Origin of the sequence: Streptococcus parasanguinis (genome assembly GCF_001069785.1) — a bacterium.
GTDB classification, from domain to species: Bacteria; Bacillota; Bacilli; order Lactobacillales; family Streptococcaceae; genus Streptococcus; species Streptococcus parasanguinis_T.
Genome location: NZ_JVSR01000036.1, coordinates 1 through 42,715, shown reverse-complemented (window position 1 = coordinate 42,715; position 42,715 = coordinate 1). Strand labels below are relative to the sequence as shown.

Sequence of the window (42,715 nt, the reverse complement as noted above, 5' to 3'; positions counted from 1 at the left end):
TCGACAATCCAAAAACAATTGAGAGGCTAGGACTTTTGTCCCAGCCTCTTATTTTTTATCTCATTGTCACAAATTCTTCGGATCCGGTTGGGTGAATGGCGACGGTTGCGTCGAAATCGGCTTTTGTCGCTCCCATCTTGATAGCAACTGCAAATCCTTGGATCATTTCATCGACTCCGTAGCCAAGACCATGAAGGCCAACGACCCTTTCTTCGGGACCAGCAGTGATGAGTTTGAATTTTGCTTGCTGGCGGTGTTGGGTAACAGCGGTGTACATGGAAGCAAATTGAGAAGTATAGACTTTGATATTCTCTTTACCATAAGTTTGCTGGGCTTCTTCCTCCGTTAGGCCAACGGTTCCAATAGCAGGGTGAGAAAAGACAACGGTTGGGATGTTTGTATAATCCATTTTGGCATTGACTTTTCCATTGAATAGTCGTTCAGAAAGAGTGCGTCCAGCTTTAATAGCGACAGGGGTTAATTCTTTTTCTCCTGTAACATCCCCAAGAGCATAGATTCCTGGAATAACTGTATTCTGGTATTCATCCACTGCAATGAATCCTTTTTCATTTAAGGTGACGCCTGTAGCTTCTAGATTGAGATCCTGGACGTTTGGTTTTCGCCCTGTTGCCCAGATAACATGATCTGCCACGTGGCTGGTCATATCCTCAAAATAAATCTTCACACGACCGTCTTCTAATTTTTCAAGCTTCATGGGAACCTCATGTTTGTGAAGCGGAAGGTTTTGTTTTTCCATTTCTTCCATTAAGCCATCGACAATGTAGGAATCAAAACTACGTAAAACCCGATCTCTTCGGATGAAGAGGTCTGTTTGGACTCCTAAATGGTGGAGCACACCAGCTAGTTCCACCGCGATGTAGCCAGCCCCGATAATGGCAACAGATGTAGGGAGTTCTTCCCAAGCAAAGACATCATCAGAAGTTTCGCCAAATTCAGCTCCAGGAACAGAAGGGATAAAAGGATGGGCACCGGTCGCAATCACGATATGCTTAGCCTTAATGGTTTCTCCATTTACCTCAACCGTATGAGCATCCACAAAACGGGCACGTCCTTCAATTCGTTCAACTCCATTTCGCTTGAAACTGCCATCATAGGAATTACGGGAACGATCAATATAGGCTTCGCGATTTTTTCTTAAGGTTGCAAAATCAAATCTTGTTTGTTCAGAAGTAAATCCATAGTCTGGTCCATAAGCGCGAATAGCTTCTGCAATTTGTGCACCATACCACATAATCTTTTTAGGCACACATCCTCTGTTGACACAGGTGCCACCCAATTGTTTTTCTTCAATGACAGCAGCGCGCGCTCCGTGCTCCCCAGCCCGGTTCATGGTAGCGATTCCTCCACTACCTCCACCAATTGAAATAATATCAAATTCTTTCATGTTTTCCTCCTAAATGGGATTTCAGTTTGATTGTAATATCAACTGTTACAAAAGTCAAGGGTTTAGCATGTTACCAAGCATTTAAATTTCATTTTGCCGTGTCAATTTTAGATAGAAAAGTAAGGAAATATGGTATACTATGGTATAGAATAAAACGCTTTCTTTGATGGAGAAAAACGATGAAGAAATTGAAAAAATGGCAACTATTTACAGCTGCAGGTGTAGCAATTGTGGTGATTGGAACAGGAAGTGTGATGATGTTTTCGCACCCAAATACACCTGATCAAGCAATCACGAAAGAAACTCCAATGGTGCAAACGGTCAAGGATGGATCGATCGCTTCTTCAGTCTTGTTAACTGGGAAAGTCACTGCCAACCAGGAACAGTATGTCTATTTTGATGGAACAAAAGGGGATTTGCAATCGATTTTGGTCAATGTAGGAGATCAAGTGACGGCCGGTCAGCCAATTGTTCAGTATAGCAGTACAGAGGCCCAAACAGCTTATGATGCAGCCGTTCGTGCTGTCAATAAGGCAGATCGTCAGTTAAATGACTTACTGACAAATGGTGTGACCATTGATACGACAGGTGATGAAGAAGCAGATGCCAAATCAGCTTCTCAGACCCAACGAACAGTTGATTCTCAAGCTAGCGATTTACGAGATGCCAAGTCGGATGCGGTCGATAATATGAACAAGGCTAAGGCTCTTCTGGATGCGACAACAGTTAGGAGTAATACAGATGGTACCGTGGTCGAAGTCAATAAAGATGTTTCAAAATCGACTACAGGGACCAACCAAACTCTGGTTCACATTGTGAGCAACGGGAATTTACAAGTCAAAGGGGAGTTGTCTGAATACAATTTGGCCAATATCTCTGAAGGTCAGGAAGTGGTCCTCACTTCCAAGGTTTATCCGGATAAAACCTGGACAGGCAAGATTTCTTATGTAGCCAACTATCCGACCGACGCGGGTCAAGCAGGTGCCAATGCAGCAGGTGGAACACAAGGAAGCGGTGGAGCCAAGTACCCATTTACAGTGGATATTACCAGTGAGATTGGGGAACTCAAACAAGGCTTTTCTGTCAATATTGAAGTCAAAAGTTCTACTCAACATCCCCTTGTTCCCGTGACAAGTGTCATGGCTGATGGGGATACGAGTTATGTATGGACGGTCGAAAATGGCAAGGCTAAGAAAGTAAAAGTGACGCTTGGTAACGCCGATGCTGAAAACCAGGAAATCTTGTCAGGCTTGAAGAAAGATGCTCAAGTTATTGTGAATCCTAATGAGAAACTGGAAGATGGAAAAGAGATCGGAAAATATGACAAAATTGATTGAACTAAAAGGAATCAATAAAACCTATAAAAATGGGGATCAGGAACTTCGGGTCTTAAAAGACATCGATTTAGAAGTCGAAGAGGGAGAATTTGTGGCCATTATGGGTCCATCGGGCTCAGGGAAATCGACCTTGATGAACGTCATTGGCTTGTTGGACCGACCGACCAGTGGAGAGTATTTCCTAGAAGGTCAGGAAGTTGGAAATCTCAGTGAGAAAAAATTAGCGCGTGTTCGAAATGAACAGATCGGTTTTGTCTTTCAACAATTCTTTCTTCTCTCTAAGCTCAATGCCTTTCAAAATGTAGAACTGCCTCTCATTTATGCAGGAGTTCATCCTGCTAAACGGAAGGAATTAGCTGAGCAGTACCTTGAAAAGGTAGAGCTCCATTCTCGCATGCACCATTTGCCTTCAGAGCTCTCAGGAGGTCAAAAACAGCGGGTTGCGATTGCTCGAGCCCTGGTCAATCAGCCAGCCATCGTCTTAGCAGATGAGCCGACTGGTGCCCTAGATACCAAGACGGGGGAGCAGATAATGGACTTGTTAACCAAGCTAAACCAAGAAGGAAAAACCATTATTATGGTTACGCACGAGCCAGAAATTGCAGCCTTTGCGCATCGTCGCATCGTCATTCGTGATGGAGTGATCTCCTCGGATAGCAAGCTGGAAGGGAGGACCTAATGCAAAATTGGAAATTTGCGATCAGCTCGATTATGAGTCATAAATTACGGTCTTTCTTGACCATGGTGGGGATCATTATTGGGGTTGCTTCTGTGGTTGTCATCATGGCTCTGGGAGATGGTATGAAAGCTGGTGTCACCAAGACATTTACCAAGGACCAAGAGTATGTACAAATCTCTTATTCTCCCAACAAGAGTGGCTATGTGACAGGAATCAATATTGGCCCTTCTGAAGATACGGGAGAAGGAGGAGGCGAAAGTGGCCCTGCAGCTGAAGACCGAGGGATGGCTGCTCCATCAGATATTGATGGGGAAAACGCTGAAGATGTTGATGGTCAAGTCCAAGAAGCCCCTCCAGTTGTGCAAGAATCTTGGGTCAAGGAATTAACCAAAATTCAAGGCATCGATGGTTACTATGTTGGCAATACCTCCAATGCAACCATTGCTTTTCAAAAGAAAAAAGCAGACGGAGTGAACATCCAAGGGGTAAATGAAACCTATTTTTCTGTCAAAAAGGTTGAGCTCTTATCTGGGCGAAAATTAACCCCTTCAGACTATAGTAATTTCTCACGGGTGGTGCTCCTTGATGAAGGATTGGCTCAACAATTATTTGGAACGGAGAATCCACTGAATCAGGTGGTCTCTGTTGGAGACAACAATTATCGCGTCGTTGGTATTTTCAAGGATCCAAATGCAGGGACAGCCCTCTATGGAGCTTCTTCAGGCGGAAGTGCCTTGATGGCCAATACTCAACTCGCCTCTGAATTCGGAACGGATGAAATTCAAAATATTGTCGTCCATGTACCGAATGTGAAAGAAATCAAATCTGTTGGGATCGAAGCTGCTCAAAAGCTAACAGAGCTTTCAGGTGTTCGCCAAGGAGAATTCCAAATCTTTAATTTGGATAGCATCCTAGAGGAAACCAATAAAGTAGTAGGAATTATGACATCAGTCATCGGAGCGATTGCAGGAATCTCCCTTCTCGTTGGTGGGATTGGAGTCATGAATATCATGTTGGTTTCTGTCACTGAGCGGACGAGAGAAATTGGACTTCGCAAAGCATTGGGAGCAACCCGAGGTAAGATTTTGGTTCAATTTTTGATTGAGTCGATGGTCTTGACCATCATTGGTGGGCTGATTGGACTTGGTCTTGCTTATGGTGTGAATAGCTTGATTACTACACTCGCAGCAGCCTCCCTAGAAGGACCGCCGATTATTTCCTTAAATGTCGCTATCGGCAGTATTATTTTCTCTGCTTTTGTAGGCATCATCTTTGGAATTTTACCAGCGAATAAGGCTTCTAAGTTAAACCCTATCGAAGCACTGCGTTATGAATAAAAAATAGGAGCGGGTCAGGATGAATGGTTCAGGATTCACCACGCTCCTTTTTTGTACTTTTGTCGAACCCTTTTTAATCATATTGTCTTATACAGGTCAAGCTATTTAGGTAGTCAACGACTGTCTTCAGATGTTTTTGAGTATTCATTCAAGAAGCTGCATTTTTTCTTCCATCTTATTTTTGTTTAATTGGTAAATATTAGTGAATTTCTGGTCTAAATATGATAGAATAGGGGAGAATAACTTAGGAGGTTCCAAATGACTACTGAACATATGGAAGAATTGAATGACCAGCAGATTGTCCGTCGTGAGAAAATGGCGGCCCTTCGTGAACAAGGAATCGATCCATTTGGGAAACGATTCGAACGTACTGCAAATTCAGGTCAATTAAAAGAAAAATATTCAGAATTAGATAAAGAACAACTCCACGACTTGAACGAAACAGCTATTATTGCCGGTCGTCTTGTAACAAAACGTGGAAAAGGAAAGGTTGGCTTTGCCCATCTTCAAGACCGTGAAGGTCAAATTCAGATCTACGTTCGTAAGGATGCAGTTGGAGAAGAAAACTACGAGATCTTCAAAAAAGCAGACCTTGGTGATTTCCTTGGTGTTGAAGGGGAAATCATGCGCACAGATATGGGTGAACTTTCGATTAAAGCAACTCATATCACTCACTTGTCAAAAGCCCTTCGTCCCTTGCCTGAAAAATTCCACGGACTTTCAGATGTTGAAACCATCTATCGCAAACGTTATTTGGATTTGATTTCAAACCGTGAAAGCTTCGAACGCTTTGTAACCCGTTCAAAAATCATCTCTGAAATCCGTCGTTATTTAGATGGTCAAGGATTCCTTGAAGTGGAAACACCAGTGCTTCACAATGAAGCTGGTGGTGCGGCTGCTAAACCATTTATCACTCACCACAATGCACAAAACATTGATATGGTGCTTCGTATCGCGACTGAGCTCCACTTGAAACGTTTGATTGTTGGTGGGATGGAACGCGTTTATGAAATCGGACGGATCTTCCGTAACGAAGGAATGGATGCTACTCACAACCCTGAATTCACTTCTATCGAAGTCTACCAAGCTTACGCTGACTTCCACGATATCATGGACTTAACAGAAGGCATTATCCAACATGCTGCGAAAGCAGTCCATGGTGATGGTCCAATCGACTACCAAGGAACAGAAATTAAAATCAATGAACCATTCAAACGGGTTCACATGGTGGATGCGATCAAAGAAATCACAGGTGTTGACTTCTGGCAAGACATGACCTTTGAAGAAGCTGTAGCACTTGCAAACGAAAAACATGTACCGGTTGAAAAACACTACACAGAAGTGGGACAAATTATCAATGCCTTCTTCGAAGAATTCGTTGAAGAAACCTTGACACAACCAACTTTTGTTTACGGTCACCCAGTAGCAGTGTCACCTTTGGCTAAGAAAAATCCAGAAGATCCACGCTTCACTGACCGTTTCGAACTCTTCATCATGACCAAAGAGTATGCCAATGCCTTCACGGAATTGAATGATCCGATCGATCAATTACAACGGTTTGAAGCGCAAGCGCGTGCGAAAGAATTGGGAGATGACGAAGCTACAGGCATCGACTATGACTATGTTGAAGCCCTTGAATATGGTATGCCACCAACAGGTGGACTTGGAATTGGTATTGACCGTCTCGTTATGTTGTTGACCAATGTAACAACAATTCGCGACGTCCTTCTCTTCCCAACTATGAAATAAGCTAAAAGAAAACACTGATCGCAAGATCAGTGTTTTTTAGTCTTCCATATAAGAGGTGTCGTTCCAAGTATCTAAGTGATAATGCTCAAAATCATCTGTTGTCAGAATCGTCACGCTGGCATTATCTAGTCCGCCATTTTTGCGGAGTTCTCCTGTTTCATAACCGAGCAAGGTTCGAATAGAAGCTGTCAAATTAGCCCCATGTCCAACGATGAGAACAGTATCGAGCTCTTTTCCTTTCAGGCTTTTTACAAAATCACAGGTACGTTTGGTCGTTTCATAGACAGATTCTGCATCAAAGATTTCATTTTGAAAGCGGGCTAGGTTATGGCGAAAGGCATCCATTTGTTGGGGATAGATAGCGGAAATGGTAGAAATTTTAGCACCTTCCAATTTTCCCAAATTCCACTCACGAAGAGCAGGCGTTGCTTGCAATTCTATAGGTGTCTCCAATTGATCGAGGATGATCTGTGCGGTATGGACTGTTCGTGGCAGATCACTTGCAAAGGCTGCATCAAAAGGAACAGTAGCTAGGTGCTTTCCTAATTTTTCAAGCTGATGAATAGAGGCCGGTAACAGCGGAGAATCGCCATTTGATCCCTGAAAACGTCCTTCTTCATTCCATTCTGTCCGTCCGTGTCGAATAAAATATAGTTTCACAATCTTGTCTCCTTCTCTGTCATTATTCTAAAATATCTGCAAAAGTCGCTTGTACGAAGTCTGCTAGAAGTTGTGGTTTGATTTGAATACTATGGCCGATTTCCCCAGCAGATACGATCATGCTCTCTAACTGAAGGGCTGATTCATCGATAAAGATTGGGAAAGGATGCTTTTGACGAATGCCCACCGGATTATTGGCCCCATGAATATAACCTGTTGTCTTTTCAAGATCCTTTTGAGGAATCATAGCCACTTTCTTATTTCCCGATAATTTGGCCAATTTTTTCTCTGAAAGATGTTCCGTAATAGGAATGATCCCAATCACAGGACCCGTTTTATCTCCTTTGAGAGCTAGGGTTTTGAAAATAGTAGAGCGATCAATCCCTTCTGGTAAGATCCCTTCTAAAGCGTTGATTTGTAAGCCTGTGTGCTCGATTTTTGCTTTAGTCAAGATCTGCTCGACCAAGGTTTTTTTCACTTTATTTTTTTTTGCCATGGCTTTCTCCTTTTCTCTTTTTCTCTACAAAATCAGATTTCATTAGACCATTATAACATATAATAGCGACGATATTGTCTTCTCCTTAAAAATAGAAAACAGCAGAAAAAGTGAAGATCACTTGATCTGCTGTTTTAAGGCTATGAGGAAGAGCCATCTTTTTGTACTTTGAAAAGTTTCCGATAAATCGCTTCTTGGTCTTGCGTCGGAGCAATTTGGTTGAGATCCAAGTAGTGTGAGAATCCATTTAATTGCCCTTGAGAGGTATATTGATGCAAGTCGTATTCCGTGTTGGTATCTGGCGCGGCATTATAGTAGCCATCATCAAATCCATAAGTAGGAATCCAAAGAGCCGTAAATTTATCAGTGGAGATACTATGTTCTTCCATGAAGTAAGTTCCGATATAGAGTCCAATATTTTTTGCACCCAAAGCTTGTAGTTTTGCTCGGAAAGCTTCAACGCCTGCATTCATATCCTTCATGGTTTTTTCCTCAACGTCTAACCAATAGTAGGTCGGTTTGTAAGGAGAAGCAGCCTTGTAAAATTCCTCTGCTTCTTTTTCCATTTCTTTTTTATCCTTAGCAGCGACATAAGCATAGACTGCGACAGGGATATTTCGTTTTTGGAATTCTTGGATATGGGTTTTAAAAGATTTATCCAGACCATTTAAGTAGGTTGCTGCATTTTCCTTTTTAGCTTGAGCCCCACTATGGACACGAACGATCACACCTCCCACATTTTGGGAGAGGACATCGTAATCAATTTCACTAGGCAATTGCCAGCCTGAGATATCAATGATCGGGCGGCCAACCAGTTCTGGATTGATGTCTTCTTCTTTTTTAGAAGAAGAGCTTGCAGTAGTTGTTTTTCGAGGTGTATTGGAGTTCGGAATGGTTTTAGTTGTTTCTTGTCGCTCTCTGGCTTGAAGATCGGCAATCGTTCGTGAAAGAACGAGAAAAGAAATGATACCGATAAAAAAGACTAAGAGAACAACGGGTTTTATCCTTTTTCTCATACAGAAACATTTTACCGTAAAAAAAACGAAAAGGCAAAACTTAATGCTTAAAAGATGCTGATTTCAGCCATTATTTTCAAAAAAAAGGAATCTTTTCATCGAAAAAGGATAAAAATATATGAAAATAAGAAGAATGATCAGAATATTTCTTGAAAATAGGGAAGAAGCCGAATCTTTTCTGGCCTTTCCTTGGTTTTGCTTCTTAAAAATGATATAATGAAGGTTGAACATTAGGAATATGGTGAATTATGAAAATTGAAAAAAGACATCTTTTAAATTATTCCATTCTCATTCCCTATTTGATTTTATCCATCATTGGCTTGATTGTTGTCTATTCTACAACAAGTGCCTTGGCAATTCAAAGTGGAGTGAGTTCGATTCGGATGGTCCGGACACAGGGGCTCTTTTTCATCCTAAGTCTCCTAACCATCGCCTTGATTTATAAATTTAGCTTAGATTTCCTTCGAAATAAAAAAGTACTGGCTGTTGTCATTTTTGCTGAAGTGATTTTGTTGATTTTGTCTAGGTTTATCACAGATACCGTCAATGGAGCTCACGGTTGGTTGACGATTCCTGGAGGCTTTAGTATCCAGCCGGCTGAATACCTCAAGGTGATCTTAGTCTGGTATCTAGCCTTGATCTTTTCTAAACGACAAGACGAGATACGCGATTATGATTATCAAGCCTTGACCCACAATGAATGGATTCCAAGGAATTTAAACGATTGGCGTTGGCTGACCTTGATTCTGATTGGAATCGTTGTGATTATGCCGGACTTGGGAAATGCGACGATCTTGGCCTTAACGGTCTTGATCATGATTACGGCTAGTGGAGTGGGCTACCGTTGGTTTACCTCTTTACTTGGTTTAGTTGTTGGAGCATCCACCATTGTCCTTGGTTCAATATGGATCATCGGTGTGGACCGTGTCGCTAAAATTCCTGTCTTTGGTTATGTGGCCAAACGTTTTAGTGCCTTCTTTAATCCCTTTAATGACTTGTCTGGTGCAGGACACCAATTAGCCAATTCCTACTATGCCATGAGTAATGGTGGTTGGTTTGGCTTGGGGCTTGGAAATTCCATTGAAAAACAAGGTTACTTACCAGAAGCGCACACAGATTTTGTGTTTGCGATCGTGATTGAAGAATTAGGTTTTGTTGGAGCTAGCTTGATCCTTGCTCTCCTATTCTTCTTAATTCTTCGGATCATTTTAGTCGGTATTCGAGCAAAGAATCCTTTTAATTCGATGATGGCCATTGGAATCGGTGGGATGATCTTAGTGCAAACCTTCATTAACATCGGAGGAATTTCTGGTTTGATTCCGTCTACAGGAGTGACCTTCCCCTTCTTATCCCAAGGGGGAAATAGCTTATGGGTCTTATCCGTAGCGATTGCTTTCGTTTTGAATATCGACGCTAGTGAAAAACGGGCTAAGATGGAACAAGAAGGCATGGTTTTTGAAGAAAAAGGTAAAATCAAACCTTATTATTAAAAGGGAATTGTTAAATGGCTATTCAAAAAGGAGAAAAAATGGTCTTACAAAAATTAGAGAACTTCACAAATAAAGATATTATCAAAGAAGAAGCCGAAATCTTAACCAATTTATTAGATGATATTACGAAAAATTTGGTTCGTCCGGAAACCTTTGATAAAATTAGGCAGTTGAAGGATCTATCAAAAACACAGAACTATCGTGAGTTGAATCAAATAGTGGAACAATTGACAAATGAAGAAATGACAGTGATTTCACGTTATTTTGCCATTTTACCACTCTTGATTAACATCTCAGAAGATGTCGATTTGGCCTATGAAATCAATCATTTGAATAATGTGGATGGTGAATACCTCGGAAAACTTTCTTCAACCATCAAAGAAGTTGCGAAAAATGAAGATGCACAAGAAATTCTTGAAAATCTCAATATTGTACCTGTTTTAACAGCCCATCCAACTCAAGTGCAACGAAAAACCATGCTGGATTTAACCAATCATATTCACGCTCTTCTTCGTCAGCACCGGGATGTTAAAGCTGGTTTAATGAATGAGAATAAGTGGTATAACAATCTTCGTTGTAATATCGAAATCATGATGCAAACGGATATGATTCGTGACAAAAAATTGAAGGTTACCAATGAGATCACCAATGTCATGGAATATTACAATAGCTCTTTCTTACAAGCTGTTCCAAATCTTATGTTGGAATACAAACGCTTGGCAAAAGAGCATGGATTAGAGCTTGAACAACCACGTCCGATCACAATGGGCATGTGGATTGGGGGAGACCGAGACGGGAATCCGTTTGTAACAGCTGAGACCTTGAAGCGTTCAGCAACTATTCAAAGTGAAGTCATTTTGAACTATTACATCGAAAAGATTTCTAAATTATACCGTCATTTCTCCCTTTCAACGAGTCTTTCTAAAACAAGTGAAGCAGTAGCTGAAATGGCAGCCCTATCCAGTGATACATCCGTCTTTCGTGAAAAAGAACCATACCGTCGTGCTTTCCACTATATCCAGTCAAAATTGATCCAGACTTTGGTCAATTTAAAAGAATGGACGATGGTGGGAGAAACCAGAGAAGATCGTTATGCTGTCGAGAGGTTATTAGGAGCAAATGCTCATCAACAAGGGCCAGTTTCTGATTATATCGGCAATCGTATCTCTGGAGCTTTAAAGAAAATTTCTGAGAAAGAAGCTCCAGCTTATGCATCAGCTCAAGAATTTAAAGAAGACCTTGAAAAGATCAAAGATTCCTTGTTAGAAAACAAATCAGAGTATTTAATTTCTGGTGAGTTTGCAGAACTTCTAGAAGCTATCGATGTTTTTGGATTCTATCTGGCCTCTATTGATATGCGCCAGGATTCGAGTGTACATGAAGCCTGTGTGGCAGAATTGCTGAAATCAGCAGGGATTAATGACCACTATTCTGATTTATCAGAGGATGAAAAGTGTCAAGTTCTCTTGAAAGAACTTTTAGAAGATCCACGTATTTTATCAGCAACTCATGCTGAAAAATCTGAACTGCTTGAAAAAGAATTAGCGATTTTCCAAACGGCCCGTGAATTGAAGGATCGTTTAGGAGAAGAAGTCATTCGTCAAAACATCATTTCTCATGCAACCAGTGTGTCAGATATGTTGGAATTGGCTGTGATGTTGAAAGAAGTGGGCTTAGTCGATACGGAAAAAGCTCGTGTGCAAATCGTGCCTTTGTTTGAAACGATCGAAGACTTGGATCATTCAGAAGAAACCATGAGAAGTTACTTGTCTCTTCCAATCGCTAAACGTTGGATTGCTTCTAAGAACAACTACCAAGAGATTATGTTAGGTTACTCTGATTCCAACAAAGATGGTGGATACTTGTCTTCTTGTTGGACCCTCTTTAAAGCCCAACAACAATTGACTGCTATCGGTGACGAGTTTGGAGTGAAGATTACCTTCTTCCATGGTCGTGGTGGTACTGTTGGTCGTGGTGGAGGTCCTACTTATGAAGCTATCACTTCTCAACCATTGAAATCCATTAATGACCGTATCCGCTTAACCGAGCAAGGGGAAGTGATCGGCAATAAATATGGAAATAAAGATGCTGCCTACTACAACCTTGAGATGCTCGTCTCTGCAACCATTAACCGAATGATTGCCGAACAAAAGAGTCCATTCTCTATGTTTGATCGTTTCGGGGAAGTCATGGATAAAGTCGTGAATCGCAGTTACGATATCTATCGTGATTTGGTCTTTGGAAATGAGTACTTCTATGATTACTTCTTTGAATCAAGTCCGATCAAAGCAATTTCAAGCTTTAATATTGGTTCACGTCCAGCTGCTCGTAAGACCATTACAGAAATTGGTGGTTTGCGTGCGATTCCTTGGGTCTTCTCTTGGTCACAAAGTCGAGTGATGTTCCCTGGTTGGTACGGAGTAGGTTCTAGCTTTAAGGAATTTATCGATGAAGATCCTGAGAATATCGAAACCCTTCGATATATGTATAAAAACTGGCCTTTCTTCCAATCTCTCTTGTCAAATGTGGACATGGTTTTATCCAAAGCCAACATGGACATTGCTTTTGAGTACGCCCAATTGTGTGAAGAAGAAGAAGTGCGCAATATTTATCAAATTATCTTACATGAATGGCAATTGACCAAGGACATCATCTTGATGATTGAGGAACAAGACGAGTTGCTCGCTGAAAATCCTTATTTGAAAGAAAGTTTGGACTATCGGATGCCATACTTTAACGTCTTGAACTATATTCAGTTAGAATTGATTCGACGTCAACGGACCGGCCAATTACCAGCCAATCAAGACAAGCTAATCCATATTACGATCAATGGAGTGGCTACAGGATTACGAAATTCAGGTTAAAAAAATCGGAACGTCTGTTCCGATTTTTTTATTCCCTGTACCCAAAGGAGCAAAAGGTATGTAATGGCTTAAATAGAAGATTTAAAATGAGAATTTTCAAAGCTAGATCAGGATCTTTCAGCAAGAGGATAAATAAAAGAAAAGAAGAGGAATAATTAAGAAAATATAGGTAAAAGGCTTGCAATTTTATCTAAAATTCGATAGAATAGTAAGGAAAGTTAGACTGTATTGCCTACTGTCTATCTATAAAATATATTTTATTGGAGGCTTTTACTCAAATGGCAAAAGAAAAATACGATCGTAGTAAACCGCACGTTAACATCGGTACAATCGGACACGTTGACCACGGTAAAACTACCCTAACTGCAGCAATCACAACTGTTTTGGCACGTCGCTTGCCTTCATCAGTTAACCAACCTAAAGACTATGCGTCTATCGATGCTGCTCCAGAAGAACGCGAACGCGGTATCACCATCAACACTGCACACGTTGAGTACGAAACTGCTAAACGTCACTACGCTCACATCGACGCTCCAGGACACGCGGACTACGTTAAAAACATGATCACTGGTGCCGCTCAAATGGACGGAGCTATCCTTGTAGTAGCTTCAACTGACGGACCAATGCCACAAACACGTGAACACATCCTTCTTTCACGTCAGGTTGGTGTTAAACACTTGATCGTCTTCATGAACAAAGTTGACTTGGTTGACGATGAAGAATTGCTTGAATTGGTTGAAATGGAAATCCGTGACCTTCTTTCAGAATACGATTTCCCAGGTGATGACCTTCCAGTTATCCAAGGTTCAGCTCTTAAAGCTCTTGAAGGTGACTCTAAATATGAAGACATCATCATGGAATTGATGGATACTGTTGATGAGTACATCCCAGAACCAGAACGCGATACTGACAAACCATTGCTTCTTCCAGTCGAAGACGTATTCTCAATCACTGGACGTGGTACAGTTGCTTCAGGACGTATCGACCGTGGTGTTGTTCGTGTCAACGACGAAATCGAAATCGTTGGTATCAAAGACGAAATCCAAAAAGCAGTTGTTACTGGTGTTGAAATGTTCCGTAAACAACTTGACGAAGGTCTTGCAGGGGATAACGTTGGTGTGCTTCTTCGTGGTATCCAACGTGATGAAATCGAACGTGGACAAGTTATCGCTAAACCAGGTTCAATCAACCCACACACTAAATTCAAAGGTGAAGTTTACATCCTTACTAAAGAAGAAGGTGGACGTCATACTCCATTCTTCAACAACTACCGTCCACAGTTCTACTTCCGTACAACTGACGTAACTGGATCTATCGAACTTCCAGCTGGAACTGAAATGGTAATGCCTGGTGATAACGTGACTATCGACGTTGAGTTGATCCACCCAATCGCCGTTGAACAAGGTACTACATTCTCAATCCGTGAAGGTGGACGTACTGTTGGTTCAGGTATGGTTACTGAAATCGAAGCTTAATTCGATCTAGTTCCCAGATTAACAATTATATAGACAGACAGAAAACCCCGTGAAGACGGGGTTTTTATTTTGGTAAAAAGTAAAATGAGCTTGTGCAACCTTTCATTATGACGAAAATTATGGTAAAATAGTAGTATAAAATTAGAAAAAAGAGGTATGTGAAATGTCACGTAAACCATTTATCGCTGGTAACTGGAAAATGAACAAAAATCCAGAAGAAGCAAAAGCATTCGTTGAAACTGTAGCATCAAAACTTCCTTCAGCTGACCTTGTTGAAGCTGGTATCGCAGCTCCTGCAGTTGACTTGACAGCTGTACTTGCTGCTGCTAAAGGTTCAAATCTTAAAGTTGCTGCCCAAAACACTTACTTTGAAAATGCTGGTGCCTTCACTGGTGAAACTAGCCCACAAGTTTTGAAAGAAATCGGTACTGACTACGTTGTTATCGGTCACTCAGAACGTCGTGACTACTTCCATGAAACTGATGAAGATATCAACAAAAAAGCAAAAGCAATCTTTGCGAACGGTATGCTTCCAATCATCTGTTGTGGTGAAAGCCTTGAAACTTACGAAGCTGGTAAAGCAGCAGAATTCGTAGGAGCTCAAGTTTCAGCTGCTCTTGCTGGATTGACTGCAGAACAAGTCGCTTCAACAGTTATCGCATACGAACCAATCTGGGCGATCGGTACTGGTAAATCAGCTTCACAAGATGACGCACAAAAAATGTGTAAAGTTGTTCGTGACGTTGTAGCTGCTGACTTTGGTCAAGAAGTGGCTGATAAAGTACGTGTTCAATACGGTGGTTCAGTGAAACCTGAAAACGTTGCTGAATACATGGCTTGTCCAGACGTTGACGGAGCTCTTGTGGGTGGTGCATCACTTGATCCAGAAAGCTTCTTGGCATTGCTTGACTTCGTTAAATAATAACATCTAAAAGGCGAGAGATTTCTCGTCTTTTTTGTCTTTTTTATAGTAGAAAAGACCAGCTTCAAAGCTGGTCTTTTGAGTTAGGAACGTCCTAATAGTTTCTTAATGAGAGAAATCAGTTTGTATTTCAGAGGATTTGGGTAATAACGGAAGGTCCCCATCTTACGTACGATGTAGCCGTTGAAGTTTTGTTTGAAACGAAGAACACCGTCTGACCCGTCAAAGATTCCTTGAATACCAAGGAAGTTATATCTTGGGATACCACGTTTGATGGTTTCAAGCATCATATATTCTTGGAGAACAGCAGGAGCATAGAACTTATTAAATTCTGTATAAGAGCCACTGAATAAATAGGTGGATTCTTGTGGCATATAGACGAAGAGGCTTCCTGCAAGAATGACGTCTTGATCTCCATATTTTTCTATATATTCTTTCGCTTCCTTCTTTCTCACCTCAAAGGTATCAAACTGGCTAGAGAATTCACGAAGTTGATTTTGTTTTTTCTCTGAATTGGGGTTGACTTCAAGATCTTTCTGTAATTTTTCAATCTTCTGTGCTAGTTTTCCTTGGTCTTTTTCAAGATTCGTGTAGTAATGGTGGAAGTTCAGTGTTGCGATCATGAAATCTGCTTTGTCGCCAAAACTGTCATAGAAAGTTTGGTAATAATCCAAGGTCTTATCCTGATAGTCGCGACGGTCACTGGTAGAGGAAGTAATATCCTTAAAGAGTTGCAGTTCATCTCGGTTTAATCGTTTCAGTTCAATACCGAAAGATTTGGCTTTCTTGACAAGTGGCTTTCCTTTTTTACTGAAGCTCTTGAGAAGATTTTTTTCGGTGATGCCCTCCATATCTTTCACATAATGCCAATCACCTTCTCCACCTGGATAACCTGTTGTTAAACCATCATGCTGATAGCCCAAGTTTTTAAGGGTATCCATAAAATGGGTTTGCTCTTCACTGGTTGGATTTCCGTCACTGTCAAAGGTTTGATAGGTATCATAGGGCTTAATAACGAGTTCAATAGCCCCATTTTCTTTCGCATAGTCTTTTAAGGCTGCATAGAAGGGTTCTAGCATAGCCTCCTCTTGGTAAAGGGGGCCAGAATTGATTTCCATATGGAGACCACCTGTCATAGGAAGACTGTACAAGATCGCTGCCACTTGGAATTGATCTTCTTGTTTCCAAGCGATAAATTGGACCGTGTTTCCTCGCTTTTCAAGCAGATCTGCCATTTCAGCAGACTGGATAAAAGAGCGATGGGAGACAGTATTTGCAAATGAGGTAAATTCTTCTTTTGAAATTGTCGTAAGAGTCATGTAACTTATTTACTCCTTAATTTTTTCCGGATCTTGTAGACTTTGTTTACAAGTGGATAGAGTGGACTGGTTGGGAGGTTGAATTCCCCAACAAATTCTTCAATGACAGGATTAAATTTTGATTTGAAATGATAGAGACCACCATCGAGTGAATTTTCAATGCCCCCCATATTTTGCCAAGAAGCACCACGGTCGAAAGCGTGTTGGGCAGTTTCATACCAGGTGAGGATAGCAGGTTGGTAACGGCGGAATTCTTCATCCATCCCTGCATAAACATTTTCAGACGTCCCACCGAATTCAAGGGTTAAGGTCCCAGATAAAGGAACGACCTGTCTACCTGCTTGGAGATGCTGTTCAAGAAATTGCAGTTCTTCCTCTATACGCTCTTTTTCTTTTTGGTTATTCTCAACCTTGCCAGGCTTTGTTTTTTCTGTGAATTTTTCAGCCTCAGCCTTGTTTTTTTCAAGATTTTTTATAAGGGAGGTTTTCCGTTTCTCGAGATCTAGAGTAGATAAAGTAATGTAGGATTGTCCTTGGTAGGTTGTGAGTAGTTTTTCGTAGTAGTCTTTTCCACGCAAATGAATGCTTTTACGTGCCTCAGTCTTTTTCATGAGAGAAGCAAAGTCCTCTAATAATTCAGTCCCGCCAAATTGGACTTGGATCCCTTTGTTTCGAGCAGTTCGGATGGCTTGTCGAGTAGATTTTGAAAGATCTTGCTCGGTGAAAAACTCTTTGTGGATATTCGCTTGAAAGCGTGGTTGGATATTTTCTGCCATATCACTGGTTCGGCCAGTCCATTCAATCCCTTCTTTTGTTAGGGTATCGATCACTTCTTGCACGGCAGGAGCTTGCGTCTGTTCTTGTCCAATCAATTGTTTACTCAAGAAAAGACTTGGATCAAATTTCACAAACAAGGCCTTGTATTGTTTGGCTATCTTTTTAAGGGACTGGATCACATATGAAACCAGCTCCTTGTTTTGGTAATCCATGATGGGGCCTCGAGGAATGTAGAGCATGGAAAAGCCAAGTGGCAGGGGTTGAATCAAGATGCTTGCAACAGCGACTAATTGGTCTTCTTGATAAAAACCAACCCGTTCATTTCCCCAATTATCTTTGATTTTTGCCCATGAGCTGCTTTGTAAGAGATTGGTTTGGTCACTCTGAATAACAAAGTCATCATGCTCACTAGCAGAAATTCCTAGCTGGTAATGGTACATTTCTTATAATACCCACTTTCTAATGGCGTATGCAACGCCAGATTCATCATTTGATTTGGTAATAGTTGTAGCAATTTTTTTAAGAGCTGGATTGCCATTTTCCATAACGACAGCATGTCCCACGACTTCTAGCATGGAACGGTCATTTTCCTCATCTCCGATAGCCATGGTTTCTTCTTGCTGGATTCCAAGTCGTTCAGCTAGATGAAGAACGGCAGCTCCCTTATTGGTCGTTTTTCCTAGAATTTCTAAATAAAAAGGGGCTGATTTGACCATGGTGAAGCGGTCCTGAAATTCTTTTGGGATTTTTGCAATCGCAGTATCCAGAATATCTGGTTCATCGATATACATGGCCTTGACAAATTCTTTCTCTCGAACTTCTTCAGGCGTCCGGTAATAAAGGGGCATATTGACCAGTTGAGATTCATGAATGGTGTAGCGTCCGATATCGCGATTGCTGGTATAGATGCCGTCTTTAGTAATAGCATGAGAGTGGATTTGGAGTTTGTTAGCAAGAGACTCGATATCGAGATAGTCCTCATAATGTAAAAGGTCTTTGATGAGTTCTTTTCCAGTAGCAGTTTCTTGCACCAGACCGCCATTAAAGGTAATGACATAGTCTCCAGGATCCATCAAATGGAGTTCTTTTAAAAGTTTTGAGACCCCTGCGATAGGACGACCGGTTGTGATCACGATTTTAACGCCTGCGGCTTTAGCATCTTGAATGGCTTCAAATACGGAAGGTGTGATCTCTTTTTTTGAATTGAGGAGTGTACCATCGATATCGATCGCAACTAATTTAATGGACATCCGTCTCTCCTGTAAAATAATCATTGGTAATGTAAGAAGTGAATTCTTCTACTTGCTTACTGAAAAGTCCATTAACCTCCAGCATTTCTTTTGGAAAATAGAAGCGGTTGTCCCCATAGCGAGTTCCTGCTAAAGCAGCGACGAGTGGAGACAACTGAGACAATTCAGCGAGACTCCCATCTTTTCGGATCATCTCGATCTGGGTCCGTGGTTTTTCAAGCTCTGGTCGATAAATATCGTAAGGCAGGTCAAAATTTTGATGAATAGCTGTGTAGTAGGTTGGATTAAAGCCAACCTCTTTAATCAGTTTTTCAAGGATTGCTAAGTCTTTCCGCTTATCTTCTGTAAATAGAATCGACTTAAAGACTTTCCGATTGATATAGCGCTGAGCAAGATCAGACAGGATGGTATCCGGGCTATCCATCCAGACTTGGAAATAGGTATTCATCACACCGTCATCTAGATTTAGGTAGTCTTGAATGGTGACCTCTTCTTCAAAAAATGGAATCAAGCGAGGTGAAGTCAGTTGAAAATACTCTTTCTGATCTGGATAAATGGTTCTAGCGCGTTTGAGTAGATTTTGAAGGAGGACTTCCATGGCACGAGTAGCCGGGTGGAAGTAGACCTGCATATACATTTGGTAACGGCTGACCACGTAATCCTCGACAGCGTGCATGCCATTTTGTTGGAAGGCAATACCATTTTCAATCGGTCGAATGACACGCAAAATACGGGTCAAGTCAAATTTTCCATAGGAAGCACCCGTAAAATAGGCATCCCGCAGTAAATAATCCATCCGGTCCACATCAATTTGACTAGAAATCAATTGCACCACTTGTTTATTGGGATAGGTATGATCAATGACGCTGGCTACACGGTTTGGGAAATCAGGTGCTACCTGTAAGAGGATTTGATTGACCTCCGTCTCTGGACTGGTGATGATCAGCTGGGTCATCTTTTCATGATCGGTTCCAAAGAGTCCTTCGAAGGTATGAGAATAGGCACCATGTCCAATGTCATGAAGAAGAGCGGCTGTCATGGTCAGTAAGTTTTCATCAGAATTCCATTGCTCTGCATACTTTTCCTCAAAAATAGACAGAATCCGTCTTGAAATTTCATAGGCGCCAAGACAGTGAGAAAAACGACTATGCTCCCCACCGTGGAAGGTAAAACCAGATGTCCCCAGTTGTTTGATGCGGCGTAGTCGTTGAAATTCTTTACTATTAATTAATTGATAAATGATGGGATGATCCACATGAACGTAATCATGCACGGGATCGCGAAAGACTTTTTCATTCATGGGTCTATTATAGCAAAAAAAAGCCTATTTTGCGATCTAGAGGCTAATAGGGGCAGTCAAAATGCGTAAAATTTGATAGAATAGTAAGGCAAGAAAAGAAGAGAAGGAGACAAAGATGCAGATTCGCATTCAAAATACCATTCGATTTGGAGAAGAAATGGAAATTGTTGATCAGTACTATCAAGGTGAATGGAAGGAAAAAGCAGGTTTTCAATATCTCTTGTATACCAATGAAGAAGATGAAAAGGTTGCTTTGAAATTTTCCAACGATGAATTGGTCATGACACGATTCTCAAGTCCTAAATCCATCATGCGTTTCTACAAAAATGAAGATGGTGGGGCAATCATCCCAACTCCGATGGGCATTCAGCAGTTTTTGATTACAACAGACCTCTTTCAATTAGAAGCAGGTCATTTGCAAGTCTCTTATCGCTTGTTAACTCTCGATGGAGAACAGGAATTTGCCAATTATCAATTACTAGTGGAATGGGAAGAATAGACCTCATTAAATTATTAGAGATCCCGCTTGCTTTATTCTATAAAAATGGTATAATAAAACCACTCAAGGGAGTAGCTGGCGGTTTTCCGCGATAGTGTCGTCATTACGAATTATTTCCGGCACTATATTAAACAGCGAGACTTGTTTTTTTAAAAAACAGGTCTCTTTTTTTGTAAAAAGAGGCCAAAAAGGAGGAGACTGTTTTGTCAAAAGAACAAAATAAAGATTTGTTTTACACGCAATCTTCTGAGGAAGTCCTAAAGAACTTGGACTCATCTGTCGAAGGTTTGTCAACCGCCCAGGCTCAAGAACGCTTAGCGAATTATGGTCGTAATGAGTTGGAAGAGGGTGAAAAACGTAGCCTACTAGCTAAATTCCTTGATCAATTTAAGGATTTGATGATTATCATCTTGCTTGTGGCAGCGGCACTTTCTGTGATTACAGAAGGAATGGACGGTCTAACGGATGCCATGATCATCTTGGCCGTTGTTGTCTTGAATGCTGCCTTTGGGGTTTACCAAGAAGGGCAAGCAGAAGCAGCCATTGAAGCTCTGAAAAATATGTCTAGCCCCATGGCTCGTGTTCGTCGTGATGGCCATGTTATTGAGATTGACTCAAAAGAATTGGTACCCGGAGATATCGTCTTGCTTGAAGCGGGAGATGTCGTGCCTGCAGATATGCGTTTGTTTGAAGCAGCTTCTCTTAAAATTGAAGAAGCAGCTCTTACAGGGGAGTCTGTGCCAGTTGAAAAAGATGTGACAGGACTTGTTGAAGCAGATGCTGGTATTGGGGACCGCGTTAATATGGGTTACCAAAACTCAAATGTAACTTATGGTCGTGGTATTGGTGTCGTAACAAACACTGGTATGTATACAGAAGTTGGTAAGATTGCAGATATGTTGGCTAATGCCGATGAGACTGAAACACCATTGAAGCAAAGCTTGGAACAATTATCTAAAGCCTTGACTTACTTAATTGTTGTGATTGCGGTCATTACTTTCTTAGTTGGTGTCTTCGTTCGTGGAGAGCATCCATTAGAAGGCTTGATGGTTGCGGTAGCCCTTGCGGTTGCGGCCATTCCAGAAGGACTTCCTGCCATTGTAACTATCGTTCTATCTTTGGGAACTACAACCCTTGCCAAACGCAATTCGATTGTTCGTAAATTACCAGCGGTTGAAACTCTTGGTTCAACAGAAATCATCGCATCTGATAAAACAGGTACTTTGACTATGAACCAAATGACTGTTGAGAAGGTCTACACCAACGGTCAATTGCAAAGCTCTGCAGCTGAAATTGCTGCTAGCAACAATACCCTTCGTATCATGAACTTTGCCAATGATACTAAGGTGGACCCATCTGGCAAGTTGATTGGGGACCCAACAGAGACTGCTTTGGTACAGTTTGGTTTGGATCACAATTTTGATGTTCGCGAAATTTTGAAGGATGAACCACGTGTGGCAGAATTGCCATTTGACTCTGACCGTAAGCTTATGTCAACTATCCATAAGGAATCGGACGGTTCTTACTTTATCGCTGTCAAAGGAGCTCCTGACCAATTGCTCAAACGTGTGACGCGTATTGAAGTTAATGGGGAAGTTCGTCCTATCACGGATGAAGACAAGAAAGCTATCCTTGCTACCAACAAAGACTTGGCCAAACAAGCCCTTCGTGTCTTGATGATGGCTTATAAGACAAGCAACGAAATCCCAACCTTGGAATCTGAAATTGTTGAGTCTGACCTCATTTTCTCTGGTTTGGTCGGCATGATTGACCCTGAGCGTCCAGAAGCAGCAGAAGCTGTCCGTGTCGCTAAGGAAGCGGGTATCCGTCCTATCATGATCACGGGTGACCACCAAGATACAGCAGAAGCCATTGCCAAACGTCTGGGAATCATCGATCCAAATGATACAGAAGACCATGTCTTCACAGGGGCTGAGTTGAATGAACTCTCTGACGAAGAATTCCAAAAAGTCTTCAAGCAATACTCTGTCTATGCGCGTGTATCACCTGAACACAAAGTTCGGATCGTGAAAGCTTGGCAAAATGAAGGCAAAGTTGTTGCTATGACTGGTGACGGGGTCAACGATGCACCATCACTTAAGACAGCTGATATCGGTATCGGTATGGGGATTACAGGTACAGAAGTTTCTAAGGGAGCTTCAGACATGGTCCTTGCAGATGATAACTTTGCAACCATTATCGTAGCGGTAGAAGAAGGACGTAAGGTCTTCTCAAATATCCAAAAATCAATCCAATACCTCTTGTCTGCCAATATGGCTGAAGTCTTCACCATCTTCTTTGCAACCCTCTTTGGTTGGGATGTGTTACAACCAGTACATCTTCTTTGGATCAACTTGGTAACAGATACCCTACCAGCCATCGCCCTTGGTGTGGAACCAGCTGAGCCAGGTGTCATGACCCACAAACCTCGAGGACGTAAATCTAACTTCTTTGACGGTGGGGTCTTCGGAGCTATTCTTTATCAAGGTGTCTTCCAAACCATGCTGGTTCTTGGTGTTTATGGCTGGGCCTTACTCTATCCAGAACATGCGACTCGTGCCGAAATCCATGCAGACGCTTTGACTATGGCCTTTGCAACTCTTGGTTTGATCCAATTGCTCCATGCCTTTAACGTTAAATCGGTTTACCAATCCATCTTTAAAGTGGGACTCTTCAAGAACAAGACCTTTAACTGGTCGATTCCAGTTGCCTTTGTTCTCTTGATGGCGACCATCATTGTCCCTGGATTTAACAAACTCTTCCATGTCTCTCATTTGAGTTTGACACAATGGTTAGCTGTTATGATTGGTTCGCTCTTGATTGTTGTTCTCGTTGAGATTGTAAAAGCCGTTCAACGTGCACTTGGAAAAGATAAAAACGCCATTTAAGGATAAAAAAAGTCATCTTCGGATGGCTTTTTTTGCGGGCAAAATAGACTGGGCATATTTCTTGAGGTACGTGTGGATTTTTGATAAACTAGTCAACAGTTTGAAGAAAGGAAACTTAGTTATGAAAAAGTTTTTTGCTGAAGTAATCGGCACATTTATGCTTGTCTTTATCGGGACTGGCGCAGTTGTTTTTGGAAATGGAACAGAAGGTCTGGGACATTTAGGAATTGCTTTGGCATTCGGTTTATCCATTGTTGCAGCAGCTTACTCAATTGGGACTGTTTCTGGTGCCCACTTGAACCCAGCTGTTTCGATTGCCATGTTTGTGAACAAACGCTTGTCTTCAAAGGACTTGATTAATTATATTGCAGCGCAAGTAGTGGGGGCGGTTCTCGCATCTGCAACAGTACTTTTCCTCTTGTCAAATTCAGGTATGTCAACAGCTAGTCTTGGTGAAAATGCCTTGGCTAAAGGAGTGACTCCATTTGGCGGTTTCTTGTTTGAAGTGATTGCGTCCTTTATCTTTATCTTAGTCATCATGACAGTGACATCAGCTACCAAAGGTAATGGGAAAATCGCTGGTCTTGTGATCGGTTTGAGCTTGACTTTGATTATTCTTGTTGGTTTGAACATTACAGGACTTTCTGTTAACCCAGCTCGTAGCTTGGCACCTGCCCTCTTTGTTGGTGGTGCAGCCCTTCAACAAATTTGGATCTTTATCTTGGCTCCAATTGTCGGTGGTGTTCTGGCTGCAATCGTTGCAAAAAATCTCTTGGATACAGAAGAGTAAAAAAATTGGTTCCGAAGGAACCAATTTTTTTATAGTTCAAGGATCGCCATGGCTTGAGAAAATTCATGAGCGAGCTTTTTTTTCTTGTATGCTTTAAATTCGGGGAGGTCTTTGATTCTGCGATAGCGTTTGTAGGGATCGTATCGTTTTGGAAAATCATATTCAGGAAAAGCTTCGAAAAATTGTTTGCAAAGCTCCCATTCTCGGACATAGCCTAAAGGTCTGGCATGATAGGTGATATTGTCGATTTTCCTATCTGAAATTCTGTGGTGGCTGTGTCCAAATATGACATCTTTGACAGGGAATTGCCGAAAAAGCTCATGAAAGGCTTGGCTCCCTAGAAAAGCATTAAAGCGTTCAAAATAAGGGTGGCGCAGGAGAAACTGACTATGAGGAACAAAGTGCATGGCGATGATCAGGGGTTGGTCTACACGCATGAGCTCTTGTTCCAGCTCTTGCAACAGACGTTGGGTAATGGCTGGATCAGATCCCATTCGTTGGAGGCGTCTGTCAAACCAAAATAGATTTTTGGTTTGGAGATGTTTTTGGGGAGAGATGGCAGGAACAAAACTGTAGTCATACCAGCCCGAAAAGGCAAGAAGCGTATGATTGGAGAAGGGAATCTTTTGAAATTCAAAAGGTCTCATGGCTTCTTCTGATAGGCCCAGCATATCATGATTTCCTAAGCTAAAGGTCACAGGAAGGTGACATTGAAGTTGGTCTAAAAATTCCTGTGAGGTCTTTTCAAAGCCGTTGGCAATATCTCCTGCAATATGTAGATGTTGAATGTTTTGTTGCTGGAAAAGAGTGATCAGGGTCTCTAATTCATCTTTGCCGAAGTTGTTCGAATCAATATGTAAATCGGACATAAAAGCTACTGTTGTCATGCTACCAGTCTAGCATAAGAGGATCTTTTTTTCTAACAATTAGGTTACAAATGAATAGAAAAAATGCTGAAAATCAGCTGGATTGGCAGTGGTCAACCAGCAGATCCAATATTGGAAGGTGGGCAAATAGTGAAGGTTATGATATAATAGACTAGATACATAGAAAGAGGTACTTATGGACATTTCAGAAATTCGTCAAAAAATTGACGCAAATCGTGAAAAATTAGCTTCTTTCAGGGGGTCTCTTTGACTTAGAGGCATTGGAAGAAGAAATTGCCATTTTAGAAAATAAAATGACAGAACCTGATTTTTGGGATGATAACATTGCTGCGCAAAAGACATCTCAAGAATTAAATGAACTCAAGCAGACCTATGAAAATTTCCATCAAATGGTGGATCTCTTTGATGAGTCAGAAATCTTACTGGACTTTTTGGCAGAAGATGATTCGGTCAAAGAAGAATTGATCGAGAAGTTGGAGGAGCTGGATAAACGTATGACCAGCTATGAGATGACCTTGCTATTGTCTGAACCTTATGACAATAATAATGCCATCTTAGAAATCCACCCAGGTTCAGGAGGAACAGAAGCTCAGGACTGGGGCGACATGCTTCTTCGGATGTATACTCGTTTTGGAAATGCTCACGGCTTTAAAGTTGAAGTCTTGGACTATCAGGCTGGAGATGAGGCTGGAATCAAGTCTGTGACCTTATCTTTTGAAGGGCCACATGCATACGGTCTTCTGAAATCTGAAATGGGGGTACACCGTTTGGTTCGGATCTCTCCATTTGACTCTGCTAAACGGCGTCATACGTCTTTTACATCTGTTGAGGTTATGCCCGAATTAGACGATACCATCGAGGTTGAAGTTCGTGATGATGATATCAAGATGGATACCTTCCGCTCTGGTGGAGCTGGTGGACAAAACGTCAACAAGGTCTCTACAGGGGTGCGCTTGACCCACATTCCGACAGGGATTGTAGTGGCATCCACCGTGGATCGAACCCAATACGGGAACCGTGATCGTGCGATGAAGATGTTGCAGGCTAAACTCTACCAATTAGAGCAAGAGAAAAAAGCAGCAGAAGTGGATTCTCTAAAAGGGGATAAAAAAGAAATCACCTGGGGAAGTCAAATCCGCTCCTATGTTTTTACCCCTTACACCATGGTTAAGGATCACCGGACCAACTACGAAGTAGCGCAGGTAGACAAGGTGATGGATGGAGATATCGATGGCTTTATCGATGCCTACCTTAAATGGCGTCTCCAATAACCTCGAGGGAATCAACCAGAAAAGAATGAAAGGAATTTCATTACATGTCAATGATTGAAATGAAAGATGTTGTCAAAAAGTATGACAACGGGACGACGGCCCTTCGCGGGGTCTCTGTCCAAATTGAACCAGGAGAATTTGCCTACATCGTAGGACCTTCTGGTGCAGGGAAGTCGACCTTTATTCGACTTTTATACCGTGAAGTCAAACACGATAAAGGAAGTTTGAAAGTAGCTGATTTTGATTTGGATAAAATCAAAAAACGCGATATTCCTATGTTGCGACGCAATGTGGGAGTGGTCTTCCAAGATTATAAATTGCTTCCAAAGAAAACCGTTTATGAAAATATTGCCTACGCTATGCAAGTTATCGGTGAGCGCCGTCGCAATATTAAAAAGCGTGTGATGGAAGTTTTGGATCTTGTCGGATTGAAACACAAGGTCCGCTCATTCCCGAATGAATTGTCCGGTGGGGAGCAACAACGGATTGCGATTGCTCGTGCGATCGTCAACAATCCGAAAGTCTTGATTGCGGATGAGCCAACGGGGAACTTGGACCCAGATAATTCATGGGAAATCATGAATCTTTTGGAGCGGATTAATCTGCAAGGGACCACAGTATTGATGGCGACCCACAATAGCCAGATTGTAAATACTTTACGTCACCGTGTCATCGCGATTGAAAATGGTCGTGTAGTGCGTGATGAAGCGGAAGGAGAGTACGGATACGATGATTAGAAGATTTTTCCGACACTTAATCGAATCGCTTAAAAGCTTGAAACGAAATGGTTGGATGACGATTGCAGCGGTCAGCTCGGTTATGATTACCCTTAGCTTGGTTGCTATTTTCGCCTCAGTTATTGCCAATACCATCAAGCTTTCAGATGATATTCAAAACAGTGTGCGGGTTGTAGTATACATGCGCAAGGATATTCAAGATCAGAGCGAGCAGATTGAAAAAGACGGTCAAACCGTGACCAATGAAAACTACCATAAGGTCTACGATGCTCTGACAGCCATGAAGCATGTTGATAAGGTTGATTTTTCTAGCAAGGAAGAACAGTATGATAAACTGATCAAAACGGCTGGGAACAACTGGAAGATTTTTGATGGAGATGCCAATCCTCTCTATGATGCTTATTATGTAGAGACAACAGCTCCTAAATATGTAAAGCAAGTATCGGCTGATGCCAAAAAAATTGAAGGGGTCTCTGAAGTTAAAGATGGTGGGGTCGATACCCAACGCTTGTTTGCTCTTGGAACCTTCATCCGAAACTGGGGCTTGATTGGTGTAGCTTTATTGATTTTCATCGCAGTCTTCTTGATTTCAAATACCATTCGGATTACCATCATTTCACGTAGTCGTGAGATTAAGATTATGCGACTGGTAGGAGCAAAAAATGGCTATATTCGTGCACCATTCCTTTTAGAAGGTGCTTGGATCGGTCTCTTGGGAGCCTTGGTTCCTTCAGCTTTGGTCTTCTATGTTTATAATGTTGTCTATACATCTATGAACAATAACTTGGCAGATCAAAACTTGTATCTCTATAGTCCTCATCTCTTGGTACCGATCATGGTCGGTGGCCTCTTTGGATTAGGAATTTTGATTGGAGCGATTGGTTCTTCAATCTCCATGAGACGTTTTCTTAAGATATAATAAAAAAGCAAGTTCGCACTTGCTTTTTTTGTCTACTTTTATGAGGACAGGAAGGATGATAAGGACTCTTTAGGATTGTCTAAAGAAGGGATTGAACATCTTCTCGTGACCAATAGAAGTCTCAGGGCCATGACCGGGATAGACAGTGTAGGAAGATGGAAGGGTAAAGAGTTCTTCTCTGATACTGCTAAGCAACTGTGTCGCGTTCCCTGTTGGAAGATCGGTCCGTCCAATGGTTTCGCGAAAAAGGGCGTCACCGGATAGAACCAGGTGATCCTCAGGAAAGACGATGGAGACCCCTCCTGCAGAGTGGCCTGGTGTCTCCAGAACATAAAAGTGGAAATCGGCTATTTGGTAATCGGAGCGAATGTCATAAAGGAAGTCGGCCTCCTTGCATACCACATCTTCTAAATCCGCATGACGATCCAAACCAGATAAATTATCGACAGGAGAAGACAACCAACTGGCTTCTGCTGAATGGACATAAACAGATGGGAAATGATAGGTCTGACGAACCTTTTCAAGACTCATAATGTGATCGTAATGTGTATGGGTTAAAAGAATCGCTACGATTGGTTTACCGATGCGATCTATTTGTTTTTGAATGGTCGCCCAGTCGCTACCTGGATCGACAAGAATGAGGGAATGGTCATTTTCAAGGTAGTAGGTGTTTTCATAAGCTACAGGATTAACGGTACGATAGATTTTCATAAGGACTCCTTTCTAGAATAGTGTATCAAATTGCGAGGAAAATAACAGGATTGAAGTCAGCATGAAAGGAGAAAAAAATCTGCAGAGCTTGCTCAAACGTGATATAATTTTAAGTATTATGACAAGACAGAAACGGAAATATGCCATTGTGGATCTGGAAGCGACCAGTGCTGGAAGCAATGCTAAGATCATTCAGGTTGGGATTGTCATCATCGAAGATGGGAGGATTACTCAATCCTATGAGACGGATGTGAATCCCCATGAACGATTGGATGAGCATATCAAACAATTGACTGGCCTGACAGATGCTCGCTTGAAAAAAGCACCAGAGTTTGCACAAGTGGCAAAAGAAATTTTTGAATTAATAGAAGATGCCGTCTTTGTGGCCCATAATGTCAAATTTGATGCGAATTTATTGGCAGAAGCCCTTTTTTGGGAAGGATTTGAGCTAACGACTCCTCGGATTGATACGGTTGAATTGTCTCAAATTTTCTATCCGACTTTAGAACGCTACAATTTAGGAGCGCTTGCGGCTGAACTGGAAATTGAGTTGCACCATGCTCACTCCGCTCTAGCGGATGCTATGGCAACAGCCCAGCTGCTGTTGAAATTGAGAGAGAAAATTGCGAGCTTACCAAGAGGATTGATCGAAAAACTTCTTTCGATGGCAGATTGTTTGATTTATGAATCGCGACTCTTAATAGAAGATGCGCTTGAAGACAGTAGCCTTTTTTTACCAGCTCATTTAGTAGAAGTTCATGGTCTCTATCTGCGAAAGCCACAACAGTTTATAGAAAGTCGTCATTTGTCTGAACAGTTTGAACTCAATATGCAGCTGTTGGGAATGGAGGCTTATCCGGAACAAAGAGAATTTGTTGCCTATATCGAGGACAGTTTGCAACAGCCACTTCCGAGTTTTATTGAAGCGCCAACGGGTATTGGGAAGACCTACGCCTATCTATTAACGCTTTTGGCGAAAACTTCCAAGCGCATTCTTGTCAGTGTTCCCACTAAAATTCTTCAGGATCAAATTATGAAGAAGGAAGGAAAGACCATCCAAGATCTTTTCCAAATTCCCTTTCATAGTCTGAAAAGTCCCAAGGATTACATCCAACTCGATAAATTGTATGAGGCCTTACAGAGTGAGTCAGATAATGGGATGATCCGACGCTTTAAAATGCAACTGTTGGTTTGGCTGACCATGACGGAAACGGGAGAGTTCAGTGAAATTGGTCAACTCTATCGTCATCTTCATTTTGTATCTGAAATATGCCACGATGGCCAATTGTCAAAACGTTCACTTTTTTATCAGGAAGATTTTTGGCGTCTCGGCCAGGAAAAAGTGAAAACCAGCCGGGTAATTCTGACCAATCATGCCTATCTGTTAACACGTCTAGAAGATGATAAGAGTCTACTTCAAGAATCTGTTCTGGTAGTGGATGAAGCGCAAAAACTCTTCTTTGCTTTAGAACAGTTTTCACAGAGAGAAGAAACCTTGCAATCTCTTCTTCTAGGCTTGCAACACGCCATCGAAGAGGAAAAAGATCTTCTGCAACGGCGTTTGCTGGAAAGTATTCAATTTGAATTAAATGCCTGCTCTAAGGAAGTTGTACAAGGAAAAACAGCGATCTTATCAGATCAAACAGTGGCAAAAATTCGACAGGATGTATCGGAATTAAAAAACGAATCTCTAGAGAATCTAAGGGAATTGTTTGATGAGCGATACCAGATTTTTTGGATGGACAAGGAAGTGGTCGAAAGCCACCAGATTCTTCGTCTCCATGGAGGAGTTGAGGACTTGCTATCCTTTAAGGAGTTTGTGCCTGAAGAAGTACCCGTGCTCTTTGTATCAGCGACGATCGCGATCAGTAAAAAGGTGCATTTACCTGCTCTTTTAGGATATCAAGAGCAGCAGATCTACCGGGTGCCAATAACAGTCAAACAACACCAGGAATTGTTGGTGCCGATAGATTTTCCAGATGTCGTTTCTTTATCTTCCGTGGAGTATGCAGGAGAGATTTGTCAGCTCATCGATGAACTTTTTCCTCTAAGAAAACCAATTTTTCTCTTGTTTACCTCAAAAGAATTGTTACTGGAGACGTCAAACGCCTTGAAGTTTCCTCATTTGGCCCAGTATCGAAATGGCGATGCAGCTAATATTAAGCGACGATTTGACCGAGGAGAAACCTCTATTTTATTGGGAACAGGAAGCTTTTGGGAGGGAGTCGATTTTTCCCAACAAAAAGAAGTGATTCAAATCATCACGCGCCTTCCTTTTGACAATCCTAAAGATTATATGGTTCAAAAGCTGAATACAAAACTCAGAGAACAGGGGAAAAATCCCTTTTACGACTATAGTCTTCCAGTCGCGATTTTAAGGCTCAAACAGGCTATTGGGAGAACCAGCCGTTTTCAAGATCAGGAATCTCTGGTCCTCTTATTGGATCAGCGGGTGGTAACCAAGCGATATGGAAAACAAATTTTGGACGGGTTGCAACAAGTGTTGCCCCTTCACACGACAGTGAGAGAGCGGCTTGTTGAGCAAGCAGCTGACTTTTTTGAAAGGAATTGAGAAAATGAAAAATAAAGGATTTGGACTTGCAATTGCATTTGTACTGGCACTTTGTGCTATGTTGTTGGGAACTTTCTTTCCCATTATTGGCTCCAGTGTTTTTGCCTTAATTTTAGGAATTGTCCTTAATGAATTTGTGGATTTGCCGGAGAATTCACGACCAGGCTTGAACTGGTCCGGTAAGAAATTGTTACAGTATTCGATTATCTTCATGGGATTTAGCTTGCCCATTGCGACGGTTGCCTCTACAGGTTTGTCTTCTTTAAAGATTAGTCTGCCAACGATAACCGTTGCCTTTCTTGCAGCTATTATTTTTGGGAGAGTCTTCCACCTGAAATCTCATCTACGGACCTTAATTGGGTTTGGTACAGCTATTTGTGGTGGATCTGCTATTGCAGCAGCAGCACCGATCATTGAAGCAGACGAAGAGGAAATAGCCCTATCTATGTCAACTATCTTCTTCTTCAACATTTTGGCTGTCTTTATCTTTCCAGTATTAGGCCATTTATGGCATATGTCTAATTTTCAATTTGGCCTCTGGTCAGGAACAGCCATTAACGATACGTCATCTGTTGTAGCAGCAGCATTTTCTTACAGTAAAGCAGCGGGGCAAATGGCTACAATTGTTAAGTTAACACGCGCCCTGATGATTGTACCAGTTTGTTTGGGCTTGATCGGTTTAAAATGGTATCGGAGTAAACAACAAGGAAGAAACAAAGGAATGTTAAAGAAAATTATTCCTTGGTTTATTATCTGGTTTATTGTGGCTTCCATTCTTTCTTCTATTGGCCTGGTACCTAAAGTGGTCCTACCATACCTAAATGACCTTTCTCACCTCTTTATGGCCATGGCCTTGGTTGGAATCGGAAGCAAGGTTTCTTGGAAACAGTTCCGTGCAGCAGGAGCAGCCCCCCTTCTAGTAGGGTTGATTGCTTGGTTTTGTGTAGCAGGATCTAGCTTGATTCTACAAATGTTGTTCTATTAATTGATTTGATGATTCTCACAGAAAGGAACGTGAATGAAGAAACATCATTTTTGGACGATTCACCTGGATTATTCCATCATTGGGAGTGTCTTCGCCCTTCTCATGATTGGGATTTTATCTGTTTATGTGGCAGTTTCTCATGATTATCCCCAAATGGTGTGGCCTTTTTTGGGGCAGCAATTAGCCTGGATTGGTGTGGGATGTATTATTTGCCTGATTGTGACGATTTTTAGTACGAAATTTCTTTGGAAAATCACTCCCTTTCTTTACCTACTAGGCTTGGCCTTGATGGTTCTTCCTCTTGTTTTTTATAATCCAAACTTGGTGGCTTCAACAGGTGCAAAAAACTGGGTAGCTTATGGAAACATCACCTTATTTCAGCCTTCAGAATTTATGAAGATTCCCTTCATCCTGATGCTGTCACGTTCTATTGTTCGATTTTTACAAAGAAATAAGGGGCGTGAGCGATTGTTACGACAAGATTGGTTTTTAATTCTAGAGTTGACCATCTATACAATTCCGGTCTTTGCCTTATTGGCCCTCCAGCAGGACTTGGGAACGGCCTTAGTATTCTTGGCCATCTTTGCGGGCTTAGTGCTCGTTTCAGGAGTTTCTTGGAAAATAATCTTGCCGGTCATCTTGCTTCTGGCAGGTGGGTTAGCAGGCTTTCTCTTTCTCTTTCTATCAGAAGGGGGTCGGGCTTTTCTGCACCAGCAAGTAGGGATGCCAACCTACCAAATGAACCGTATTTTAGCCTGGTTAAATCCTTTTGACTATGCACAAACAACCACCTACCAGCAGGCGCAAGGACAGCTAGCCATTGCCAGTGGTGGACTCTTTGGTCAAGGATTTAATGTATCTAATTTATTGGTTCCCGTAAGGGAAAGTGATATGATTTTTACGGTCGTAGCAGAGGACTTTGGATTTGTTGGAGCTCTGGTATTGTTGATTTTATATGTGTCCCTGATTTACCGCATTTTAAAAATTACCCTACAGTCCAATAACCAATTTTATACCTATATCTCCATCGGATTTATTATGATGCTGGTCTTTCATATTTTTGAAAATGTTGGAGCAGTAACGGGTCTTCTCCCCTTGACGGGGATTCCCCTCCCCTTTATCTCACAAGGTGGATCGTCTATTATTAGTAATCTGATTGGTGTTGGTCTGGTCCTCTCAATATATAATCATAGTAGCAGAAAGAAAGAGCCAGAAGAAGGGCCTCCAATCCGTAAAAAAGTAGTCCTTAAAAAGGCGCAATAGCGCAATAGATAGAAAGAAGGAATGAAAATGAAAAAAGTAGCAACGGTTTTAGCAAATGGTTTTGAAGAAATTGAAGCCTTGACCATTGTCGATGTTTTGAGACGTGCTGGGATCGACTGTGACCTTATTGGTATGGAAGAAACGGTCACAGGTTCTCACCAGATCACAGTGGAAGTCGACCGCCTCTGGAATGGGGACCTGTCAGATTATGATGGAATCTTCTTACCAGGTGGGATGCCAGGAGCAGCGAATTTGAGGGATAATGCAGAATTGATCACAGCTCTTCAGGAAGAAAGTGGCAAAGGAAAAACCATCTCTGCAATTTGTGCCGCTCCCATTGTTTTGGCGCGTGCCGGCCTCTTAAAAGATAAACACTATACCTGTTACGATGGTTTTGAAGAAGAGATTCAAGATGGGCACTATCAGAAAGAAACAGTGGTGAAAGACGGGAATCTCTTGACCAGTCGTGGTCCTTCAACTGCGCTTGCCTTGGCTTATGCCTTGGTAGAGCAATTTGGAGGAGATGCCCAAAGCCTTCGTCAAGGAATGCTCTATCAAGATGTCTTTGGAGATGCTTAAAAGAGCTCTTTTGGACACCATATTTTCTGGTGAAAGTTTACATTCTATGACGGGAAATGACTTCTCTATGATTTAAAATGAAATGACCGTAAAAAATGGCTAAAATCCCCCCTAAATGAGGGTTTTAGCTTATTTTTTTTGTCCATTTGTGGTATAATATTGACTATGAATTATCATGATTTTATATGGGATCTTGGTGGGACGCTATTGGATAATTACGAAACGTCCACAAATGCCTTTGTAGCGACATTGAAGGACTTTCACATCCAAGCCGATCATGATTCTGTTTATGCAGCATTAAAAATCTCAACACAGGATGCAATTCAAACCTTTGCCCCTCATATTTCCAATTTTCGTACGGAATACAAGAAAAAAGAAGCCTTGGGCTTGCAAGAGCCGGTCTTATTTGAGGGAGCAAAAGAGTTACTAGAAGAGATCCAAGCACATGGAGGACGCCATTTTTTGGTATCTCATCGGGATCGCCAAGTTTTGACCCTTATTGAACAGACAGGCATTGCACCCTACTTTACGGAGATTGTAACGGCAGACGAGGGCTTTCCTCGAAAACCAGACCCAGCCTCTATGCTTTATTTGAAGGAAAAATATGGTATTCAAGACGGTCTGGTCATCGGAGATCGTCCGATCGATATAGAAGCTGGAAAGGCTGCAGGGCTTTCGACCTATTTATTTGATTCTATGCCACACTTACACCAGTTTATATTTGAATAGAAAAGGGAAATTATGACAGAGGATAAACAGCAAGAAAATCAAGCACAAGAATATGATGCCAGTCAGATTCAGGTCTTGGAAGGACTAGAAGCCGTTCGGATGCGTCCGGGAATGTATATTGGATCTACCTCAAAAGAAGGTCTTCATCATCTGGTCTGGGAAATCGTTGATAACTCGATCGACGAAGCCTTAGCTGGTTTTGCTAGCCATATTGAAGTTTTCATTGAAGCAGATAATTCGATCACGGTTGTCGATGATGGTCGTGGGATCCCAGTGGATATCCAAGAAAAGACAGGTCGACCTGCCGTTGAAACTGTCTTTACCGTGCTTCACGCGGGAGGAAAATTTGGCGGAGGCGGCTACAAGGTTTCTGGTGGTCTTCACGGGGTAGGGTCATCCGTCGTGAATGCCCTCTCCACATCCCTCGATGTTCGCGTCTATAAAAATGGCAGTATCTATTACCAAGAGTATCGACGTGGACACGTTGTGGATGATTTGAAAGTCATCGGGGAGACTGATCGGACAGGGACAACCGTCCACTTTATTCCAGACCCAGAAATCTTCACGGAAACCACCGAGTATGATTTTGAAAAATTAAATAAACGAATTCAAGAACTAGCCTTTTTGAATCGTGGCTTGCGTATTTCTTTGACGGATAAGCGAGAAGGCTTAGAGCAAGAAAAGCATTACCACTACGAAGGTGGGATCTCTAGTTACGTCGAATACATCAATGAAAACAAAGATGTCATCTTTGAAAAACCAATCTACACAGATGGTGAAATGGATGATATTACAGTTGAAGTAGCTATGCAATATACCACAGGCTACCATGAGACGGTCATGAGTTTTGCGAATAACATTCATACCCATGAAGGTGGGACTCATGAACAGGGCTTCCGTACAGCTCTCACTCGTGTGATCAATGATTACGCTAAGAAAAATAAACTCTTAAAAGAAAATGAAGACAACTTAACAGGTGAGGATGTTCGGGAAGGTTTAACAGCAGTTATCTCAGTTAAACATCCAAACCCACAGTTTGAAGGACAAACCAAGACAAAGCTTGGAAATTCAGAAGTTGTAAAAATTACCAATCGACTCTTTAGTGATGCCTTTTCTGATTTCCTTTTGGAAAATCCACAAATCGCTAAGAAAATCGTTGAAAAAGGGATTTTAGCAGCTAAAGCTCGGGTAGCAGCTAAGCGGGCACGGGAAGTGACCCGTAAGAAATCGGGACTTGAGATCTCTAACCTGCCTGGTAAATTGGCAGACTGTTCTTCAAACAACCCACAAGAAACAGAACTCTTCATCGTCGAAGGGGATTCGGCTGGAGGATCTGCTAAATCAGGTCGGAACAGGGAGTTCCAGGCGATTCTCCCTATTCGTGGGAAAATCCTCAACGTGGAAAAGGCCAGTATGGACAAGATTCTTGCCAATGAAGAGATCCGTAGTTTATTTACTGCTATGGGAACTGGATTTGGTGCTGAATTTGATGTCACAAAAGCGCGTTATCAAAAATTAGTCATCATGACCGATGCCGATGTCGATGGCGCACATATTCGAACCCTTCTGTTGACCTTGATCTATCGCTATATGAAACCAGTCTTGGAAGCGGGATATGTTTATATTGCGCAACCACCAATCTATGGGGTCAAAGTCGGTAGTGAGATCAAAGAATATATCCAACCTGGTGCCAACCAAGAAGCAGAATTAGCTGCAGCTTTGGAACGCTATTCAGAAGGTCGCTCAAAACCAACCATCCAACGCTACAAAGGTCTTGGGGAAATGGATGATCACCAATTATGGGAAACAACCATGAACCCCGAACACCGCTTGATGGCACGGGTATCAGTAGACGATGCTGCGGAAGCAGATAAGATATTTGATATGTTGATGGGAGACCGCGTGGAACCACGTCGGGAATTTATTGAAGAAAACGCTGAATATAGTACACTCGATGTATAAAATTCAACGAACGCTTCCCATTAATGGATATTTTATGGTATAATTACTAGGATTACGTTCAAGTAATACGATGAAGGAGTTTTTATATGTCTAGTGGACTAATTGTTCTCATCTTTATTGTCGCCCTTATCTTGATTGTAGGATATGTGGTTGCAGTCATTTTGAGAAAACGAAACGAGGCCTTACTGGCAGCACTGGAAGAACGAAAAGAAAAGTTATATAACCTTCCGGTCAACGATGAAGTTGAGGCCGTAAAAAACATGCATTTGATTGGTCAAAGTCAAGTTGCATTTCGTGAATGGAATCAAAAATGGGTAGATTTATCCTTAAATTCATTTGCTGATATTGAAAACAATCTGTTTGAAGCGGAAGGCTACAATAATTCTTTCCGTTTCATGAAGGCTAAACAAGCTATTGACAATATCGAAAGTCAGATCCAGTTGATCGACGAAGATATCAAGGCGATTCGCCAAGCCCTTTCAGATCTTGAAGAGCAAGAACAAAAAAATAGCGGACGCGTGGTTCATGCCTTAGATATGTTTGAAGAACTTCAAAAAGAAGTCACTTCAGATCCAGATCGTTATGGCAGTGCGCTTCCTGAAATTGAAAAGCAAATTGGAAATATTCAATCTGAGTTTTCACAATTTGTCACCTTGAATTCTTCAGGTGACCCTGTTGAAGCAGCTGAAATCCTTGATACCGCTGAGAATCATATTGTGGCCTTAAAACAAATTGTTGAGCGAGTGCCAGAAATTGTCACCGCTCTTCAGTCAAAACTTCCAGACCAATTAGAGGATTTGGAAAGTGGCTACCGAAAGCTTTTGGAATCTGGCTACCACTTCACTGAAACAGATATTGAATCTCGTTTCCAACAGTTGCATGCTTCCTTGAAGAACAATATGGCAAATGTATCCGCGCTTGAATTGGACAATGCTATTTACGAGAATGAGCAAATTCAAGAGGAAATCGATGCATTGTATCACATCTTTACTCGTGAAATCGAATCACAAAAAGTCGTGAAGAAGTTAGTGAAACAACTGCCTGGCTATTTGAAACACGCAAAAGATAACAATAGCAACCTTGCAGCAGAAGTGGAACGCCTTGGTAAAACATTCGTCTTGAATGAAAGCTTTAGCCAACAGTTAAAAGAGTTGGAAGCTGAGCTATCTTCACAAGAAAATGTGGTAGAAGATGCCTTGAAAGATTCATCTGAAACACAAAAGGCCTATTCTATCGTAGAAGAAGAGTTAGAAGCTATTGAAGCTCGCTTGAAAGAAATCGAAGATGAGCAAATTGGTTTAAGTGATTCCCTTTCAAAAATTGAAAAAGACGATGCCAATGCTCGCCAAAAAGTTAACATCTATGCCAACCGTTTGCATGCCATTAAACGCTATATGGACAAACGGAACTTGCCAGGAATTCCTCAAGAATTCTTGGAATTATTCTTCACAGCAAGCAACAATACAGAGGCTTTGATGGATGAGTTGGAAGGGGATAAAATCAACATCGAATCAACCAATCGTTTGTTAGATATTTTGACAAATGATATGAATGAATTGGAAGAAGCGACTTATCGAATTGTACAAAATGCTACTTTAACTGAGCAGTTGTTGCAATACTCAAACCGTTACCGTTCATTTGATGATCATGTGCAAGCAGCTTTTGATGAATCCCTTTATATTTTCGAAAGAGAATATGACTATGCGGCTTCCTTCAAAGTCATCTCAGATGCTTTGGAGATGGTAGAAGCTGGAGTGACCGATCGCTTTGTTACTTCGTATGAAAAAACTCGGGAGCAAATTCGCTTCTAATAACAAAAAAACGACTTCTTAGGAGGTCGTTTTTTTATCTTCAAATGATCATTGAAACTTGAAATTTAAACCCTATTTTTGTATAGTAAGGGAGAAATAAGAAAGGAAAGCGATGAAAGAAGTAACCGGTCTCCTCGTTATGGATGTAGATGGAACCTTGATCCGACAGGAAGGGATTGATCTACTAGCTCAAGAAGCTGGCGTGGGAGAAAAAGTAGCAGAGATAACAGCACAAGCAATGAATGGAGAGCTGGATTTTGCAGCATCTTTACAGGCGCGTGTCGCTTTATTGAAAGGTTTGGAGACATCTATCTTTCCGAAAATTATAGAGCAGATGGACGTTACACCGGGAGCTAAGACCTTAATCACGGAACTTCATCAAAGAGGTTACAAGGTTGGCCTTGTTTCAGGGGGATTTCATGAAGTCATCGATCCTATCGCGAGGTCTTTAGGAATTGATCTGGTTCGTGCTAATCGTTTGCAGACTTTTGATGGCCGTCTGACAGGGAAAGTGCTCGGAGAGATTGTGACCCCTGAAAGAAAAAAAGACAACCTCCTGACATGGGCGAGAGAAAATCATATTCCACGAAGTCAGACGATTGCGATGGGAGATGGTGCCAATGATCTTCCGATGATTGAAACAGCCGGTATCGGGATTGCCTTTATGGCCAAGCCAATCGTCGCTGAGCGTGCCCCATATCGTATCGAGACGAGGGATCTAAGCCTTGTTCTTGAAATTCTAGACCAGCATAGAAAGGAAACAGCATGCATATCCTACTAGCCCCGGATTCATTTAAAGAATCCTTATCTGCCAAACAAGTAGCAGAGGCCTTGAAAAAAGGATTTCAAGAGTCTCTACCAGATGTAACTTTTGACCTCCTTCCTATAGGGGATGGTGGCGAAGGCACCATGGAAACCCTAGCTGGAGTTCTAGATGTAACTGAGTACCAAACGCAAGTAACCGGACCATTTGGACAGCCTGTTTCAATGTCTTACTACCAAAAAGATGAGATGGCCTTTTTTGAGATGGCTTCTCTTGTCGGTTTAGGTTCGATTCCAGCTGAAAAACGAAATCCTCTTGAACTGGAAACACGAGGAATTGGTGAACTTATTTTGCAATTGGTTGACCAAGGAGTTAAAACAATCTGTGTGGGAATTGGCGGTTCTGCAACGAATGATGGTGGGATTGGGATGGCAGCCGGACTTGGGATAGCCTTCTATGATGAACAAGGCCATCTGCTTCGTCCTGTCGGGGCTTCACTCGGTCGTGTGGCTAGAATAGATACCAGTGCGGTTCCAAAAGCTTTAGAAGACATCGAGCTCCAAGTCTTAACGGATGTAACCAATCCTCTCTGTGGCAGTCAAGGAGCGACCTATATCTTTGGTGGGCAAAAGGGATTGAATCCCCTTCTGTTTCCAGCTGTTGATCAGGCTATGCAGGATTTTTACCAGCTAGCTGATGCACGAATTTTGTCTATGCCTGGCGCCGGAGCTGGAGGTGGCATGGCTGCTGGCTTGGTCGCTTTTGCGGGAGGTCAGATTTCATCAGGAATTGAAAAAAGTCTTGATTTGATTGACTTTGATCACAAAGTACAAAAAGCTGATCTGGTCGTCGTGGGAGAAGGTAGGATGGATCTCCAATCACTTTCTGGAAAAGCTCCTGTCGGGGTGGCCGAACGAACACCAGAAAAGATCCCAGTTATAGCTATTTGTGGTAGCTTAGCGGAGGATTTGCCTGCTTTTCCTAGTCATCACATTGAAGCTGCCTTCTCTATCGTACCTGGTCCTTGTGAGGTAGCAGATGCACTCGCTCATGCTGAAAGGAATCTGATTTCCTGTGCTCGAAATATTGGGAACCTTTTAAAAATAAAAGCAAACTAAAAAACCAATGGAAAGGAGATGTTCCCTTCCATTGGTTTTTCTTTAGCTAAAGAGACGTTTCCAAAATGGTTTCTTTTCTGGACTGGCAGTCTCTTTTTTCTTTTCAAATAAATTTGGATACTGGAGACTCATATCTGTTGGTGAAATTCCAGATGGGTGGTCAGTATGGATGATGAGACCAAAGGGGGAATGGCGACAGTCATCCGAAACGATGCTTGCCACAAGACCAAGATCTTTGGTTTTTTTCAAATATTGTAGCTGGCTGCTTTCATCTAAAGCTGGGGAGATCTTGACCAAAACAGGATGAAAGCGATCTGAAATATCAGTGAGGATTGTCGAATACTGCTCCAGGTACATCTTGTCCCTTGCCTCCTCCAAGGTGCATGAAGCAATCACCCGCTCCTCATAAGTCTCCAAAAATCGACGCTGCTCATCCGGATTGAATCGAGTAGGACCAGCAGCTTTTTCTAAAATCGTTTTATTAATATCTGTCATAAGTTTAGTATAGCATAAAGCGTAGCAGAAGAGTAGAAGAATGCTAAAAAATTAAATAAGGAGGGGAAATGGCAGAAAATAAGATAGTGGAACCGTTTTCTTGTTAAAAACTTCTCAATTTTCGTAGATTTCCTTGTTTTTTCTTGAAAAAATAGCCTAATTACGATATGATAGAGGAGTAAAAAATATAACTCAATAAGGAGAGTAAGAAATGTCAATTATTACTGATGTTTACGCTCGCGAAGTCCTAGACTCACGCGGTAACCCAACACTTGAAGTAGAAGTATATACTGAATCAGGTGCTCATGGACGTGGTATGGTTCCATCAGGAGCTTCTACTGGTGAACACGAAGCAGTTGAACTTCGTGACGGTGACAAATCTCGTTACGGTGGTCTTGGAACTCAAAAGGCTGTTGACAACGTAAACAACATTATTGCTGAAGCAATCATCGGCTATGATGTACGTGATCAACAAGCTATCGACCGTGCTATGATCGCTCTTGACGGTACTCCTAACAAAGGTAAATTGGGAGCAAACGCAATCCTTGGTGTGTCTATCGCTGTAGCTCGTGCTGCTGCTGACTACCTTGAAATCCCACTTTACAGCTACCTTGGTGGATTCAACACTAAAGTTCTTCCAACTCCAATGATGAACATCATCAATGGTGGATCTCACTCAGATGCTCCAATCGCTTTCCAAGAATTCATGATCGTACCTGCTGGTGCACCTACATTCAAAGAAGCTCTCCGTTGGGGTGCTGAAATCTTCCACGCACTTAAGAAAATCCTTAAAGGTCGTGGTCTTGAAACAGCCGTTGGTGACGAAGGTGGATTTGCTCCTCGTTTCGACGGAACTGAAGATGGTGTAGAAACTATCATCGCTGCTATCGAAGCTGCTGGTTATGTTCCAGGTAAAGACGTATTTATCGGATTTGACTGTGCATCATCAGAATTCTACGATAAAGAACGCAAAGTTTACGATTACACTAAATTCGAAGGTGAAGGAGCTGCTGTCCGCACTGCTGCTGAACAAATCGACTACCTTGAAGAATTGGTAAACAAATATCCAATCATCACTATCGAAGATGGTATGGATGAAAACGACTGGGACGGTTGGAAAGCTCTTACTGAACGTCTTGGTGGTAAAGTTCAATTGGTTGGTGACGATTTCTTCGTAACAAACACTGACTACCTTTCACGTGGTATCGAAGAAAAATGTGCTAACTCTATCCTTATCAAAGTTAACCAAATTGGTACTCTTACTGAAACATTCGATGCTATCGAAATGGCGAAAGAAGCTGGTTACACTGCCGTTGTATCACACCGTTCAGGTGAAACTGAAGATTCAACAATCGCTGACATCGCAGTTGCAACAAACGCAGGACAAATCAAGACTGGTTCACTTTCACGTACAGACCGTATCGCTAAATACAACCAATTGCTTCGCATCGAAGATCAACTTGGTGAAGTAGCTGAATACCGTGGATTGAAATCATTCTACAACTTGAAAAAATAATCTAGTTTACTAGACTAGAAAGATCCTTGAGTCTTCTCAAGGATCTTTTTTTGCGATTGGGGTAAACAAAAATGAGGCTGGGACAAAAGTCCTGGCCTCTCAATTATTTTTGGATTGTCGAGCAAGACGCAGTGGTTGAGTGGG

35 protein-coding genes are annotated in these 42,715 nt (G+C 41.8%); 24 read left to right on the top strand and 11 right to left on the bottom strand.

Going from position 1 to position 42,715, the window contains the following annotated elements; genetic code table 11:
* Nucleotides 1-55 precede the first annotated feature (55 nt).
* Complete coding sequence (gorA, locus tag ADG03_RS02635) at nt 56-1,405, bottom strand: glutathione-disulfide reductase (protein WP_049472450.1); 1,350 nt, start codon at nt 1,403-1,405, stop codon at nt 56-58.
* 179 nt (nt 1,406-1,584) lie between these two features.
* Between gorA and ADG03_RS02630 the strand changes: the two genes are divergently transcribed.
* The 4 genes from ADG03_RS02630 (at nt 1,585) to lysS (ending at nt 6,507) form a co-directional block, all read left to right on the top strand.
* Nucleotides 1,585-2,742, top strand: coding sequence for an efflux RND transporter periplasmic adaptor subunit (locus tag ADG03_RS02630; RefSeq protein WP_049472449.1), 1,158 nt, complete (start codon nt 1,585-1,587; stop codon nt 2,740-2,742).
* A complete protein-coding gene (locus ADG03_RS02625; RefSeq protein ID WP_049472448.1) occupies nt 2,726-3,421 on the top strand; it encodes an ABC transporter ATP-binding protein in 696 nt (231 codons plus the stop codon). The genes ADG03_RS02630 and ADG03_RS02625 overlap by 17 nt, the downstream gene beginning before the upstream one ends.
* On the top strand, nt 3,421-4,758 hold the full coding sequence (locus tag ADG03_RS02620) for an ABC transporter permease (protein ID WP_049472446.1): 1,338 nt from the start codon (nt 3,421-3,423) through the stop codon (nt 4,756-4,758). The genes ADG03_RS02625 and ADG03_RS02620 overlap by 1 nt, the downstream gene beginning before the upstream one ends.
* 258 nt (nt 4,759-5,016) lie before the next feature.
* On the top strand, nt 5,017-6,507 hold the full coding sequence (lysS, locus tag ADG03_RS02615) for a lysine--tRNA ligase (RefSeq protein WP_003016025.1): 1,491 nt from the start codon (nt 5,017-5,019) through the stop codon (nt 6,505-6,507).
* A gap of 36 nt (nt 6,508-6,543) precedes the next feature.
* On the opposite strand, the gene ADG03_RS02610 is transcribed toward lysS, so the two are convergent.
* The 3 genes from ADG03_RS02610 to ADG03_RS02600 form a co-directional block, all read right to left on the bottom strand.
* On the bottom strand, nt 6,544-7,167 hold the full coding sequence (locus ADG03_RS02610) for a histidine phosphatase family protein (protein WP_049472445.1): 624 nt from the start codon (nt 7,165-7,167) through the stop codon (nt 6,544-6,546).
* Between the two features lie 22 nt (nt 7,168-7,189).
* Nucleotides 7,190-7,663, bottom strand: a complete 474-nt coding sequence (locus ADG03_RS02605) for an aminoacyl-tRNA deacylase (RefSeq protein ID WP_049472443.1) — start codon at nt 7,661-7,663, stop codon at nt 7,190-7,192.
* A 140-nt stretch (nt 7,664-7,803) separates the two neighbouring features.
* Nucleotides 7,804-8,679, bottom strand: a complete 876-nt coding sequence (locus ADG03_RS02600) for a GH25 family lysozyme (RefSeq protein WP_049472442.1) — start codon at nt 8,677-8,679, stop codon at nt 7,804-7,806.
* A 248-nt stretch (nt 8,680-8,927) separates the two neighbouring features.
* Here ADG03_RS02600 and ftsW point away from each other — a divergent pair, with 248 nt between their 5' ends.
* From ftsW to tpiA, 4 genes are all read left to right on the top strand, one after another.
* Nucleotides 8,928-10,169 carry a cell division peptidoglycan polymerase FtsW gene (gene ftsW / locus ADG03_RS02595; RefSeq protein WP_045759674.1) on the top strand — a complete coding sequence of 414 codons (1,242 nt, stop codon included), beginning with the start codon at nt 8,928-8,930 and terminating at the stop codon, nt 10,167-10,169.
* Nucleotides 10,170-10,207: 38 nt separating this feature from the next.
* Entirely contained in the window at nt 10,208-13,033 is a 2,826-nt protein-coding gene (gene ppc, locus ADG03_RS02590; protein WP_049472453.1) for a phosphoenolpyruvate carboxylase, read from the top strand.
* 278 nt (nt 13,034-13,311) lie between these two features.
* Nucleotides 13,312-14,508 (top strand): elongation factor Tu, encoded by a 1,197-nt coding sequence (gene tuf, locus ADG03_RS02585; protein ID WP_003008055.1) that lies wholly within the window; start codon nt 13,312-13,314, stop codon nt 14,506-14,508.
* 163 nt (nt 14,509-14,671) lie between these two features.
* Complete coding sequence (tpiA, locus tag ADG03_RS02580; protein WP_049472440.1) at nt 14,672-15,430, top strand: triose-phosphate isomerase; 759 nt, start codon at nt 14,672-14,674, stop codon at nt 15,428-15,430.
* An 83-nt stretch (nt 15,431-15,513) separates the two neighbouring features.
* On the opposite strand, the gene ADG03_RS02575 is transcribed toward tpiA, so the two are convergent.
* From ADG03_RS02575 to ADG03_RS02560, 4 genes are read right to left on the bottom strand one after another with little or no spacing between them, the layout of a single operon-like run.
* Complete coding sequence (locus ADG03_RS02575) at nt 15,514-16,749, bottom strand: aminoacyltransferase (RefSeq protein WP_049472439.1); 1,236 nt, start codon at nt 16,747-16,749, stop codon at nt 15,514-15,516.
* Nucleotides 16,750-16,754: 5 nt separating this feature from the next.
* Nucleotides 16,755-17,966 carry an aminoacyltransferase gene (locus ADG03_RS02570; RefSeq protein WP_049472438.1) on the bottom strand — a complete coding sequence of 404 codons (1,212 nt, stop codon included), beginning with the start codon at nt 17,964-17,966 and terminating at the stop codon, nt 16,755-16,757.
* Between the two features lie 3 nt (nt 17,967-17,969).
* Nucleotides 17,970-18,776: a sugar-phosphatase gene (gene yidA, locus ADG03_RS02565; RefSeq protein WP_049472437.1), complete on the bottom strand. Its 807-nt coding sequence runs from the start codon at nt 18,774-18,776 to the stop codon at nt 17,970-17,972.
* Nucleotides 18,766-20,076 (bottom strand): HD domain-containing protein, encoded by a 1,311-nt coding sequence (locus tag ADG03_RS02560; protein WP_013903868.1) that lies wholly within the window; start codon nt 20,074-20,076, stop codon nt 18,766-18,768. Before ADG03_RS02560 ends, yidA begins: the two co-directional genes overlap by 11 nt.
* 115 nt (nt 20,077-20,191) lie before the next feature.
* Between ADG03_RS02560 and ADG03_RS02555 the strand changes: the two genes are divergently transcribed.
* The 3 genes from ADG03_RS02555 (at nt 20,192) to ADG03_RS02545 (ending at nt 24,253) form a co-directional block, all read left to right on the top strand.
* Complete coding sequence (locus tag ADG03_RS02555) at nt 20,192-20,575, top strand: YwiB family protein (protein WP_003008038.1); 384 nt, start codon at nt 20,192-20,194, stop codon at nt 20,573-20,575.
* A gap of 203 nt (nt 20,576-20,778) precedes the next feature.
* Entirely contained in the window at nt 20,779-23,463 is a 2,685-nt protein-coding gene (locus ADG03_RS02550) for a cation-translocating P-type ATPase (RefSeq protein ID WP_049472435.1), read from the top strand.
* Nucleotides 23,464-23,584: 121 nt separating this feature from the next.
* Nucleotides 23,585-24,253, top strand: coding sequence for an MIP/aquaporin family protein (locus tag ADG03_RS02545; protein WP_049472434.1), 669 nt, complete (start codon nt 23,585-23,587; stop codon nt 24,251-24,253).
* Nucleotides 24,254-24,282: 29 nt separating this feature from the next.
* Here ADG03_RS02545 and ADG03_RS02540 read toward each other — a convergent pair whose 3' ends face one another.
* A complete protein-coding gene (locus tag ADG03_RS02540; RefSeq protein WP_049472432.1) occupies nt 24,283-25,140 on the bottom strand; it encodes a metallophosphoesterase in 858 nt (285 codons plus the stop codon).
* 175 nt (nt 25,141-25,315) lie between these two features.
* Here ADG03_RS02540 and prfB point away from each other — a divergent pair.
* The 3 genes from prfB to ftsX all read left to right on the top strand — a co-directional run bounded on the left by prfB (nt 25,316) and on the right by ftsX (nt 28,067).
* Nucleotides 25,316-26,411 (top strand): peptide chain release factor 2 gene (gene prfB / locus ADG03_RS02535; RefSeq protein ID WP_100209015.1). Its coding sequence is split into 2 segments (ribosomal slippage): nt 25,316-25,387 and nt 25,389-26,411, totalling 1,095 coding nucleotides; the frame shifts between segments, so codons are not numbered across the junction.
* Between the two features lie 44 nt (nt 26,412-26,455).
* Nucleotides 26,456-27,148, top strand: coding sequence for a cell division ATP-binding protein FtsE (gene ftsE / locus ADG03_RS02530; protein WP_003008021.1), 693 nt, complete (start codon nt 26,456-26,458; stop codon nt 27,146-27,148).
* The gene (gene ftsX / locus ADG03_RS02525; protein WP_042759907.1) at nt 27,141-28,067 is read left to right on the top strand and encodes a permease-like cell division protein FtsX; all 927 of its coding nucleotides are present in this window, start codon (nt 27,141-27,143) and stop codon (nt 28,065-28,067) included. Before ftsE ends, ftsX begins: the two co-directional genes overlap by 8 nt.
* 69 nt (nt 28,068-28,136) lie before the next feature.
* Here the strand turns inward: ftsX and ADG03_RS02520 are convergent, their stop codons facing one another.
* On the bottom strand, nt 28,137-28,778 hold the full coding sequence (locus ADG03_RS02520) for an MBL fold metallo-hydrolase (protein WP_049472430.1): 642 nt from the start codon (nt 28,776-28,778) through the stop codon (nt 28,137-28,139).
* A 118-nt stretch (nt 28,779-28,896) separates the two neighbouring features.
* On the opposite strand from ADG03_RS02520, the gene ADG03_RS02515 reads away from it, so the two are divergent.
* From ADG03_RS02515 to ADG03_RS02475, 9 genes are all read left to right on the top strand, one after another.
* The gene (locus tag ADG03_RS02515; protein ID WP_049472452.1) at nt 28,897-31,350 is read left to right on the top strand and encodes a bifunctional DnaQ family exonuclease/ATP-dependent helicase; all 2,454 of its coding nucleotides are present in this window, start codon (nt 28,897-28,899) and stop codon (nt 31,348-31,350) included.
* Between the two features lie 4 nt (nt 31,351-31,354).
* The gene (locus ADG03_RS02510) at nt 31,355-32,335 is read left to right on the top strand and encodes a YeiH family protein (protein WP_049472428.1); all 981 of its coding nucleotides are present in this window, start codon (nt 31,355-31,357) and stop codon (nt 32,333-32,335) included.
* 33 nt (nt 32,336-32,368) lie between these two features.
* Complete coding sequence (locus tag ADG03_RS02505; protein WP_049472427.1) at nt 32,369-33,598, top strand: FtsW/RodA/SpoVE family cell cycle protein; 1,230 nt, start codon at nt 32,369-32,371, stop codon at nt 33,596-33,598.
* 27 nt (nt 33,599-33,625) lie between these two features.
* Nucleotides 33,626-34,177 carry a DJ-1 family glyoxalase III gene (locus ADG03_RS02500; RefSeq protein ID WP_049472424.1) on the top strand — a complete coding sequence of 184 codons (552 nt, stop codon included), beginning with the start codon at nt 33,626-33,628 and terminating at the stop codon, nt 34,175-34,177.
* Between the two features lie 165 nt (nt 34,178-34,342).
* Complete coding sequence (locus tag ADG03_RS02495; RefSeq protein ID WP_003007999.1) at nt 34,343-34,906, top strand: HAD-IA family hydrolase; 564 nt, start codon at nt 34,343-34,345, stop codon at nt 34,904-34,906.
* 12 nt (nt 34,907-34,918) lie between these two features.
* A complete protein-coding gene (gene gyrB / locus ADG03_RS02490; RefSeq protein WP_049472422.1) occupies nt 34,919-36,868 on the top strand; it encodes a DNA topoisomerase (ATP-hydrolyzing) subunit B in 1,950 nt (649 codons plus the stop codon).
* A gap of 86 nt (nt 36,869-36,954) precedes the next feature.
* Nucleotides 36,955-38,679 carry a septation ring formation regulator EzrA gene (gene ezrA / locus ADG03_RS02485; RefSeq protein WP_049472420.1) on the top strand — a complete coding sequence of 575 codons (1,725 nt, stop codon included), beginning with the start codon at nt 36,955-36,957 and terminating at the stop codon, nt 38,677-38,679.
* A gap of 112 nt (nt 38,680-38,791) precedes the next feature.
* Nucleotides 38,792-39,460 (top strand): phosphoserine phosphatase SerB, encoded by a 669-nt coding sequence (gene serB / locus ADG03_RS02480; RefSeq protein WP_049472417.1) that lies wholly within the window; start codon nt 38,792-38,794, stop codon nt 39,458-39,460.
* Nucleotides 39,445-40,560: a glycerate kinase gene (locus tag ADG03_RS02475; RefSeq protein WP_049472416.1), complete on the top strand. Its 1,116-nt coding sequence runs from the start codon at nt 39,445-39,447 to the stop codon at nt 40,558-40,560. Before serB ends, ADG03_RS02475 begins: the two co-directional genes overlap by 16 nt.
* 42 nt (nt 40,561-40,602) lie before the next feature.
* Here the strand turns inward: ADG03_RS02475 and ADG03_RS02470 are convergent, their stop codons facing one another.
* Nucleotides 40,603-41,055, bottom strand: a complete 453-nt coding sequence (locus ADG03_RS02470) for a DUF1694 domain-containing protein (RefSeq protein ID WP_049472414.1) — start codon at nt 41,053-41,055, stop codon at nt 40,603-40,605.
* Between the two features lie 211 nt (nt 41,056-41,266).
* On the opposite strand from ADG03_RS02470, the gene eno reads away from it, so the two are divergent.
* Complete coding sequence (eno, locus tag ADG03_RS02465) at nt 41,267-42,571, top strand: surface-displayed alpha-enolase (protein ID WP_021153554.1); 1,305 nt, start codon at nt 41,267-41,269, stop codon at nt 42,569-42,571.
* Nucleotides 42,572-42,715 lie beyond the last annotated feature (144 nt).

Coding starts and splice junctions, on each gene's coding strand:
- eno (WP_021153554.1), top strand. CDS start 41,267: ATGTCAATTATTACTGATGTTTACGCTCGCGAAGTCCTAGACTCACGC.
- ezrA (WP_049472420.1), top strand. CDS start 36,955: ATGTCTAGTGGACTAATTGTTCTCATCTTTATTGTCGCCCTTATCTTG.
- ADG03_RS02600 (WP_049472442.1), bottom strand. CDS start 8,679: ATGAGAAAAAGGATAAAACCCGTTGTTCTCTTAGTCTTTTTTATCGGT.
- ADG03_RS02510 (WP_049472428.1), top strand. CDS start 31,355: ATGAAAAATAAAGGATTTGGACTTGCAATTGCATTTGTACTGGCACTT.
- ADG03_RS02495 (WP_003007999.1), top strand. CDS start 34,343: ATGAATTATCATGATTTTATATGGGATCTTGGTGGGACGCTATTGGAT.
- ADG03_RS02515 (WP_049472452.1), top strand. CDS start 28,897: ATGACAAGACAGAAACGGAAATATGCCATTGTGGATCTGGAAGCGACC.
- ADG03_RS02555 (WP_003008038.1), top strand. CDS start 20,192: ATGCAGATTCGCATTCAAAATACCATTCGATTTGGAGAAGAAATGGAA.
- ADG03_RS02520 (WP_049472430.1), bottom strand. CDS start 28,778: ATGAAAATCTATCGTACCGTTAATCCTGTAGCTTATGAAAACACCTAC.
- gorA (WP_049472450.1), bottom strand. CDS start 1,405: ATGAAAGAATTTGATATTATTTCAATTGGTGGAGGTAGTGGAGGAATC.
- ADG03_RS02575 (WP_049472439.1), bottom strand. CDS start 16,749: ATGACTCTTACGACAATTTCAAAAGAAGAATTTACCTCATTTGCAAAT.
- ppc (WP_049472453.1), top strand. CDS start 10,208: ATGGTCTTACAAAAATTAGAGAACTTCACAAATAAAGATATTATCAAA.
- ADG03_RS02475 (WP_049472416.1), top strand. CDS start 39,445: ATGCATATCCTACTAGCCCCGGATTCATTTAAAGAATCCTTATCTGCC.
- ADG03_RS02570 (WP_049472438.1), bottom strand. CDS start 17,966: ATGTACCATTACCAGCTAGGAATTTCTGCTAGTGAGCATGATGACTTT.
- ftsX (WP_042759907.1), top strand. CDS start 27,141: ATGATTAGAAGATTTTTCCGACACTTAATCGAATCGCTTAAAAGCTTG.
- gyrB (WP_049472422.1), top strand. CDS start 34,919: ATGACAGAGGATAAACAGCAAGAAAATCAAGCACAAGAATATGATGCC.
- ADG03_RS02500 (WP_049472424.1), top strand. CDS start 33,626: ATGAAAAAAGTAGCAACGGTTTTAGCAAATGGTTTTGAAGAAATTGAA.
- ftsE (WP_003008021.1), top strand. CDS start 26,456: ATGTCAATGATTGAAATGAAAGATGTTGTCAAAAAGTATGACAACGGG.
- tpiA (WP_049472440.1), top strand. CDS start 14,672: ATGTCACGTAAACCATTTATCGCTGGTAACTGGAAAATGAACAAAAAT.
- ADG03_RS02630 (WP_049472449.1), top strand. CDS start 1,585: ATGAAGAAATTGAAAAAATGGCAACTATTTACAGCTGCAGGTGTAGCA.
- yidA (WP_049472437.1), bottom strand. CDS start 18,776: ATGTCCATTAAATTAGTTGCGATCGATATCGATGGTACACTCCTCAAT.
- ADG03_RS02625 (WP_049472448.1), top strand. CDS start 2,726: ATGACAAAATTGATTGAACTAAAAGGAATCAATAAAACCTATAAAAAT.
- ADG03_RS02505 (WP_049472427.1), top strand. CDS start 32,369: ATGAAGAAACATCATTTTTGGACGATTCACCTGGATTATTCCATCATT.
- lysS (WP_003016025.1), top strand. CDS start 5,017: ATGACTACTGAACATATGGAAGAATTGAATGACCAGCAGATTGTCCGT.
- ADG03_RS02620 (WP_049472446.1), top strand. CDS start 3,421: ATGCAAAATTGGAAATTTGCGATCAGCTCGATTATGAGTCATAAATTA.
- ADG03_RS02470 (WP_049472414.1), bottom strand. CDS start 41,055: ATGACAGATATTAATAAAACGATTTTAGAAAAAGCTGCTGGTCCTACT.
- serB (WP_049472417.1), top strand. CDS start 38,792: ATGAAAGAAGTAACCGGTCTCCTCGTTATGGATGTAGATGGAACCTTG.
- ADG03_RS02560 (WP_013903868.1), bottom strand. CDS start 20,076: ATGAATGAAAAAGTCTTTCGCGATCCCGTGCATGATTACGTTCATGTG.
- ftsW (WP_045759674.1), top strand. CDS start 8,928: ATGAAAATTGAAAAAAGACATCTTTTAAATTATTCCATTCTCATTCCC.
- ADG03_RS02540 (WP_049472432.1), bottom strand. CDS start 25,140: ATGACAACAGTAGCTTTTATGTCCGATTTACATATTGATTCGAACAAC.
- tuf (WP_003008055.1), top strand. CDS start 13,312: ATGGCAAAAGAAAAATACGATCGTAGTAAACCGCACGTTAACATCGGT.
- ADG03_RS02545 (WP_049472434.1), top strand. CDS start 23,585: ATGAAAAAGTTTTTTGCTGAAGTAATCGGCACATTTATGCTTGTCTTT.
- ADG03_RS02605 (WP_049472443.1), bottom strand. CDS start 7,663: ATGGCAAAAAAAAATAAAGTGAAAAAAACCTTGGTCGAGCAGATCTTG.